The organism is Phenylobacterium sp. (assembly GCF_030679875.1).
GTDB lineage: Bacteria > Pseudomonadota > Alphaproteobacteria > Caulobacterales > Caulobacteraceae > Phenylobacterium.
The window spans coordinates 168,227-220,798 of record NZ_JAUXSP010000021.1; the positions used below are offsets into that span (position 1 = coordinate 168,227).

Below are 52,572 nucleotides of genomic sequence, written 5' to 3' on the forward strand. Positions count from 1 at the left end.
AGCCCTCCAGGGGCGAGACCTTCTTGAAGTCCGGCTTCAGCTTGCCCGGCGTGAACAGCAGGCCGTGCTGGGCCAGATTGCCGGCCATGCCGCCGATGGCCGCGGTCGCCAGTACGGCCGCCAGGGCCGGGGCGGCGGCCATGATCGCCATGCGCGCCACATTGACCCCGCCGGCGCCGTCCAGGGGGATCTGTTCGGGATGGGCGATGAAGGGCAGCAGAGCCGCAGCCATGGTCTTGGCCAGCCAGCCGCCGAAGATGGCGATGGCCCCGGCGGAAAAGGCCAGCGCCATCAGGGGGGCCAGGTCCGGGGTCTTGGCGACGTCGCCCTTTTCCCGCGACTGTTCAAGTTTTCGCGGGGTGGCTTCTTCTGTTTTTGAAGCCTGATCGGTGTCAGACATGGGTCAGGACGCCGGTCACAGGAAGTTACCCAAGAGCTCGCGATAGCGCTCCACCCAGACCATGCCGAGCACGCCGAGGCTGAGCGCGAAGATCGACAGGGACGAGAGCACCAGGAGCGGCGTGGCCACGAAGAAGATCTGGAATTGCGGCATGACCCGGCCTACCAGCCCGGCGGCGATGTTGAAGATCAGCGAAAACACCACCACCGGCGCGGCCAGCTGCAGACCAAGCCCAAAGGCCTGGGCCGTGGTCTGGACCGCCAGCTGGGCGGCGTCCCCCACCGGCGCTCCGCCGCCGAAGGGAAACAGCCGGTAGGACGAGACGATGGCCGCCAGGAACATGTGGTGCAGGTCCGTCACCATGATCAGGGTCACCCCCATCACGGTCAGGAAGGTCGAGAGCGAGGTCGACGGCTGGGCCTGGCCGGGATTGGCGGTCTGGGAAAAGGCCAGGGTCGACTGGATCGAGACGATCTCGCCGGCGATGCCCAGCGCCGCCAGCATCATCCGCAGGATCAGGCCGATCATCAGGCCGATCAGGATCTCCCGGATGATCTGGACGAACATGGCGCCATTGGTGTCGGGCACCGCCCCGACCTCCCCGCCCAGCACCGGGAACAGCAGCAGGGCGAACAGGAAGGCGAAGGCCAGGCGGATGCGGGCCGGCACCGAGCCGTCGCCCACACCGGGCATCAGCATCAGCATGGCGCCCAGCCGGGCGAAGATCAGGCCGGCGGCATAGACCTGAGGAGCCGAGGCATAGGCTTCCATGGCCCTACATGGCCGCGATGCGGGCGGCGATCTGGTTCATGAAGCTCGACATCAACGCCCCCATCAGGGGCAGGAAGAGCAGCAGCGACAGGAAGATGGCCACGATCTTGGGAGCATAGACCAGGGTCGCCTCCTGGATCTGGGTCAGGGCCTGCATCAGGCCAATGCCCACGCCCACCACCAGCCCCACGATCAGCACCGGCGCCGACAGCTGGATGGTCAGCCAGATGGCGTCACGGCCAATATCCAGAACCTCGGCGCCATTCATCGCGCGCCCTTTCGACAAGCGTGGGGAACTGCGCCGGAGGATGGGCGAACGTGGTTAACGAAGGGTGGAGGCCGGGGGTCTGGGTCGGACTCGTAGCTGTCCTTCACGGGGTCCGTTGTCGGGCAGAAGCCCCAAGCTAGCCGCCAATGACCCAGCGTGGCGCGAAACGGAAGCGGCGCGAGCCAACTCGCAAGGCAGAGCTTGTATTGTACGACATTTCGTACATATTGCAGGCTAGGAGACCCGCTCATGGACGTGATCACCTATTCCGACACCCGCGCGAACCTGAAGAAGGTGATGGACAAGGTCGTTGATGATCGTGCGCCGATCGTGGTGACGCGCGCGCGTGGCGAGGCTGTGGTGATGGTGTCTCTCGCGGATTGGAATGCCATGGAGGAGACCCTGCATCTGGTCTCCCGCCCGGCCAACGCCCAGCGCCTCACCGATGCGATCGCTCAACTCGATGCTGGCGCCGGCTCGGAGCGGAAGCTCACTGAACGGTGAAGCTGGTCTTCGCGGATCAGGCCTGGGATGACTATCTCCACTGGCAAAGGACCGACGCCAACATCTTGGTGCGACTGAACGGCCTGATCAAAGAGTGCATGCGCACGCCATTCCAGGGGACGGGTAAGCCCGAGCCCCTCCGCGGCGAGCTCAAAGGCTGGTGGTCTCGCCGCATCACCTTGGAAGATCGGCTGGTGTACCGCGTCAGCGGCGCGGGCGCCGCGCAGCAACTCGAAATCGCGCAGTGCCGCTATCACTACTGAAAAACTGATCCTCTGGCGGCGTCCGCCGCCTATCGGGCGCCGGGAAATGCCAGCAAGTGGCGCGGGGCGGTCCTCGCTCGTTAGCCCTGCGGCGGCTCAGGCCGGCTGACTCGCCCCAAGAAAAGCACCGCGCCGGTCTCTCTGTCTCGGATAAGGAACACAAAGGGATGGTCGGCGCGGAGGGTGGGCGGCGGGGTGATAGGCGCGCTGGTCACTTCGATGGCGATACCGGTGGCGGCGGCCGCCTCGGTGCCCTTCTCATCGATGCGCAGAAAGGTCTTGTGCACCACTTGGCCAATGGCGAGCGGAGCATCGGCGATGCCGCTGAAGTCGGCGGCGGGGGTGAAGGCCACACCCATGCCGAGCGTCGTCAGTTGCGGGATGAGCTCGTAGCTGAGCGCGGTCTCGATCTTGGGCAGGTATAGCCTCACGCTGCGGGGCTGCTCGGCGTCCAGCCGTGTCAGCCAACCTTGGAGGCCCGCCCCCAGTCCGGCCTCCAGAGCCGGCAGACCGACGGGCTGTCGCGGTAGCAGCACGGTCATGGACAGGCGCTCGCCCTGGTAGGGCAGATCAATGGCCTGGAACTGGTCAGTCTCGAGTAACCGAAAAGATCCGCGCTGGAACATCAACGGGATCAGCGAAGTGGAACCGTCGGCCAAGCGGAACGGCTGCTCACTGGTGGAAGAGGCGTTGAAGGGCTGGAGCCAGTCGCCCAGAAAATAGACGGCGTTGGTGACGATCAGGCGGGTGGCGTCATTGATGCTGGAGGCGCTGATCAGTTCAGGGATGCGGGTGCGGGTCTCTTCCGACACCCAGGCGTTGATCTCGTCCGCCGCCTGCTGAGGCGAGCGCTGAAAATCCAATGCTCGGGCTTGGGCGCCGTAATCGCGCTCGGCGGTCTGGACGAAGGCAGAGTTGAGGGGGAAGTCCCGCTGGACCCATACGGCGTTGGCGACGCTGAGAGTGGTGGGGCCGTCCTCCACCTCCAGCATCCGCAACAGCCCGCCCAGGTTCGCGTTCAGCGTATCCGCCTGGGGCAGGCCCAGGCTGGACAAAATCGCCGTTCGCGTTCCGCCGCGTGCGCCGGCGGCAACCACGCCGAACGCGCCCATCAGGCTGACGGGCGAGATCACGACGTTGTCGTCGGCCGCACGGAGCTGGTCGTAGAGCCGAATACCCAAGGCGTGGCCGGTCAGGTCGGCGGGCATGGCGGCCGGTTCTCCGGGAAGCAGCGCGGCTGCAGGCGGCCCGGTCGGTGAAACGACCGGCGCCGTGGCGCAAGCAGCCAGGATCAGGGCGATGAGCGGCAGGGCGGCAAGGACGATGATCGGCTTCATGAGCTGTACAATACGCCAGAGCCTTGTGGGTTCGCTTGGCGCCGAAGTTACGCCGACAGGGGTTGGCTGAGTGTCTGCTCTGAGCTCAGGCCGACGACCGTTCTTGGCTAAACTGACCTCCTCAAACCGCACCCCCCTACTCCGCCAGAAACCCCTCAACCTCGGCCATGAAGGCCTCCAGCTGGTCGTGGTGGACCCAGTGGCCGGCGCCTTCGAAATTCACCAGGTGGGCGTTCTGGAAGTGTTTGATGCGGCCGTCGGCCTGCGGGTCTGAGGCCCAGGACTCCTCGCCGCGCATGAGCAGGACCGGGCAGGTGATCTGGCTCCACAGATAGTGCTGGTCGGCGTGGGACAGGCCGCCCATGCCCCAGCGGGAATGGTTGTCGAACTTCCAGCTAAAGGTGCCGTCCTCGTTCTGGTGGGCGCCGAAGATGGTCAGGTGGCGGGCCTGCTCCGGCGAGAGGTGCGGGTTCTCCTCGGCCATGCGGGCATAGGCCTCGTCCAGGGTGGCGTAGCGGCGGGGGCTGCGGCCGGAATTCTTGCGGCGGTCCTCGATCCAGTCGCGCAGGCGCTGGTCGACGGTGCGCTTGGCCTGTTCGGCCATCACGGCCGGCGACGGGCCCAGGCCCTCGATGGCGACGATCTTCTTCACCGCGTCCGGATAGGCGCCGCAGTAGTTCAGCGCGATGCCCGCACCCATGGAGTGGGCGATGATGGTCACCGGGGCCAGGCCCTTCTGGTGCACGATCTGGGCGATGTCGTAGATATAGGCGCCCATGTCATAGCCGCCGCCGATGGCCCAGGCGCTGTCGCCGTGGCCGCGCAGGTCAGGCGCAATGATGTGGTAGCGGTCGCGCAGACGCTGGGCCACCCAGTCCCAGTTGCGGCAATGGTCGCGGCCGCCATGCACCAGCAGCAGGGGCTCGGCCCCCTCATTGCCCCAGTCCACATAGTGTAGGCGCAGGCGCTGGGAGAAGTAGAAGTGCGAGGTGGGGCCTTCCATGGCGCGTCGTCTCCCGGTGGTAGGTGAAGTCTGTGGGGGGTGAGGCTTTAGCACGGGGCCTGCGCCGGCCAAGGGCTCACGCCTAGTCGTCCGCCCCGTCGATGGCCCGCTCCACCAGGTCGCGCCAGGTGGGGTCGGTGTCGTCCACCAGGTCGACATCCTCCAACAGGGCGATGGCCGCGCCGCCGTCGGGCAGGATCAGGCCCAGGACCTCCATGATCTCGCCGTCGGCGTTGGTGTGGACCTCGGCCTGGACGGCGACGGCGGCCTGCTCGCCGTCCTCCTCCCACCAGATCACCGGCTGGGGCAGGTCCATCTCCAGGACCTTGGGATCGGTGGTGTCGCCAAGCGCGAACACCGCCCGGGCGGCCTGGACGTCGTCCAGGGTGGCGACCGCTGCGGTGAAGGGGACCAGGCGGCGCCAGTCCTCGGCGTCATAGCCGGCGCCTTGTGCGTCATCGGTGTCGTCAGGCGGGGTGGTCATGCGCAGGGGTCCTGTCTTGGACGTCAGCGGACGAAGCTGGCGCCGTTCACGTCCAGCACGGCGCCGGTCATCGAGGCGGGCGCGTCCAGGGCCAGATAGGTCGCCACGCTGGCCACCTCCTGCGGCTGGGCCACGCGGCCAAGGGGGATGTCGGCCAGCAACTTGTCCCCGCCCCGGCTGGCCAGATAGTCGTCGGCCATGCCGGTCATGACGTAGCCGGGGCAGATGGCGAAGGCGGACAGGCCTTGTCCGGCATAGCCCCGGGCGATGGACTTGGTCATGGCCACCATGCCGGCCTTGGACGCCGCATAGTGCCAGTGGGCGGGCGAATCCCCGCGATAGGCCGCCCGGCTGGCCACATTGACGATGCGGCCGCACAAGGCGCCGGCGTCGGGCTGGCGGGCGGTCGCGTGCAGCACCATGCGGCGGCAGAGATCGGCCGAGCCCTGCAGGTTGATCTGCATCGTGCGCGCCCAGCTGGCCTGCCAGTCGGCGTCCGGCGCATCGACGCCAATGGCCTCGAAGACCCCGGCATTGTTGATCAGGACATCGATGCGGCCGTCCAGGGCCGCAAGGGCTGCATCCCACAGCCGGTCGCCGGCCCCGGCCTCGCTGAGATCCGCGGCCAGGATGCCTGGGGCAGGCTTCGTGCCATGGCCGACCACCCTGGCCCCCCGCTCGACGAGGGACTGGACGATGGCTGCGCCGATGCCGCGGGTGGCGCCGGTGACGAGGATGTGGGGCGGGGACTCAGGCATGGCTGAACCTAGCTATGAGTCCCCCGGCCCGGCTAGAGCCTAGGACTCAGCGCGCGTCGCGGCGGGCCTGGGCGACGGCCCCGGCCTTGCGTTGGCGGCCACGCTCCATAGGACGCATCAGGTTTTCCCGACGCTGGCTTGAGGCCTCGCGCATGCCCTTGTGGGCGTGACGACTGTTGGGTGCAGCCGCGGCCTTGGCGTCCTGCTTCATCTTGAGGGCGCGCTGAGCGTTCTGCGTCATCTCCACCCGGCTGGCCATCTTGCGGCGCCGCTCGGCCTCGCCATTGGCCCGGCGCAGGGCCATCGCCAGCACGGCCAGCTTGGCCTTCGAGCCGTCATCCTTGGCGGACGGCGCGGCGCCGCGGGCCTCGCCCTTGCCGCGCATTTCACGACGGCGCTGATGGGCCATGTCGCGGGCCTTGTTGCGACGCTCGCGCACCAGGCCGATCAGGTCGCGAAGGTCCTCGTCGGAGGTCTCCTGGATTTCCGGGTGGTGGGTCCGGCCAACCAGCTCCTGTTCGTCGCCGCTGAGGGCGCGAGCTTCTTCCTTGCGTGTGATCGCCATTTTTCTTTCCCGTTCTGTGCGCGCCGCAGCCCGCGTATACAGTCGCCAAATCGAAGCGACCGGCCGCCACCGAGACCTATGAACGCAAAGGCCAAGCCTAGGCTCCCTGCGAAAGCGGCTTGGGCCGCCGCTTCAGGCCACGATCCGCACCGGTATGCCCTTCACCGCGGGCGTCAGGGCCTGTTTGGAATGGTGGGCCACGGGCGCCAGCACGTTGCACTCCGGATAGTAGGCGCCCAGACAGCCCGCCGGAATGTCATAGGCCGTGATCCGCAGGCCGCCCTTGCGTCGGTCGATCCCGTCGTCGCTGTCGGTGACCAGGGTCACCACCTGGCCCTCGGTGAGGGAAAGGCGCGCCATGTCGGCGGCGTTGATCAGCACCACGTCCCGTGTGCCCTGGATCCCGCGAAAGCGATCGTCATAGCCATAGACGGTGGTGTTGAACTGGTCGTTGGAGCGCAGGGTCATCAGCCGGAACAGGTCGGGCTGATCGGCGAAGCCCACCGCTGAGAGGCTGGACGGCGCAATGAACTTCGCCCGGCCGCCCTCCATGCCGCTGAAGTCCCGCTCCCGGGCCGGATTGCCCCGGTGGAAGCCGCCCGGCTGGCGGAAACGGCCGTTGAAGTTCTCGAACTTGTCCGGATAGGTTTCCTCGATGGCGTCGCGGACCTGGCCGTAGTCGGCGGTCCAGGCGTCCCAATCCACATGGGGGTTGGCCGGCAACAGGGCTTTGGCGATCCCGGCCACGATGGCCGGCTCGGACATCAGATCGGGGCTGGCCGGTGGGTGGGTTCCGTCAGAGGCGTGGATGCAGCTGGTGGAGTCCTCCATCGACACGGTCTGGGGGCCGCCAGCCTGCACGTCGGCCTCGATCCGGCTGAGGCAGGGCAGCAGATAGGCGGACCTGCCGTTCACCAGATGGCTGCGATTGAGCTTGGTGGCGATCTGGACAGTCAGATCCAGGCCCGGCCAGGCGGCCTCCACCCGGGGGCTGTCGGGCACGGCGCGCAGGAAGTTGCCGCCAAGGCCGATGAAGGCGCGCACGCTCCCGTCCAGGACGCCCTCGCAGACCTCCACCGTCGTCATGCCCTTCTCCCGCGGCGGCGCGAAGCCGTACTGCTCGGCGAGCTTGTCCAGGGGCGCCAGCTCGGGCTTCTCGGTGATCCCCACCGTCCGCTGGCCCTGGACGTTGGAGTGGCCGCGCACCGGGCAGAGGCCAGCGCCGCGCCGTCCGACATTGCCCCGCAGCAGCATCAGGTTGCACACCATGTTGACGTTCTCGACGCCGAGCCGCTGCTGGGTCAGGCCCATGCCATAGACTCCGATGGCGGCTTTGCTGTCGGCATAGGCCCGGGCCGCGCCTGCGAGCTGGGCCACCGACAGGCCCGATTCCCGCTCGATATCGGCCCAGTCGGCCTGCCGGCAGACCTCGGCGAAGGCTTCGAAGCCCTGGGTATATTGGCTGATGAAGTCGTGATCCAGCAGGGCCGGGTTGCCCGCCGCGCGGGCCATCTCGTCAGCCTCGATCAGCCATTTGCAGAGGCCGGTGATCGCTGCGAGGTCTCCGCCGGTCTTCACCTGATGATATTGCGCGCTGATCTCGGTGACGTCCGGCGTGAGCATCTGGAAGGGCGACTGCGGATTGCGGAAGGCCTCCAGGCCGCGTTCTCGCAAGGGGTTGAAGGTGACGATGGTCGCGCCGCGACGCACCGCCTTCTGCAGGTCGTGCAGCATGCGCGGACTGTTGGAACCAACGTTCTGGCCAAAGAAGAAGAAGAAGTCGCAGGCGTCGAAGTCGTCCAGCACCACCGTGCCCACCGGCGCGCCGATGCTCTGGGTCAGTCCCACTGAAGTCGACTCGTGGCACATGTTGGAGCTGTCGGGCAGGTTCTGGCTGCCGTACATCCGCGCCATCAGGGCGTACATGTAGGAGGTCTCCAGCGAGGCCCGGCCCGAGGCGTAGAAGACCGCCGAGGTGGGCTCGATCGCCTTGAGCCCGGCGCCGATGGCGTCAAACGCCGCCTGCCAGTCGCAGGGTGCGTAGCGGTCGGTGGCCGCGTCATAGCGCAGGGGTTCAGTTAGCCGGCCGACCTGCTCCAGCTCAAAATCTGTCCAGTCGCGGAGTTCGGTGACGCTGTGGCTGGCGAAGAAGTCCCGGGTCGCCCGGCGGGGCGTCAGGTCCCAGATGGTGGCCTTGGCCCCGTTCTCGCAGAACTCCGCCGGATGCGGCTTTGCGGGCTTGGCCCAGGCGCAGCTGACGCACATGAAGCCGTCCGGCTTGTTCTGCCGCAGCAGCTGGCCCACCGGCAGGTCGCCCTCGCGCCCGACGACCTTGGCCATGCCGACCATCGAGCCCCAGCCCCCAGCCGGACCCTTGTAGGGATCAATCTTCACCTTGCCGAAGGTGCGGGTCTTGGAACGGGTCATGGGGTCTCCGCGTAGAGCAAGGATCAGGGGGCTAACGGCGCAGCCGCCCTTCGGGTTCGCCCGCCTGGCGCCGGGAACCCTGGGGAGCGTTCACAATGTTGCGCAGTCCTGATCCGCCGAACCTGGACATCTCCGCCTCGGTCCGCGCCCAGCCCCTGCGATTTCGCAGCGAAGGCGCCGCGCTGACCCCGCGCGAGGTGCCCGAAGAGACCGCCGTGGCCATCGTCCACGACGCCTCCACCACCGCCGTGATGATGGCGACGCCGTCGGACCTGGCCGAGTTCGGGCTTGGCTTCAGCCTGACGGAGGGGATCATCGACAGCCCAGCCGAGGTGCGGGACATCGATGTGATCGCGGGCGAGAACGGGGTCGAGGTGCGCCTGTGGCTGAGCCCGCGTAGTTCCGCCGCCGCCGCGGCGCGCCGCCGCCGTCAGGCAGGTCCCACCGGCTGCGGGCTCTGCGGCGTCGACAGTCTGGCCCAGGCGCTCAGAGCCCCGCCGGTCGTCGCCGGCGGCCTCACCTTGTGTCCAGCGGACATCCACGCCGCGATCGAGGCCCTGCCCCAACTTCAGGCCCTGGGTGACCTGACCCGCGCCGTCCACGCCGCGGGCTGGTGGAGCCCAGATGCCGGCTATCTGGCCGTGCGGGAGGATGTCGGCCGCCATAACGCCCTGGACAAGCTGGCCGGCGCCCTGGCCATGGCGCCTGAGCCCGCCTCCGCTGGCGCGGTGGTACTGACCAGCCGCGTCTCCGTGGAAATGGTCCAGAAGGCGGCCATGATCGGGGCCCAGATGATCATCGCCGTCTCGGCTCCGACCGCGCTCGCCATCCGTACGGCCCGGTCCGCGGGGATGACTCTGGTCGGCATCGCGCGACGGGACGGGTTCGAAGTCTTCACGGGACCGGAGCGCCTGTCCGAGATGGCGCGCACTTGAGGTCCGACAAGGACGGCGCATCGTGCTAGGATTGAGGTCATCGTCCCGCGGACCCGCCGCAGGCCCAGGCCCGAAAGGCCGCCATCTCATGAAAATCTACGACTCGCGTCTGCAGGCGCCGGCGCGCCGCGACCTTATCGATCCCCGCTCCACAACCCCGGCCACCCTGAGCCAGCAGGCGCCCAAGGCGATGCTGAACGACCGCCGCAGCACGCGCTGATCGACTATGAGCGAACTGACCGAGGGCCAGCTCCACGCCCTGCAAAATCTCAGCCGTAAGAAGTCCGGCGGCGAGGTCCCGTTTGTGAACATCAGCGACGCCCAGGTGCTGGTGGAACTGGGCCTGGCCGTCCGCAGCCGCCAGGGCTGGGATATCACGCCCGAGGGCCTCCGCCTGCTCGCCCCCCCGCCGAGCTCTGACAACCAGCGCTGAGCCGCGGCTGCGTCAGTCGAGGCCCAGCGCCTCGGACAGGGCGCGTCCCGCCTCCACGGGGCGCAGCTTGTCGGTATCCCGGTCGACGCTGTAGTTGGCGTCGCGCATCGCCTCCACCGGGATGGCCCCGATCAACGGCCGCAGGGCGGCCAGCAGCCGGGCGTCATTCACCCTAGCAGGTGCGATTAGCACCACGGCGTCATAGGGCGGCAGGGCCTGGCGGGGATCGGCCAGGGTGACCAGATCATCGGCGGCGATCCGGCCGTCGCTGGAGAAGGCGGAGATCACATCCACGTCGCCCGACGTCACTGCCCGGAACATGAAGGTGGGCTGGTAGGAGCGTCGCGCGCGGAATCCGAAGCCATAGGCCTCGTTGATCGCCGTCCACTCCGGACGGGCGAAGAACTCTAGGTCGCCCCCCATGGTCAGGCTGGCTGAGCGCCGGGCCAGATCATCCAGGGTCGATATCCCCAGGGCGGCGGCGCGGTCCTGGCGCATGGCGAGCGCATAGGCGTTCTCAAACCCCAGGGAGCCCAGGACCAGGACGCCGTCCCGGCGGGCCAGCTCCTCGGTCAGTTGTTCCAGGACCTCCTGGCGGCCGGGGTTATCTTCCCGGTTCAGGACGTTGGCCCACAGGGTGCCGGAATAGTCGACATAGACGTCGATCTCGCCCGAGGCCAAGGCGCGGTAGGCGATGGCCGAGCCGAGGTCTTCCTTCATCCGCGCCTCGCCGCCCAGATCCTCGATCCGCTCGGCGATCATCTCGGCCAGGATGTATTGTTCGGAGAAGTTCTTGGCGCCGACCACGTAGCTGGCCGGCTTGCCGAAGCTGATCAGCGGGGTCAGGGCCACGACAACCCCAATAAGGATACCGGCCGCGCCCAGGGCCGCGCGCTTGACGTCCCGCTTGGCGGCGCCGGCCTCGATCAGGCCCAGCAGCTGGTCGGTGACCATGGCCAGCAGGGCCGAAGCGGCGCAGCCAAACAGCACCAGCACCCAGTTCTCGGTCTGCAGGCCAGAGAAGATGTAGTTTCCGAGACTGGTCTGGCCGACCGGCGTCGACAGGGTGGCCGCCCCGATGGTCCAGACCGCGGCGGTGCGCACCCCGGCCATGATGACCGGCGCGGCCAGGGGCAGCTCCACCTGGAACAGGCGCTGGCGGGGCGTCATGCCGACGCCCTCGGCCGCCTGGATGATGGCCGGGTCCACCGAGAGAATGCCGGTGGTCCCGTTCCGCACGATGGGCAGCATCGAATAGAGGGTCAGCGCCAGCAGGGCCGGGAGGAAGCCCAGGGCCGAGAAACCGTAGCCGATCAGGTCTTCGCTGGCCGCCGAGATCACCAGGAGCAGCGGGAAGAACAGAGCCAGCAGGGCCAGGCTGGGAATGGTCTGGATCAGGCTGGCGCCGGCCAGGACCGGCCAGCGAATGTGCCGGTTCCGGCTGGCCGCGACGGCGAGCGGCAGGCTGATCAGCAGGCCAAGCCCCAGCGCCGAGGCGCTGAGCAGGACGTGCCAGGCGAGATATTCCGGCAGGCGCGCAAAGGCCGCCTCAAACTGCGGGCTCATGCCGCGTCTCCCAGGCGGGCGCGCAGGCGCGCGGCCTGACGGCGCGGGGCGGCCAGCAGGGCGGCGACCTCGGGATCGGCGGAGGCGGCCAGGGCCTGTGGCGTCCCGTCAGCGATCAGGCGGCCCGCGGCCACCACCACGATGCGGTCGGCCAGCAGCAGCGCCTCGGTCATGTCATGGGTGACCATGACGGTGGCCAGGTTCAGCCGCTCATGCAGGGCGCGGTAGTCGTCGCCGAGCGCGTCGCGCGTCAGGGGATCGAGGGCGCCGAAGGGCTCATCCATCAGCACGATATGCGGCTCCGCGGCCAGGGCCCGGGCCACGCCGACCCGCTGTTGCTGACCGCCCGAAAGGGCCGCGGGAAACCTCGCGCCCATCTCCTGCGGCAGGGCCACGAGCTCCAGCAGCTCGGCGGCGCGGGCGGCGCGGCGGGCCTTGTCCCAGCCCAGCAGCTTCGGCGTGATGCTGATATTCTCGGCCACGGTGAGGTGCGGAAAGAGACCGACCTCCTGAAAGACATAGCCAATGCGCCGGCGCAGAAGGTGCGGCGCCAGATTGGCCACCGCCTCGCCCTCGATCCGAACCTCGCCCGCGTCCGGGGCGATCAGGCCATTGATGGTCTTGAGAAGGGTGGTCTTGCCGGAGCCCGATGCGCCCACCAGAGCGACGAATTCGCCGGCCTCGATATCCAGGGACACATCGGTCAGCGCCACGTGCGCGCCATAGGATTTGGTGACGCGCTCCAGCGCGATGCGAGGGTCTGCCATGCGCCAGACCTAACACGTCAAACCCTGGTTGGGCTCCCCCAGGGCGCACTGGCGGACAGCAGGTGCGTCAGATCGGCATCCGCATGATTTCCTGATAGGCGGAAATCACCTGGTCGCGGACCGCCATGACGGTCTCCAGGCTGGCCTCAGCCGCTGAGATGGCGGTGACGACATCGACAAGCTGGGCGTTGCCCTGGACGTGGGCGGCCATCTGGGTCTCGGCGGTGCGCGAGGTCTGCACCGCGCCTTCCATGACGTCCTTCAGCATGGCGCCAAAGTCGACGCCGCCGGCGGCCTGACCGCCCCCGATCGAGGGAACGGCCGCGCCCTGGGTGGCGGCATAGGCCTTGGCTGCGGCGAGCGGGGTCATCATGGCCTAAGGTCCCTAGCGCTTGAGCAGATCGAGGACGCGCATCTCCATGGCGCGCGCGGTCTCGATCACATTGAGGTTGGCCTCGTAGGCCCGCTGGGCCTCGCGCATGTCCATCGCCTCCACCAGGGTGTTGACGTTGGGCAGCTTCACATAGCCCGCCGCATCGGCGGACGGGTGGCCTGGCTCATATTCCGTGCGGAAGGCGCTCGGATCGGCCTGAACCCTGGCCATCCGCACGCCCTGACCGGCGTCGATGCGGCTGGGCTCGAACACCGGCACCTGCCGGCGATAGGGGTCGCCGCCGGCCTGTTGCGAGGTGGAGTTGGCGTTGGCCAGATTCTCGGCGATGACCCGCATCCGCGCCTGCTGAGCGCGAAGCGCGGTGGCCGCGATGGCCTGGGCCGCGCCCTGGGTCGATTTGATCTCAGCCATGGCTCAGTCTCCGACGATCAGCGCCCAGGCGGGCGGGCTGCGGTGCGCAGCAGGTTCAGGGACTTCTGGTAGAAGCCGACGGCGGCGTCGTAGGCCATGCGGGCCTCCGACATCTTCATCATCTCCTCCTCCAGGACCACGGAATTGCCGTCCATGGTGGTCTCGGAGTCCTTGGTGCGGACCGACTTGAAGGTCGAGGCCGCGGCCGTGCGATTGACCGTCCCGCTCAGATGGGTGGCCTGGGTGCGGGCCGGCGCCCCGGCCTGGGCCATCTGCACCCCGCGAAGCTGGGCCTGGAAGCTGTAGGCCTTCACGTCCTGCGGCGTGTAGCCCGGCGTTTCGGAGTTGGCGACGTTCTGCGCGATCAGCCGCTGGCGCTCGCCGAGATGGCCTATGCGGCCACGCAGCATCGAGAACAGGGGGATGTCGGCCAGGTTCATGCCAACATGGTGAATAAACAGGGTTAATCGCTCCTTAAGAGTGTTCGCCGCAAATCGGGCCAAAGACCGGCGCCCGCGCGTCGGACAGGTGCGCCCCATGGATCTCGCCAGTTTCGCCCGGGCGGTCTTCGCTCTCGCCATCACGATCGGCCTGATCGGCCTGGCCGGCGTCGCCATGCGCCGATTTGGACCTGAGGCCATGGCCAGGTTCGCCTCGACCCGGGCCGAGCGCCGTCTGGCCGTGGTGGAGACCCTGGTGCTCGATCCCAGCCGCCGCCTGCTCATCGTCTCCTGTGACGGGGAGGAACGCCTCCTGTTGCTGGGTGAAGGCCAGGTGCTGAACCCGCCCTCGACCATCTCGCCGCCAGCCGCCGCCAGACCGACCGCGCCCCGCAAAGCCCGCAAGCCCAAGGCCCAAGCCTGATGCGCCCCTTTTTCCGCGTCCTCACCGCCCTTCCCGCCGCCGACTGGCGCCGCGCCGCGGGCCTGGCCGCCCTGGTCAGCCTCGTCGCCATGATGGGTCCGACGGTGGCCCAGGCCCAGGCGTTGAACATCGACCTCGGGACCGGGGCTGGCCTCACCGAACGGGTCGTTCAGCTGGTGGGACTGCTCACCGTCCTGTCGCTGGCGCCCTCCATCGTCATCATGACCACCTCCTTCGTGCGGATCGTGGTCGTGCTGTCCCTGCTGCGCACGGCGCTGGGCTTGCAGCAGAGCCCGCCCAATGCGGTGATCATCAGCCTGGCTCTGTTCCTCAGCGCCATCATCATGGCCCCAACCTTCGAGCGGTCCTATGATGACGGCATCCGCCCCCTGCTCGATCAGGAGATGGAGTTGCCCCAGGCCTTTGAGGCCGCAGCCACGCCGGTCAAGACCTTCATGCTCTCCCAGGTCGACCGGGAGGACCTGGCCCTGTTTGTCCGCCTCTCCCGGGTCGAGCAGCCGCAGACCGTGGACGACCTGCCCCTGCGCATCGTCACCCCGGCCTTCATGATCTCGGAGCTCAAGACGGCGTTCGAGATCGGATTCCTGCTGTTTGTGCCCTTCCTGGTCATCGACCTCGTCGTGGCCAGCGTGCTGATGAGCATGGGGATGATGATGCTGCCCCCGGTGGTCGTCTCCCTGCCCTTCAAGCTGATCTTCTTCGTCCTGGTGGACGGCTGGCGACTGGTGGCCGGCAGCCTGGTGGAGAGCTTCCAGCGGGGAACCGGCGGGGGGTAGTAAGGCTTGCGGCTCCTACAGCCGCCGCACCCCTTCGCGCCGCAGGTCGGCCAGGGTGGGCATGCCGTTGACGGCCATGAAGAGGTCGGCCTCGGCCAGGATGCATTTCAGGACGTGGGCGGCGCCGGCGGCGCCGTCCAGGGCCAGACCATAGACGAAGGGGCGGCCCACGCCGACGGCTGCGGCGCCCATGGCCAGCGCCTTGACCACGTCGGACCCGGAGCGGATGCCGGAATCGAACCACACCGGAACCTCGCCGCTGGCCTTGACCACGTCAGGCAGCATGTCGATGGCCGCAATGCCGCCATTGGCCTGGCGGCCGCCATGGTTGGAGCAGTAGATCCCGTCGGCGCCCATATCGACGGCCTTGCGGGCGTCTTCGGGGTGGCAGACGCCCTTCAGGATGATGGGTAGCTTGGTCACCGACTTCAGCCAGGCGATATCCTCCCACAGCATGGGCCGGCCAAACAGCGAGCCCCACAGGGCTACGGCCTCGGCCGGCGTCGCCGAAGCGTCCTTGCCCAGCAATTTCTGGAAGACCGGATCGGCGGTGTAGTTCTGCAGGACATGACCGCGCAGCTGGGGGAAGTTGCCGGCGTTCAGGTCCCGGGGGCGGAAGCCGGTCACCCAGGTGTCCAGGGTGACGATGATCCCGCGATAGCCGGCGGCCTCGGCCCGGGTGATCAGGCTCTCGGCCAGCTCCTTGTTGCGCGGGGTGTAGAGCTGGAAGAAGCCGGGCGTCTGGCCCAGATGCGGCGCCACGTCCTCCAGGGTGTCATTGCCAAGCGTCGAGACCACCATCGGGACGCCGGTCAGGGCCGAGGCCTGGGCCGCGGCGATGTCCCCATGCTGGTCCTGGCTGCACATGGCTGTCACCCCGATCGGCGCCATGAACAGGGGCGAGTGATAGGTGTGGCCAAACAGATCGGCTGACAGATCCCGCACGCTGGTCTCGACCATCATCCGCGGGACCATGCCCCAGTGATGAAAGGCCAGGGCGTTCTGGTCCTGGGTGAACTCGTCGCCGCAGCCGCCCTGGACGTAGTTCAGCACATGGGACGGCATGGCCGCCGTCGCCCGGGCGACCAGGGTGGCGTAGTCCACCGGCACGGCGGGCAGCACCCCACGCAGTCCACCCTGGTAGATTTCGTTCTGATAGCTTCCGAACTGCGCCACGCCCGGCTCTCCCACTGACGGCTTCTCGTTGACAGGACGAAGCCATGGGCGCCCCGGCGAGGTCAAAAAGATTCCGCAATCGATACCGGCGACCAACCCCCGGGCTTCCGGCGCCTTCGCAGAACGGCGTCATATTGTGTTGGCCCCGCGCCTGGACCATACGAGATTGATGAACCACGGTTTGCTGACCTCAACAGAGTCGGCGGCGCTGAACATTACGCGCGCCGCGCTCCTGGAACTCTGGCAAGGGCGAGACCTGAGTCTTGATCCGATGGACGCCTTGCTTGTGGCGACCATCATCCAGGCCAATGTCGACGCCGCGACGGCAGGTTTTGACGATCAGGTAGCCTTCGGGCCCCTCGACCGACCGCCGCCGGACATCGCCCGGCGCCGGGTCAGCGTCAGCCGGGTCGCAGACAGTCTGGACCTGAGATTTGAGACCGTTCGACGCCGCATCAACCGGCTCAAGACCAAGGGCATGATCATCGCCGACCCCGCCGGGGTGATCGTGCCAGAGTCCTACTTTTACACCCCAGCCAACGCGGCGACCGTCCTGGCCATCGACGACCTGGCCGCGCGCACCTATCGCCGCCTGACTCATCTGGGCTTTTTTGACGGCCGGCCCCTACCGTCGCCGCCCGATCATCCTCAGGAACATCCCCACCGCGCCGTGGCCCGCTATTTCATGAGCTACGCCCTACGCATGGGTGGCGAGATGCGCCATCTGTGCGGCGACTACATGAACCTGCTGCTGGTGCTGAATCTGAGCCACCTGAATACGGCTGGCCTGGGGGACGCCCGGGGGACGGCCGCGGACGGTCCTGATAGCTCACCGCTCGTCATCGACGCCCGCAAGTCGCCGATCAGCATCGCCGCCTTGGCGCGTGAATCCGCCGTGCCGTTCGAAACCACCCGTCGGCGGCTGGCCAGGCTCGCCGAGCAGAACATCTGCCGGATGGTCGATGGCGGCTACATTGTCCCGGCCGATACGCTGATGACTTTCGCCCTGACGCTTGCGCCGTCGAACGAAATGAACCTGACGCGCCTCTACCGTAACTGCGCCATGGTCGGGGCTGTGGCCGGCTGGACGGCGCAGGCGCCGCTCTCCGAGGCGTCCTGAGACCCCGCGCGGATACCTGACGGGGTAACGGGAGTCAGGCGGGCTTTGCGCCTGTGGTCGTTTTGGCGGCTTGAGCCGCAGGGGCGGCGGCGGCGCGGAACTTGTCCTTCATCCGGGCGACCCAGCCGGCGAAGGCCTCGTTGTCGGCGGCCAGGCGGCCGAACTCGCCAACGCCGACGGGGCCGGATGCGACCCCGGTCAGCGCCACCCGCAGGGCCTCGGGATTTCGCGCCTCATCCAGGAAACCGCTATAGCGCTCCTCCAGCCGCGCCAGGGCGGGGTCGTCGCCGGCCAGGCTGAAGGCGACGCCCGCCCGAAGCAGCTTGCCCTCGTCCTCGGCGCTCAGCGCCCCCTGGGCGCGCCAGCGATCCCCCAAGGAAGCTTCGAACAATTTGCCGGCCTCGGGCCAGTCCTTCTTGCGCCACACGATCTCGGCCCGCAGATCGCGGGCCTCGGGCGATACCTCGCGCTCCAGCACCTCCAGGGCGTGGTCCAGGCGGCCCAGATCCGACAGGGCGCGGGCCTCGATCAGCCGGCGGTCGGCGTTGAGCTGGCGCGGCAGGATGGTGGAGCGCGTGCCGTTGATCGTCACCAGGGCCTGCTCGGGCCGGCGGTCCATCAGATAGATGAGGGCCAGATCCGTGGCCACCTGGGCCCGGGGCACGCCGTCCAGCCGGTTGTCCACCTGATAGGCCAGGAGGTCAGCAGCCTGGTTCAGCAGGTCTACATCCACCAGGCGACGGACCAGACGGCGGACCATCATGTCCCCGTCGGCGCCGAGGGGGGTCAGGTCTTTGAAGTCGAAAAAGAGGGCGAGCGCCTGGACTGGCTCCAGGCCGTCGGCCAGGCCGTCCAGAAACAGGGCCCGGAAGGCGCTGCCGAGGTCAGCCTGAAGTCCCATCGCCTCAGGCAGGTCGGGCAGTCGCTGACCCGCTGAACGCAGGGCTTCCAGGGCCTCGCGATATCGGCCCTGGCTGAGATAAAGGCGACCCAGCGCCCGGATCGTCGCCAGTTCCGTGCCGTCCCCGCGCCAGCGGAAGCGCAGGCTGTCATAGGCCGCGGTCGCCTGGAGCGGGGTGATCGCGCCTTCCTCGAACCGGATGCGCGTGGCGTTCAGCAGGGCCGGGGCCGAGAGATAGTCCACCGGGGCCGTGGCCACCGCCTGGTAGATACGCAGGGCCCGGCCGGTCTGGCCCCGCTTTTCGGCCAGCTCGGCCTGCAGCAGGCGAACAGCGAGCTCTTCGAGGGCGTCGGTGTCTTCGGCGAGCGCCATGCGGATCCGGGAATCGGCGCCGTCGAGGTCGCCCATCTCCAGCGCCGCCTTGGCGTCGGCCCGGGCGAAGCGCTGACGCCAGACGGCGGGGAACTGATTAAAGGCCGCGGCGCCAGCGGCGAATTCCTTGCGGGTCTCGGGCCATTGCGCGGTCTGGCCCGCCAGATAGGAACGCCAGAGGGCGGCGGCCGGATCGTTGGACAGGGCCGGGGCGGAAAAGTCGGCGCTGGCCTCCTTGTAGCGTCGCGCCATGACCCTGGAGATGCCCCGCAGGCCACGGAACTCGGCGTCCCCCAGCAGGGAGGGATGCAGGCGCGCCACGTCGTTCAGGACCCCGATGGCCTCGAATGAAAGCTCGGTGCCGACCAGGAAGCGGGCCAGGGCCATCCGGGCGGCGACCTTGCTCTGCTGGCCGTCCAGACCCTCTTCGGCCGCGGCCGTGACCAGGGCGTTGTAGCGCGACATGAAGCCGCCCGACCCGGTCTTGGGCCAGTTGTCATAGTCCACAAGGGCGGGACGACCCGCCGGCATGGGGGCGCCGACCGGGGCCTCGTTACGACGGGCGGCCACCGTCGGCGAGGAGAGGGCCAGGCCCGTCGGCCGGCCAATAGCCACCAGATCGCCATCCCTCGACAGGGTGATGTCCTCGGCGAAGGACTCCATGGCCAAGCCCTGGGCGGAGGGCAGCAGGGCCATCTGCACAAATTCCCGCCTGGACGGCAGGCCCTTGGCCGGGCCCAGGGCCATGGCCACGGTCAGGGTGTCGCCGACCATGGAGTCGGGAACACGCACGATGCGGGTCACCCCGGACACAGCCGCCGTCAGGCTGGCCGGGCCGCCGGTTTCGTCTCGACGCACGCTGATGACGGAGGGCTGGGGCTGGGCGCCGGCGCCCAGGGCGATGATCCAGGTGTTCCCCTCGCTGATGGCGAAAACCGGCGTGCCCTGCGGGCTGGCGATCCGGACAGCGGAATAGTCAGGGCCCCGGAAGGCTTCCATGCGGGAGAACTGCAGCAAGCCCCGCGGCGCCTTGGAGACGTCGAGGCGGGCCGGGGCGTCGAACACCACCCACACGGCGTCGCCCCGGCGGAACACCGCCGCTCCAGCCGGCGCGGCCCAGGGAAAGCGCAGGACCGCCTGGGCGCCCTCCAGCCTGGCGTCGAGGCGCACAACCCCGTCCGCGGGAACCGGATTGGGGCGATTGGGCGGCGGCTCCAGGGGGGTGGACGCCGGCGGCGCAGCCGCGACCTTGGATTCAGGGGCCTTGGCGGTCTCGACCGCCGGCTTGACCGCGATATTGACGAAGGCGGCGCCGTCGGCCTGGCCGAGTCGGGCCTCGAACCCCTCCTCCAGGGTCAGGTCGAGCTCGAGCACACCGCCCACATGGCGCACTTGGGCGGTCTTCAAGCCCCGCGGCGGTGAGACCCGAAGCCGGGAGATGTCGGGATTGGCGTCGCGGGAAAAGCGCAGGGTCAGCACCGACCCTGCCTGCCGGCTGGTCACCCGCGCAGCGCCCCGCCAGTGGAATTCGATGCGTGAAAAGCCACGCGCCTGCGCCACCCGGACCTCAAGCGCCTCGGCGGCCGCGGGCGCCGCGGCCTGGGCCAGCACGCCCGCAGGCGTCGCCGTGGCCAGGATGCAGGCCGCCGCGACGCCGGAGCGCAGGGTCCGACGCAGGGTCATGGTCTTAGCCGCCAGCCTTGGCCGCAGGCGCGGCGGGGCGTGGCGCGTTCTGGGCCGCGGCGCTTTCCGTGGCCCCCAGGGCCTTGCCCAGGGCGCGGGCGGCTTCGAAGCGGCTGGCGAGGCTCTCAGTCAGACGCTTGGCCTCGGCGGGGGGCATGGCCGCCAGCATGGCCGACAGGGCGCGCTCCTTCATCGCCGCAGCGATAGGCAAGCGCACGGAGTCGTCGAGCACCGTCATGCGGGCGGCGGAATCCTTGGGCTTCATGCCCTCAAAGACCTTCACCATGCGGGCGACCTCCGTGTTCTCGCGAACCTCGGCCTCGCCCATGAGGCTTTCAATGTCGGTCTTGAGGCCGCTCAGGGCCTTCACCTTGGCGTCCAACTTGGCTTCCGCCGCGGCCATCAAGGCCAGTTGGGTCTCCATGGACTGCTCGCGGGCGTCCAGCTGGCCCCGGCGCTCACCCAGGCTTTGCAGCACCTGCAGCTCGGCCGGCGATAGTCCGGCCTCCCGGGCCAGCTCCGCCGCCGTCGGGGCGCAGGCCGCCACGGGCTTGGGAAGGGTCGAGGCGGCCGCATTGGTCGCCTCCCCGGTTGGCGCCGCTTCAGCCGCGCCGGCGGCTTCGCCGGCCTTGCCCGCGCCATCGCTCACCGCCTCCTGGGCGAAGGCGCGCGCGCCAGACAGGAGATCAGGGAGGGCCTGGGCCCCGGCCAGGGCGTTGACCACCAGGACGCCGCCGATCGCGACGCCGACAATGGGCAGGATGCGGGGAACAGACTTCATCGACGGCCTCGGCTCAGATGGCCCGCGGCCTCAGCCGGGGGGGTGTCGAACAGGTCTTCTTCCAGGGCGCGCGCCATCTTGGACAGGGGGCGGCCGGGACGCGGAATCGGGGCGATCTCGCGCTCGGTCTCGGCGCGGGGGCGCGGGGGACGCAGTTCATGGGCACCTGACAACAGGGCGCCCAGCCGGCGCTCGGCGGCGCGCTCCGCCGCCTCGGCTTCCGCCAGCGCCGGCCCTTCGCGAACCTGCCGCTCGAGGCGGGCGCTGAGCTGGCGTGCTTCGGTGACGCGATCATCCAGGGTCTCGGCGGCCTCATCGGTGGCCGCGCGCAGATCCGCCAGGCCCTGCTCGGCCCGCCGGGCGGCGGCGTCGAGCTCCGCGACAGCCAGGGCGAACCCCTCGTGGCTGTCGCGCAGGGCCTTGAGCCGCCGGTTCAGACGCCACCCCATGATCAGGGCGGCCGCCAGCAGGACCGCCAGCATGAGATTCATCGAGATCGCCACCAGACTCATCAGATCCTCTGCACGGCTTTGCGGGCCTGCGGCGAGAGGGGAGCCTCGACGCGGACGGCGATGTTGTGGTTGCGGCGGCCCATGTGACCGCGGGTCAGGGGAATGGTTCCAGCCCGCAGCTCCACCGGGCTCTCCGGCGTGGCGTTGAGCACGATGGTCTCGCCCACCTGCAGATCCAGCAGCCGCTGGAGGGGTATCTGCAGCTCGTCCAGGACGCAGCGGACCTCCAACTGGGTGGTCCAGAGCTCGGTGGCCAGGTGGCCTTCCCAGATGTTGTCGCGGCCGAACTTCTCGCCCATGAACTGCTGCAGCAGCATCTTCCGGATGGGCTCCAGGGTCGCATAGGGCAGCAGCAACTCGATGCGGCCGCCCCGGTCCTCCATGTCGATGCGCAGCTTGACCAGGATGGCGGCGTTGGCGGGCCTGGCGATGGCGGCGAAGCGCGGATTGGTCTCCAACCGGTCCAGGACGAAGGACACCGGCGTCAGGGGCTCGAAGGCGGCCCGGGCGTCCGCCAGCACGACCTCGACCATCCGCTGGACCAGCACCCGCTCGATCGTGGTGTAGGGCCGGCCTTCGATGCGCATGGCCGCCGTGCCCCGACGACCGCCCAGCAGAACATCGACGATGGAATAGATCAGGTTCGAGTCGACCGTCAGAAGGCCGTAGTTCTCAAGCTGCTCAGCCTTGAACACCGCCAGGATGGCCGGCAGCGGGATGGAATTCAGGTAGTCCCCGAACCGGATCGAGGAAATGTTGTCGAGGCTGACCTCGACATTGTCTGAGGTGAAGTTGCGCAGGGACGTCGTCATCAACCGCACCAGGCGGTCAAAGACGATTTCCAGCATGGGCAGCCGCTCGTAGGAGACCAGCGCAGAATTGATGATCGCCCGGATGCCGGTGCGCTCAGAGGCTTCGTCATCAGTGAGGTCAAAGCCAAGAAGGCTGTCGATCTCATCCTGATTGAGGATGCGCTCGGTCCCGGCGAACGGATCAGAATCACCGCCGGCGCCCCAGGCGTCAGCTCCGGTGTCTGCGGACATGTCGTTGTCGTCTGCCATGGCGAAATCTCAACTGAAGCCGCGAGCGCGGATCAGTTGATGAGCATCTCCTCGATCAGAACGGCGTTCACCTTGGCCGGCGCAATGACCAGATTCACCCGACGCAGGATCTCCATGCGAAGCTGATAGCTTCCCTGGCTGCCCGACAGATCCTCGGGCCGTAACTCGCGCAGGAAGGTCTGGAACATGTCCTGCAGCCGGGGAAGGTTGGGATCCAGTTCAGTGGCCACGCCGTCGTCGGGGAGCTCCAGCGTCAGGCGCAGCTTCAGGAAGGTGGCCTTGCCCTCTGGGGTCTGCATGTTCACGACGATGTCGGGCATGGTGTAGAAGACCACCCCATCGGGACCAGGACGGATCACCGCCGGGCTTGCCGGCGCGTCGCCGTCCTTGCCTTTGCCCTTCTCGGCTTTCTCAGTCTTCGCCTTTTCGGCCTTCTCCGCCTCGGCGCCCTCGGCGGCTGGCTTGGGCCCCAGCAGCATGAACGCCCCCGCGCCGCCGCCGCCCAGGACCACAAGCGCGCCAACCCCGGCGATGATCAGCAGCTTGAGCGGCGGCTTCTTCTTGGCCGGCGCGCCTTCGCCATCGAGGGCGGCTTCGTCGCCATCGACAGGGGCTTGCTTGTCCTTGGACTTGGCCACGCGCGCGGCTCCTTAGAATCTTACCCCTCACCCATGCCGCAGCGGTGGTTAAGGATAGGTTTTTACACCTGTTAACGGCGGCCGATCCTGCCCGGCAGTTTCCGCCAGGGGGGCGAAATTAACCTTCTTAAATCTTGTTTTTGTTCGCCTTTCTGGCTGGCCCGAAGCTTGCAGGCGACAGGTGTGAAATCCTGTCGCACCCAGGGAGGCGAGTAGATGGACAATGCGATCTATGTCGGCCTGTCGCGCCAGATGGTGCTGCGGCGCGAGCTGGACCTCATCGCCAACAATGTCGCCAACGCCGACACGGTGGGCTTCAAGGTTGAGTCCCTGATGGCCCGCGCAGAGCCCGGCGCCCCGGCCTACACCGAAGGCGCCCCCCGCCCGGTCAAGTTCGTGATCGACGGCGGCGTCGCCCGCGATTTCGGCCAGGGCGGGCTGTTCAGTACGGGTTCGGATCTCGACCTGGGCATCGAAGGCCAAGGCTTCTTCGAGGTCACCACCGACGATGGCCCCCGCTACACCCGGGACGGCCGTTTCCGCCTGGACGAGCTGGGCCGCATCACCAACCAGGCCGGCCAGCCCCTGGCCGGGGAAGGCGGCGGCGAGATCGTCATCAATCCTGAGGACGGTAAGGTCACCATCGGCCCCGATGGCACGATCAGCCAGGGCGAAAACCAGCTGGGCCGCGTCGGCGTCGTGCGGTTCGACGATCTCTCGGTCCTGGAAAAGACTGGCGACAACCTGCTGCGCAACACATCCAACCTCCCGGCCGAGGCGGCGCCCGACGTGCGGGTCCGCCAGGGCATGCTGGAGAGCTCCAACGTCAAGCCCATCCTGGAGATCACCCGGCTGATCGAAGTCACCCGGGCCTACGAGAGCATCACCAAGATGATGGAATCCTCCGCCGACCTGTCCCGACGCGCTGTCGAGCGCATGGGTCGGGCGAACTAGAGCTCTTAGAGAAGGTCTTCACCATGCAGGCACTTCGCACCGCCGCGACGGGCATGTCCGCCCAGCAGCTGAACGTCGAGGTCATCTCGAACAACATCGCCAACATGAACACGGTGGGCTTCAAGAAGCAGCGCGCCGAGTTCCAGGATCTGCTCTATCACACGATCGAGCGCGCCGGCGCCATGGCCGCCGAAGGCGCCATCGTGCCCACCGGCGTGCAGATCGGCGGCGGGGTGAAGGCCGGATCGGTCTATCGCATCACCGAGCAGGGCGCCGTCACCCAGACGGGCAATCCCTACGACATGGCCATCAGTGGCCGGGGGTTCTTCCAGGTGCTGATGCCGTCCGGCGAGACCGCCTACACCCGGGCCGGCAACCTGTCGCTGAACGCCGATGGTCAGCTGGTGACCGAGGACGGATACGCGCTCCAGCCGGCGATCGCCGTGCCCGGCGACGCCACATCCATCTCCATCTCCAAGAGCGGTGAGGTCCAGGCCATCCGGGAAGGTCAGGCCGACGCCGAGGTTGTGGGCCAGATCGAGCTGGCCAATTTCGTCAATGAAGCCGGCCTCAGCGCCATCGGCGACAACCTCCTGGTGGAGACCGCCGCCAGCGGGCCGGCCAATGTCGGCGCGCCGGGAGCGATTGGATTCGGCAACCTGCTCCAGGGCTATACCGAGGCCTCCAATGTGGACGCCGTCACTGAAATCACCGCGTTGATCATCGCCCAGCGGGCCTATGAGATGAACTCCAAGGTCATCTCCGCCGCCGATGAGATGCTGCAAGCCGCCAATGCGGTGAAGTGATGATGATCCTCCGTCACCTCACGATCGCCGCCGCCCTTTGGTTGGCCGCCGCGCCCATCGCCCAGGCCGCCCAGCCGGTGAGCCTGAAGGCCGAGACCGTGGATTCGGACGGGGTCGTCACCCTCGGCGACCTGTTCGACGGCGCCGGATCGGCCGCCGCGGTCAGGGTCGCAGCCAAGCCCGGGCTCAGCGTCGTGCTCGACGCCGGCGCAGTGCAGCAACTGGCGCGCCGCGCAGGCCTGCACTGGGCCAACGCCGAGGGCGTCCGCCGCATTGTGGTCCGCACCGGCGCCGACAGCGGAACCGCCACGTCCGTCTCGGCCCGCGCCGGCAATGTGGAAGTGCTGACCTATGCCCGCAGCCTGTCGACCGGCGACATTGTCCAGCCCGAGGATCTGATCTGGGGCAAGGCGGCGATGGCCCCAACCGACGCGCCGCACGACGCCGAAGCGATCATCGGGCTCGCCGCCCGCCGCCCCCTCCGCGCCGGGTCGGTCGTCGCCGCCCGGGACGTCACCGCCCCACAGGTGATCGCCGCGGGCGACATCGTCACCCTGACCTATGAGGCGGCCGGAATGGTGCTGAGCGTCAAGGCCAAGGCCATGGGCCGCGCCGCCCAGGGCGAAGGCTTCGCCGCCCAGAACCTGACCACCAAGCGCACGGTCCAGGCCGTGGCCACCGGCCCCGGCCAGGCCGCCGTCGGCCCTGGCGCCGATCAGATGCTGGCCAGCCCGGCCGCCCGCTACGCCCTGCGTTGATCCCGTTGAGAAGAGACCTCGCCATGCGCCTCGCCACCCTCGCCATCCTCGCCCTGCTGCCGCTTGGCGCCTGCTCGACCGTCCAGGAGGCCGTCGCGGGGCCGGACCTCACCCCCGTGCGCTATCCCGCCGCCCTGGTTCCGCAACAGCAGGTGATCCTGGCCTCCGCCAATCAGCCCATGCCGAGCCAGGCTTCGGCCAACTCCCTGTGGCGCACAGGCGCCCGGGCCTTCTTCCTTGACCAGCGGGCCAACCGGGTCGGTGACATCGTCACCGTCCAGATCGAGATTGACGACCGGGCCCAGACCTCGAACTCCACCAGCACCAATCGCAGCGGCGGCATGCAGGCCGGCGTGCCGACCTTCTTTGGTCTGGAATCCAGCCTGGGCCGCATTTTGCCCGGCGCCTTCGACCCGGCCAACGCGATCTCCAGCAGTTCGAGCTCCAACAACTCCGGCTCCGGCTCGGTGTCTCGCGCCGAGAAGATCAACCTGGTCATCGCCGCCGTCGTCACCGCCGTGCTGCCCAATGGCAATATGATGATCCAGGGCACCCAGGAGGTGCGCACCAATGGCGAGGTTCGGCAGCTGTCGGTGGCCGGAATCATCCGCCCGGAGGACATCACCTCGTCCAACACCATCCGCCATTCGCAGATCGCAGAGGCGCGCATCAGCTACGGCGGTCGGGGCGACATCAGCCGGGTCCAGCGAACCCCGGCCGGTCAGGCCATCGTGGAGAGCTTCTCCCCCTTCTGACGAGGCGCCATGAACCGAACGGCGTGCGGCGAGTTTGCTTCTCTGAAGGAGACGCCCACCATGCGCACCCGTTCCGCCCTGGGCCTGTCGGCCGCCATGATTATCGTCGCCGCCTGCGCTCACCCCGTGGCCGAGGCGCCGGCCCCCATGGCCTGGTCGTTCAACCACACCCACAGCGAAGGCCTCAAGCTGGTCTACGGCCAGCCCCAGTCTGACAATGTGCTGGTCATGCTGAGCTGCCACCCGCAGTCGGGTGAGGTCGAGGTGGCGGTGATCACGTCCGATGGGGTGTCCGGCTCGGGGGACTCAGGCGCAGTGGGCCTGTCATCGCGACAGGAGCGGCTCGACCTGACCAGCGCGGTCGCCCCAACGCCAATCGCCGGCCTGGGCGTCGTCATTGAGAGCGCAGCCGCCAACACGCCGGCCCTGGACCGCTTCGCCCGCACCGGCGAGCTATCGGTGCAGACCGCCGGCAAGACTGTGGCCGCTCCGGCGCGGGGCGCCGATCAGGCCCTGGTGTCGGACTTCTTCGGGCAGTGTGGCCAACCGGTTTAAGGCCTTGAGGCTGGAGCCTTGGCTGTGCCGGGGCTAAGCTCCGCCCATGACACGCGCCCCTGCCCTCGCCCTGTTGCTCCTTTTCACCAGCTCGGCCGCCGCGGCCCAGGAAAGTGGCTGGACGTACCGCTCCACGCCGGAGCCCGTCGAACTGGCGCATACCTCGCCCGGCAGCCCTATCCCTGACCTCGCCCTCACCTGTGTGAAGGACAGTCGTCAGATTGTGGCGCGGTTTCCCGTGGCCCAGCGGCTGGCGGCGGACAATTCCAGCGGACGCTGGCTGGACGATGTGGGGCGCCCGGCCCCCTGGCCCGTCAGCGTGACCATCGCCTCGGGCGAAACCCAGACCACCATACCTGGCGAGGCCAATCTCGATCCCATCGGCGATGGCTCGATCATCACCGTGGAATTCGCAGACCGCGCCCCCGTGGCCGAAGCCTTCAGCCGCACAGGGATGCTGGCCGTCTCGGCCTTGGGCGGCGGCGTACAGCCAGCAGCCGCGGCGCGGCGCTCAGTCCAGGGCTTCCTGCGCTACTGCCGCTGATCAGGCCCGGCGGCCGGCAGCCGCCACCACATCGGCGCCCAGAGCCGCCAGGGCGGTCCGCACGACACCCTCAGCATCGAGGCCCGCTTGGGCGTACATCAGTTCCGGCTTGTCGTGGTCCTGGAAGATGTCCGGCAGGGTCAGGGTACGCACCTTAAGTCCGCGATCCAGAGCGCCGTGTCGCGCCAGGGCCTCCAGGACGAAGGCCCCGAAGCCGCCCATGGCGCCTTCCTCGATGGTGATCAGGGCCTCGTGGTCCCGGGCCAAGCGCAGGACTAGGTCGATATCCAGGGGCTTGGCGAAGCGGGCGTCGGCCACTGTCGCCGAAAGGCCCCGCGCGCCGAGCATGTCGGCGGCGCGCAGGCACTCGGGCAGGCGCGTTCCGAAGGACAGGAGCGCCACAGCGGTCCCCTCGCGTACGATGCGGCCCCGGCCGATCTCCAGCGGCGTGGCGACCTCAGGGATGGCCACGCCTGTCCCCTCGCCGCGCGGGTAGCGGAAGGCGCTGGGGCGGTCGTCGATCGCCGCGGCGGTCGCGACCATATGGGCGAGTTCGGCCTCGTCGGCGGCGGCCATCAGCACCATGCCTGGAAGCGCGCCCATGAAGCCGACATCAAATGAACCGGCATGGGTCGGCCCATCGGCGCCCACCAGCCCCGCCCGGTCGATGGCGAAGCGCACCGGCAGGCCCTGAATGGCCACATCGTGGACCACCTGGTCATAGCCGCGCTGCAGGAAGGTGGAATAGATGGCCGCGAACGGCTTCATGCCGTCGGCGGCGAGTCCGGCGGCGAAGGTCACCGCATGCTGCTCGGCGATCCCGACATCATAGGTGCGATCAGGGAAGGCCTGGCCAAACAGATCAAGCCCCGTGCCGGAGGGCATAGCCGCGGTGATCGCGCAGATGGTGGGATCCAGGCGCGCCTGCTTGATGAGCTCGGTGGCGAACACCTTGGTATAGCTGGGCGCCTTGGCCTGGGCCTTGGCCTGCTGGCCCGTGACCACGTCAAACTTGACCACCGCATGGTGCTTGTCGGCCGCGCTTTCAGCGGGGGCGTAACCCTTGCCCTTCTGGGTGACCACATGAACCAGCACCGGCCGGTCGACGATCTCCCGGGCGTTCCGGAGCACCGCCACCAGGGCTTCCATGTCGTGGCCATCGATGGGGCCGACATAATAGAAGCCCAGCTCCTCGAAGAGGGTGCCGCCGGTGACCATGCCCCGGGCGTATTCCTCGGCCTTGCGGGCGGCCTCCTGGATCGGCCGCGGGAAGGCCTTGGCCACTGACTTGCCGAGATTGCGCAGGGACTGGTAGCCGCCGCCGGACACCAGTCTCGCCATATAGGCGCTCATGCCCCCCACCGGCGGGGCGATGGACATGTCGTTGTCGTTGAGGACGACGGTCAGCTGCTTGGTCGTCTCGGCCGCGTTGTTCATGGCCTCATAGGCCATGCCGGCGCTCATGGAGCCGTCGCCGATGACAGCCACGACGCGGTTGTTCCGTCCTGCCTGGTCGCGGGCCGCGCAAAAGCCGAGCGCCGCCGAGATGGAGGTCGAGGCGTGGGCGGCGCCAAACGGGTCATATTCACTCTCGGCCCGCTTGGTGAACCCCGACAGACCCCCGCCCTGACGCAGGGTGCGGATGCGGTCGCGCCGTCCGGTCAGGATCTTGTGCGGATAGGCCTGGTGGCCCACGTCCCAGATCAGGATGTCCTTGGGCGTCTCATAGACGTGATGCAGGGCGACGGTGAGCTCGACCACGCCCAGGCCAGCGCCCAGGTGCCCGCCGGTCTGCGAGACAGCGTCAATGGTCTCGCTGCGAAGCTCGTCAGCCAGGGTCTGGAGTTGTGGGACGGTGAAACCGCGGGTGTCGGCGGGCGCGGAAACCTGATCCAGGAGAGGCGTATTTGGCGGCATGAAGTGGGCAAACAACTGATGCTGCGGCTAGTTGCGGCGCTGTAACACGAAATCGACGCTGGCCCGCAGGAAATCAGCCGGGGGACCGAAGCCGTCGAGGTGCGACTTGGTCTGCTCAATCAGCAGGTTCAGACGATCCCGCGCAGCGCCCGCCCCCAGCAGGGTCACGTAGTTGGCCTTGCCCCGCGCCGCGTCTTTTCCCGCTCGCTTCCCCATGAGATCGGGGTCGCCCTCGGCGTCCAGTAGATCGTCGACGATCTGGTAGGCCAGGCCAAGATCCTGGGCGAAGGCCATGAGCGCCGGCCGCCTGGCCTCGCCGGAATGGGCCATGACCAGGGGAAGCTCAAAGGCGCAGGCGATCAGGGCGCCGGTCTTCATCCGCTGCATACGGGCCACCGCGCCGAGGTCGTCTCGGACCCCGAGAAGGTCAATCATCTGCCCGCCGCACATCCCCCGGGCGCCCGCCGCGGCCGCCAGCCTCAGGACCATCTCGGCGCGCACCGCCGGGTCAGGATGGGTGTCGGGATGGGCCAGGATCTCAAAGGCCGAGGCCTGGAGGGCGTCGCCCGCCAGGATGGCGGTGGCCTCATCATAGGCCTTGTGCACCGTGGGCCGCCCATGCCGCAGGTCGTCGTCGTCCATGCTGGGCAGGTCGTCGTGGATCAGGCTGTAGGCGTGGATGCACTCCAGGGCGCAGGCCGCCCGCAGCAGCGGGCGCTCCTCCACCTCGAACATCCGACCGGTCTCGATGACGAAATAGGGGCGCATCCGCTTGCCGGGGCCGAGGGCGGCATAGCGCATGGCCTCGGTCAGACGAGCTTCTGGACCATCGGCGCGGGGCAGCAGTTCGTCGAGGGCGACCGTGACCAGGTCTGCGGCCTCGGCCACGCGACGCTCGACCTCAGAGGTCATCAGCTGAACTCGGCCGGTTCGGCCGTGGGAGTCCCCTGGGCGCCGCCGACGATCTTCTCAACCCGCAGGCGCGCCGCCTCAAGCCGGGATTCGCAGTGAGCCTTCAGCTGGGCGCCGCGCTCATAGAGGCGGATGGAGTCGTCCAGGGCCGCCTGGCCGGATTCCAGCTTGGCCACGATGGCCTCCAGCTCGGCGAGCGCCTGTTCGAAGGTCAGGGCTTTGATGTCGTCGGTGTCAGCCATTTCGCTCCTCGGGGGAGCCGCCAACCTAGAGACCAGGAACGGCCGCCGCAACGGGCCAACCGGCGAACGGGAGCCTACGGGCGCTCGAAGCGCCGCATCGACCAGTATTTGTACCCTTGGCTGTCAGCGACCCGCCAACCGCGGCGCCGCAAGGCTCGCCCAACCATGAAGTTGAAAAAGCCGTGGGCCAGCACCACCACGTCGTGTCCCTGGCTCGCCTCCTCGATCAGGCGCGCAGCGGCCGCAGAGGCGCGTTCCTCGGCCTGCCGGCGCGTCTCCTCGCCCTCATGATGGTCGAAGAACCACCAGCAGACCCGCGCCAGGAAGCCCCAGTAGGACGGCCGCATCCGGATAAAATCGGGCAGATTCGGCGGCGGCAGGGGCGCCTCGACGAACAGGGGCATGCTGGCGAAGTCGCGGCCGCGGGTCACGGCGATCGCCGTCTCAATTGACCTCTGTCGCGTGGAGGAGAAGACCACCCCGGCGCGGGCGGCGAAGTCGCTCAGGGTGTCGGGCGGGGTCTGGCCAGGCAGCAGCCCCAGGACCTCATATTGAGCCCAGAAATCCCGGTAGCCCTTGGCGTTGAGCCAGACCCGACGACTCAGCGCCGGCTCTCCATGACGGGCGAGAATTATGGCGCCCAGGCGCTCAGCCCCAGGGGCTGGAGGCGTGGCAGAATCGACGGTCAGAGAATCGGCCATGTCATCCTAGGGTTCGCGCCAGCCAGACCTCGCGCACCCCTCACCCCTGTTGCAGGGCCAGGACGTGCGCCACCGCCGACCGGCCCAGAGCCTCAAGGTCGTATCCGCCCTCGAGCGCTGACACAACCCGGCCGCGCGCGCTCGACCTCGCCACAGCCACGATCTGCTCGGTGGCCCAGCCATAGTCAGCCGCGCCCAACTGCTGCCCGCCGGGACCGCCCCCGAGCGGATCCAACCGATGGGCGTCAAAGCCCGCCGAGATGAGGATCAGATCGGGACGGAAATCGGCCACATGGGTCATCAGGCTGGAGAAGGCCTGGCGCCAGCCCTCAACGCCGCCGCCCGCAGGAGATATGGCGTTGACCACATTGTCGGCCACCGCATCGTCCGGATGGCCCGTGCCGGGCCACTGCGGCCACTGCTGCACAGAGGCGAACATCAGGTTCGGCTGACCAGCCAGAGCCGCCTGGGTGCCGTTGCCATGATGGACGTCGAAGTCCACCACCGCCACCCGCTCCAGCCCCGCGGCCTGGGCGACGCGGGCGCCGATGGCCACGTTCGAAAAGATACAGAAACCCATGGCCGCGCCAGGTTCGGCATGATGGCCCGGCGGCCGCACCGCGCAGAAGGCCCGCTGGAACTGGCCCGCGGCCACGTCGCGCACAGCGGCGGCCACGGCGCCGGCGGCCCGCCGGGCGGCGAGCAAGGTGCCGGGGGACATCACGGTGTCCTCGTCCAGGCGGGTCACCCCGGCCCTGGGGGCGGCGGCGAAGATGCGCGCGACATAGTCTGCGTCATGAACAAGCCGCAGGTCGGCGATCTCAGCCAGGGGGGCGTCGCGGGGCTCAAAGTCCAGGGCGTCCTCGGCCTCCAGGGCGTCAATGACAGCGGCCAGACGCTCGGGCCGCTCCGGATGGGTGGCCCCCGGGCGGTGGTCGAGCATATCCTCATGGGTGTAGAGGCCGATCATCAGCCCATTCTAGCGGACGACTGAGCCTTGGGAATGCAGGACGTCATCATCCGCCGCGCGATCGCCGGCGACCTTGAAACCCTGGCGGCGCTGGGACGCGCCACCTTCACCGAGACCTTCGGCCACCTCTACCCGCCGCAGGACCTCGCGACCTTTTTGAGCAGCGCCTACGGGCTGGACTATCTGCGTCACGCCCTGGACGACCCTGACCGGGCCTTCTGGCTTGTGGAAAAGGACGGCGTCGCCTTGGGCCACGCCCTGGCCGGGCCCTGTGACCTGCCCCACCCGGAGGTCGGCCCGACGTCGTTGGAGGTGAAGCGTCTCTATCTCAGCCAGGCCGCTCAGGGGCTGGGTCTGGGGGCGCTTCTCTTCGAGACGGTCCTGGCCTGGCTGGAGCGTGATGGACCGAAGGATTTGTGGCTCGGGGTCTGGTCCGACAACCATGGGGCGCAGCGGTTCTACCGGCGGTACGGGTTCGCCCCGGTGGGGGAGTATGGCTTCGCTGTAGGCGCCAGCGTCGATCGGGAGTTCATTTTTCGGCGCCCGGGATAGATTTTCTACGCTTCCTGTCACAAATGCTCGCCATATGCCCTCTTCGTGGCGTCAATCGCGCCGCATTGGTGGATTATTGCTGAGATTTAACGCCAGCCGCTTTGACGCGGGCCCTGGGTTCTGGGCATTTAGGCCCGGTCATTTCTGCGCGGAAGGGCGTCGGTTGGATGCTGAGAATTGGCTATGTTCGCCTGCGTGACGCCCGGTCGTCCGAGGATACCGCAGTCCTGAAACAGCTGGGCTGCCACGTGGTTCGCGCCGAGGAGCCCGCCGCCCCTGGCGGGGATGAGACCGCGGTCCTCTATTCCATTCTCGACTTCATCGGCGAGGGGGACCAACTGGTGGTCACCCGGCTGGATCAGCTCGGCCACTCCACCCGCAATGTGCTGCGGGTGATCGACCGGCTGGAGGCGCGCAACGCCAGCCTGTTCGTGGTCGAACCCGACCTGACCACCGATGGCGAAGGCGGCCGGGCCCTGCGGGCGGCCCTGAAAGCCGTGGCCGCGGTGGAACCGGCCTGGGCCGGGCGCAAGCGCCGCAGCGCCCCGGCCACCGAGGACATCCGCGCCCTGCAGCAGGCCGGCGTTGGACCGGTGGAGATCGCGCGCCGCCTGGGCGTCTCCCGCATGACGGTCTGGCGCAAGCTTCGGGCGATGGAGGCCTAGGGTCAGGCAAGCAGGGCGCATGGCGCGCCTGCGGCTTTCCGCCGTCCTGACGCTGGACATCGGGGCCTCGCCGCCCCATCCTCTGCAGTCAAACGTCTGTTCGTCCCGCGGTTTGGGAAGGCCTGCCCATGTTCATGCAATTTTTCACCGAGCTTCGCCAAGCCAAGGTCCCGGTGTCCTTGAAAGAGTACCTCATGCTGATGGAGGGGCTCGACAAGATGGTCATCGACCGCACGGTCGAGGATTTCTACTACCTGTCGCGGGCCGCCCTCGTGAAGGACGAGAAGAACATCGACCGGTTCGACCAGGTGTTCGGTCACGTCTTCAAGGGGCTGGAAAAGGTGGACGGTGTCGGCACGGCCGACATCCCCGCCGAGTGGCTGGAGAAGATCAGCGAGAAATTCCTCACCGAAGAGGAGAAGGCGCAGATCGAGGCCATGGGCGGCTTCGACAAGCTCATGGAAGCGCTCGCCGAGCGCATGAAGGAGCAGAAGGAGCGCCACGAGGGCGGCAACAAGATGATCGGGACCGGGGGCACCTCGCCCTTCGGCGCCAACGGCTATCATCCCGAAGGCATCCGCATCGGCCAGGACAAGGGCCGCCACGGCAAGGCGATCAAGGTCTGGGACAAGCGCGAGTACAAGAACCTCGACGACTCCGTCGAACTCGGCACCCGCAACATCAAGGTCGCCCTGCGTCGCCTGCGCAAATGGGTGCGCGAGGGCGCGACCGAAGAGCTGGACATGTCCGGCACCATCCGCGGCACCGCGGAAAAGGGCTATCTCGACATCCATATGCGGCCCGAGCGCCGCAACAAGGTGAGCGTGCTCATCTTCTTTGATGTCGGCGGCTCGATGGATAGCCACATCAAGATCTGTGAGGAGCTGTTCTCTGCAGCGCGCTCAGAGTTCAAGAACATGGAGTTCTACTATTTCCACAACTGTCTCTATGAGACCGTATGGAAGGACAACCGGCGTCGGCACGCCGAGAAGCTCAACACCTGGGATGTGATCCACAAGTACTCTGGCGACTACAAGGTGATCTTCGTCGGCGACGCCACCATGAGCCCCTATGAGATCACCTATCCGGGCGGCTCGGTGGAGCACTGGAACGAAGAAGCCGGCGCCGTCTGGGTCGATCGGGTGGCGCAGATCTATGAGCACATGATCTGGCTGAATCCCACCGCTGAACGCCATTGGGCCCACACGCCCTCGGTTGAGGTGATGAAGCAGCTGGTGAACGACCGGATGTATCCGCTGACCCTGGAAGGCCTGGACAAGGCCATGCGCGAGCTGGCGCGCTAAAGGGTTCATTCCCTGCGGCGCCGTCCGTCTACGGCTGATAGGCTTCAAGGACGGACGTTTGAGAATCGCATGACAGAGCCCGTAACGCCGCCGCCCCCGCCCCAGGGGGATATGCAGGAAGCCGCCACCAAGGCGGCGGTCTTCTGCGCGGCCGAGCGCCTGTTCGCCCTGCACGGTTTCCAGAACGTCTCGGTGCGCGACATCACCGCCGAAGCAGGTGTGAACCTGGCGTCTGTGAACTATCACTTCGGCTCCAAGGACGGCCTGCTGTTCGAGATATTCCGCCGGCGCACCGCCGAGCTGAATCGCGAGCGCGCCCGCATGCTGCACGAGGCCAATGACCGCCACGGGGGCAAGCCGCCCGTGCGCGACATTCTTGAGGCCCTGTTCGCCCCGCCGCTGAAATGGGCCGACCCGGCCGGCGACCGGCGGATCTCCGTCCAGTTCATCATCCGCGCCCGCAGCGAGGGCACCGCCCAGATGCGTGACGTCCTGCAAAACGACGTCTCCCACCTGCGCCGGTTCGCTGACGCCCTGATCGCCGCCCGCCCGGAGCTGGCCCTCGAAGACGCCTACTGGCGGCTGCATTTCTGCCTGGGCATGGTGCACAACAACCGCTTCGCCGAATTTGATCGCCTGCATCACCTGTCCGATGGCTTGACCCGGGAACAGGATGCCGACGGCCTGCTGGCCCGTATGCTGGACTTCGCCGAAGCCGGGTTCCTGGCGTGACGGCGGCCCTGCCGCGCGTCACCCATGTGGCGAGCCGGCCGGGACACAGCTTTTCCAAGACCTTGCAGCCCGCCATCCTGCTGATCGCCGGCCTCGGCGTGGAAGGTGATGGCCATGCCGGAACCACCGTGCAGCATCGCTCCCGCGTCGCCCGCGATCCGACACAAGCCAACCTGCGTCAGATCCACCTGATGGCTGGCGAACTGCACGACGAGTTGAACAGCGCCGGCTTTGATCTCGGCCCCGGCGACCTGGGCGAGAACCTGACCACCCGGGGGATCGATCTGATCGGCCTGTCTGCGGGGACGCGGCTCCATCTTGGTCAGGCGGCCGTGGTCGAGATCACCGGCCTGCGCAACCCCTGCATCCAGCTCGACGCGTTCCGCCCAGGTCTGATGGCCGCCTGCCTCGGCCGCGACGATGCCGGCCGGCTGGTGCGCAAGGCCGGCGTCATGGGGATTGTGCTGACCGGCGGTGAAGTCAGGCCCGAAGACGCCATCGTGATCGAGTCGCCCGCGGTCTTCCGCGCCCTGGAAAAGGTCTAGCTCGCCTACCCCGCCAGGGACCAGGCGAGCTTCAGATCCTCGATGAACTGTGCTTCGGCCCGCGCCTTGGCCGCCGCATCCGGAACCCTGAGCAGATAGGCGGGATGCCAGGTGACCACGGCCTGGGCCTGATCCTCAAGTTGCAGAGCCTGGCCCCGGAGCTTGCCGATGGGCGCAGACTTACCGAGGACGCTGCGCGCCGCCGTGGCGCCCAGGGCGACGATCACCCGGGGGCGAACCAGCCGCCGTTCGGCGTCCAGCCACCAGCGGCAGGCCTCGATCTCCGGCGCGTCAGGGGTCTTGTGGATTCGCCGCTTGCCGCGCGGCTCATGCTTGAAGTGCTTCACTGCATTGGTGACATAGACCTCTCGCCGGGGCGCCCCAGCCGCCGCCAGGGCCTGGTCAAGCACCTGTCCCGCCGGGCCGACAAAGGGACGGCCGGCCAGGTCCTCCTGGTCGCCGGGCTGTTCGCCGACGATCATCAGCCGCGCGCCGAGCGGCCCCTCCCCCGCCACCCCTTGAGTCGCGTCACGCCAGAGCGGGCAGCGGCGGCAGGCGTCGACGCCGGCGGCCACCGCGTCCAGACTTGTGGGCGCGGCGCCATCGAAGGGCGCGTCACGGGAGGCGCGCTGGGCCGCCCGGACGATGCGGCGGGCGGGCTCGGATGGGGCCTTCTCGACCATCTGCGTGGTCCGGTCTCCAGCGGCTCGGGTCATCTCTGGAATGAGCGCGGCCTCCGGCAGGTTGCGCCAGTAGCGCTTGGGCATCTCGCGCACCATGGTCGCGGTCCGCAGTCGCGCCGGATTGAAGGTCGAGGCGTAGTAGGTCCGCCAATAGGCTTCCAGATCATCGCCGGCCGGGGCGTCGGCTGGATCGGCGCCAGGGGTGAAGCTCAGCGCCCGGGTATCCCAATGGGCGCAGACGTCCGGGGTCAGGATCGAGAACGCCATGTTGGAAAACCTGCGGGTGAAGAAGGGGGCGGTGGCCTCCGTCACCCGGTGGGCTGGCTCGAACCAGGCCACGAAAGCCTCGCCAGCGCCGGCCGTCTCCACCTCTCGGAACCGGACAAAGGCCTTCATCTTGTGGGCCGCCCGGTTCACCTGGCTCTGCATGTCGAGCGCCAGAGACACGTCGGGATCGCTGGCGATCTCGAGCAGGCGCGGCGTCGCCTCCAGCCGCCAGAGCAGCCGGTAGAGCAGGTCAAACCGTTCCGGCGAGCGATGCAGCGCCACGCGACTGGCCAGGTCCACAAAGGTGCGGCTGACCTTGAAGCCCTCCGCCCCCACCACCCTGGTCTTGGCAGCCTCTGTGGGAAACAGGCTCGCCTGACCGCCATCGACGGTCCACAGGACCTGCGCCGGCTGGGCTCCTTCGGCGCGGAGCAACCGGGCGGCGCTCCGCCAACCGTCGAAGTCGGTCTCCGAGGCCAGTCGCACGACGCGCATCAGAACAGGCTCAGCTGCTGGGGCGGCGGGGTGAAGCGGTCGCGCAGATCGGCCCGGTCGGCGAGGGCGCCGGGACTCCAGTCGCTGGCGATCACGAAGGGCTTGAGCTTCTCGAGGTTGCGGGCCAGCCGCTTCACATCGGCCAGGGTCAGCCGGGTCAGCTTCCGGGCGGCGATCATCCGGTCCACACTGCGAGTTCCCAGGCCCGGGACGCGCAGCAAGGTCTCGCGAGGCGCCGTGTTCACGTCCACCGGAAAATCGGCCCGGTTGCGCAGGGCCCAGGCGAGCTTCGGGTCGATGGCCAGGTCGAGGTCTTCGCCGGGCCCGATGATCTCGTGGGTCTCGAAGCCGTAGAACCGCATCAGCCAGTCAGCCTGATAGAGGCGGTGTTCGCGCATCAGGGGCGGACGCTGCGCCGGCAGAGACTTGGCCACGTCCGGGATCGGGCTGAAGGCCGAATAATAGACCCTGCGCAGGCCGTAGTTCCCATAGAGGGTGTTCGAGCGCGCCAGGATCTCCCCGTCGCTGGCGCCGTCGGCGCCGATGATCATCTGGGTCGACTGGCCGGCGGGCGCGTACTTTGGCGGCCGGGTCTTGCGGGCCGGCGCCTTGCCCGCCTCGATGCCCAGGCGCACCGCGCCCATGGCCTTCCGGATCACGCTGGCGCTCTTCTCCGGCGCGAAGGCGGCCAGACTCTCCTCCCGCGGCAGCTCCACATTGATCGAAACGCGATCCGCATAGAGGGCCGCCTGATGGGTCAGCTCCACAGAGGCCTCGGGGATCAGCTTCAGATGGATGTAGCCGCGGAAGTCGTGGACGGTGCGCAAGGCTTTGGCGACCGCGACCATGGCCTCCATCGTATAGTCGCTGTTGCGGATGATGCCCGAGGAGAGGAACAGCCCCTCGATATAGTTGCGCTTGTAGAAGCCGAGCGTCAGGTCGACCACTTCCTGGACGGCGAACCGCGCCCGGGGCGTGTTGGACGACACCCGGTTCACGCAATAGGCGCAGTCATAGATGCAGTAGTTGGTCAGCAGGATTTTCAGCAGGCTGACGCACCGACCGTCCGGCGTATAGGCGTGGCAGATGCCCATGCCCTCTGTGGAGCCCACGCCCTTACCGTCCCGGGAGTCCCGTTTTCCTGCCCCGGACGAGGCGCAGGAGGCGTCATACTTGGCCGCATCGGCGAGGATGGAGAGCTTCTGCTTCAGATCGAGAACGGCCATGGCGCTATTCTAAAGTTCCTTCTTTGTTCTGCAAGCGCAGCCGCAGGTCAGGAGATAAAACTCTTGCGAGCCCTGGCGGGGATCGGGCCATATTGGCGTTCCGCCAGCTGACCGGCCTTTAGATGAACAGTGATCTCGTCGACAGAATCTATGAGTGTTCCGTCGTGCCGGAGCTCTGGCCCGCCGTGCTCGACGATCTCGCGGAGATGACCGAGTCCCGGGGCGGGTTGCTGTTTTCGGCGCGCAAGGCGCTGTGCTGGACAGCATCTGGTTCGATCCGCGACGTGTTCGAGGACTACGTCAATGATGGCTGGTTCCTGCGCTGTCCGCGCCGCCCTTGCCTGATGAGCCAGGCTCAGCCTTCCTTTTTCGTCGAGCAGGACTTCTGGAGCGAGGACCAGATCGAGCACGACCCGATCTACCGGGACTTCTTCCGCCCCCGGGGCCTCGGCTGGTCAGCCGGCACCGGCCTGCAGGTGCCCACCGGCGATTCCATCATCTTCAGCGTCGAGCGAACCCTTGAGCGCGGGCCGTTCGAGGCTGACGAGGTGGCGACGCTGAACCAACTGCGCCCCCACCTGGCCCGCAGCGCCCTGGTCAGCGCCCGGCTTGGCCTGCAACGCGCCCAGGGGGCGACCGACGCCCTCAGCGCGCTTCGGCTGCCCGCCCTGTTGCTCAGTGAGACCGGGGTGGTGATCGAGGCCAATTCCTGGGCCGAGACCCTGGCCGACCAGGTCCGGTTCGGGGCGGGGAGCCGCGTCAGCCTCTCCGACAAGACCGCCCAGGAGATGCTCAACGCGGGGCTCAAGTCGCTCCACGCCGCCCCCGGCGCCGGCAGCAGCACCTTCCCCCTGCGCGATGAACTGGGCAAGGCGACGATGGTGCTCCACCTGATCCCAATCAAACGATCAGCCCACGACATTTTTGGCCAGAGCTTCGCCCTCCTGCTGATGACTCCGGTGAGCAGCGAGCGCACGCCGTCGCTGGACCTCATGCGCTCACTCTTCGACCTCACCCCCGCCGAGGCCCGGGTGGCCCAGGGCATCGCGGCTGGCAAGACTTTGGAAGATCTGGCGCAGACGGGCGAGGTCTCGATCAACACCGTCCGCAACCAGCTCCGCCGGGTGCTGGAAAAGACCGGCTGCACCCGCCAGGCCGAACTCGCCGCCCTGTTGGCCAGCGTGGCGGTGGGGGCTGCAGCATAGGGCGATGACGCCCTTGCCTTGGCTCACCATGCCTGGCCGTGGCCATCCGAGTTTCGCCACATTCGCGCTCTAGCCACCCTTGGTGGAGCTTCGGGGGTGGACGATGAGATCTTTCGGCTTGGCCTTTATCCTGGCGACGGCGCTCCTCGTCACGGCCTGCGATCAGAGGACCAACACCCAGGCGCCGCCAGCCACTGACGCAAGCGCCGGGGCTGGATTCCCCGAAGGCGCCCCCTACGTCCTGAAGGGCACCCAGGTCTGGACCGTGCCCGACCCGGTGTCTGGCCGAGACTATGAGGTCTTTGTCAGCCTGCCGGCCAGCTACGAGGCCGAGCCGCAGCGACGCTACCCCGTCCTCTATGTCACCGACGCCGACTACGCCTTTCCCATCCTCCGCCAGATCGCCCGACGGGTGAATCTGGATGGCCCGGTGCTCGAGGACTTCATCCTGGTGGGCCTGTCCTACGCAAAGGGCGAAGGTGGAGCGGCCTCCCGCAGCCGCGACTACACCCCCATTCCCTGTCGTCCTGAGAGCCGCTGCGCCCTGGCCCATGGCGGCGGGGCGGCCTATCAGGCCTATCTGAAGGATGAGGTTCTGCCCTTCATCGAAGACCGGTTCCGGGCCGATCCGGACGCCCGGGTGCTGATGGGCCACTCCTATGGGGGCCTGCTGGGCGCCCAGATCCTGTTCACCGACCCGACGTTGTTCCGGTCTTACGTGCTGGGCAGTCCGTCCTTCTGGTTTGGCCAGCGCCATATCACGGCGATGGAGGCCGACTATGCTCGGACCCATACCGATCTGCCGGCCGAGGTCTTCATGTATATCGGCGCCTTCGAGACGTCGGGCTCCACCCCGCGGCACGCCTCCCGATACGACATGGTCGGCGACATGCGGGCGATGGAGCAGGTCCTGAAGTCCCGCGAGTATCCGAGCCTGAGCGTGCGATCGACCGTCCTGTCCGACGAGGACCACCTGACCGTCGCCCCGGCCGGCTTCACCCGCGCCTTGTTGGCGATTCTGCCGGCGGCGCCTTAGAGGGCCCGGGGGAGATCGGGCCGCCGCCTGGAGCCGCGTGAGCGGAACCTTAGCCGCCAGGACGGGTTAGCAGCGCCACATGTCCCGCCTGATCATCCGCCACGAAACCCGCTACGCCTATGAACGCCCTGTGGCCTTTGGCCCGCACGAACTGTTGGTGCGGCCCCGGGGGGGCCATGCCCTGCGGGTGGTGAAGGGCGCCCTGACCTTCTCCCCTCGGGGCGAGACCCGCTGGCGCTATGACGCCTATGGCAACTGTGTGTGCCAGCTGACCCTGAGCGAAGAGGCCGATGAGTTCTTCGTCCTCAGCGAGCTGGAGATCGAGCGCTTCCCCGCCCCGCTTGAGCCCCAGGAAGTGGACGACCCGCACACCGCAACGCCCATCGTCTACCCGCCTTCCGACCGGGCGGTGCTTGGCCCCTATATCGAGCCCGCCACCCTGGATCCGGAGGGGCATCTGCTGCGCTGGCTTCACGGCCTTGCGCCGGCCGTCGGCGAGCCGGCCATCGACTATGTGCTGCGGCTCAACAGCGCCATCCACAAGCAGTTCGACTATGAGGCCCGGCAGGAAGAGGGCACACAGGTTCCGCACGAGACCGTGACCCTGGGCCGGGGCACCTGTCGCGACTTCGCCTGGCTGATGGTTGAGACGCTCCGTCGCGTGGGTTTCGCCGCCCGGTTCGTCAGTGGCTATCTCTATTCGCCGGGGCTGGAGAGCGTGCGCGGCGCCGGCGCCACCCATGCCTGGTGCGAAGTCTTCCTGCCGGCTTTTGGCTGGATGGATTTCGACCCCACCAACGGCCTGGCCGAGGCCGCCGATCTGATCCCGGTGGCGGTCAGCCGCACCCCGGCCGAGGCCGCGCCGATCAGCGGATCAATCCTGGGAGATCCGGGGCTGAGCCGCATGGTGGTCAAGGTGGACGTCACCCTGGCCAGCGCCGCCTGAGGCCCAGCTTGCGACCTTGGCGCCCAGTTTTGGCGCGGGCGAGAAATCGGCTTTTCAGGGCGGCGGACTCTGATAGGACGGAGTCATTGTTTTAGCAGATCATAATTTTGGGGAGCCGCCGCGCGACCCTTTGCGACCCCCGCGCGGCTGGGACGCTATTGGAAAAGACAACTGAGGAACCGTCGGCCGCCGAAGAGGTGGTCGTGATCCATCCTGACGAAGACGGCAGAAGCCTCGCCGAGCGCGAAATCGAGTACGAAAAGTTCGTCTGGGCCAATCTGAAGCGCAACTATATCGCCCACTATCTGCACGGCATGCTGGGCATGACCGGCTTCCGGTTGGTCAACGCGCCCACCTTCCTGCCCGCCTACCTCTACCTGATTTCCGGCTCCAGCTTCATCGTCGGCCTGGGTCTGGCCCTCCAGCAGGTGGGGGGCATGCTGTCTCCGATCTTTGGCGCCACCCAGATCGAACACCGCAAACGGGTCATGCCCGCGGCGGTCTGGATGGGGGGGCTCGCACGGGTTCAGATCCTCGGCATGGCGCTCGCCGGCTGGTTCCTGTCGGGTCAGCCCCTGGTGGTGGCGATCCTGTCCTTCATGTTCATGTTCGGCCTGTTCATGGGCACCCAGGGGGTCGTCTTCTCCCTGCTCATGGCCAAGGTGATCCCCATCAGTCGACGGGGCCGGCTACAGGCCTGGCGCAACGCCACCGGCGGGGTGATCGCCGCCGCCCTCGCCTGGGTGGCCGGCAAGTACTTCATCGAAGGCAACATGTTGGGGAACGGCTACGCCACCACCTTCCTGTTCGCCACCATCCTGACCACGGCGGGCCTCTGGGCCCTTCAGGCCCTGATGATCGAGCCCGAACCCCCCACCACCCGGGCCCAGACGCCGTTCTTCGAGCGGCTCAAGGACTTCCCGCGCCTGGTCTCCCAGGACCGTGGTTACATGTTCTTCCTGATCGTGCAGATGCTGGCGATCACCGGTCGCATGGCGACGCCGTTCTACATCCTCTATGTCTCCACCACGATCGAGCTGACCGGGGCCAATATAGGCCTGCTCACCCTGGCCTTCCTGGGGGCCGACACCGTGGCCAACCTCGTCTGGGGATATCTGGGGGACAGAACCGGGTTCCGCGTGGTCCTGATCAGCTCCCTGGTGATCTGGATCGCTTCGACAGTGCTCCTGATGAATGTCCACGAGGTGTGGGCCATCTTCCTGGCCTTCTGTGGCCTTGGAGCCTCGCAGTCTGGCTACATGATGAGCGCACAGACCATGATCCTGGAGTTCGGGAACCGGGACGACATGCCCATGCGGATCGCCCTGTCGTCCACCGCCTCAGGCGTCATGGCCTCGGCGGGTCCGCTGGCGGGCGGTCTGATGGCCGCCACCCTCGGCTATGAGAGTGTGTTCGGCACCTCGATCGCCTTCCTGGTGGCGGGTCTTCTGCTGCTGCTGTTCATGGTGCGCGAGCCACGAAAGGACAGGTTGGCCTCTCTCTGAGGCCCAGCCTGTCCCACAGCCGTCAGGCTCGGGCGCCAGCGCCCTGGGCGATCCGCTCGCGGGCCATCTCGCCTGCGACCTCGTGGGTCGGGCGGCGCTCGGCGATGGAGCGGTCGAGCACCTCCTCCAGGGTGAGCATCAGGCGCGACAGCTTGGCCTCGACCCAGTTGGGATCGAAGGCCTGGCCTGCGTCCAGGGCGCGGATTTCGCCGGCCACATTGATGATGCCGCCGCCGTTGATCACATAGTCCGGGGCATAGAGCAGGCCGAGGTCAAACAAGGTCTGGCCAATGGCCGGATCGGCCAGCTGATTGTTGGCGCCGCCGGCGATGATCCGGGCGCGCAGGCGCGGCAGGGTCTCGGCGCTGATCGCGCCGCCCAGGGCGCAGGGAGCGAAGACGTCGGCCTCGACATCGAAGATCTCGTCGGGCGCCACGATCATTGCGCCGGTCTGGGCGGCCACCTGGGCCAGGGCCTCGCGATTGACGTCGGTGATCACCAGCCGCGCCCCGGCCGCGCTCAGCTTCGCCGCCAGATAGGCGCCCACATGACCAACCCCCTGGATGGCGACGGTGACCCCGGACAGATCGCGGTCCAGCACCCGGCGCACGCACAGGCTGATCCCCCTAAAGACACCCTCGGCGGTGACCGGGCTCGGATCGCCCGAGGCGGCCGCGTGGCCTTCGAGGCCCGCCACGAAGCGGGTATGCCGGCGGGCGTGCATCAGGTCGGTCGGCGAGACCCCGACATCCTCGGCGGTCCAATAGGCGCCGCCCACGGCCTCGACCGCCCGTCCAAAGGCCTCGAACAGGGCCGGCGACTTCTGGGTGCGGGAGTCGCCGATGATCACCGCCTTGCCGCCTCCCAGGTCCAGGTCGGCCATGGCGTTCTTGTAGGACATGGCCCGCGACAGGCGGAGCGCGTCCTGCAGGGCGTCGGCCGAGCTCGGGAACGGCCACATGCGGCAACCGCCGGCCGCCGGGCCTCTGGCCGTGGAGTGGACGGCGATGATGCAGCGCAGCCCCGTGGCTTCGTCCGAAAAGGCGTGAACGGCCTCGTGGCCATCGAAGTCGGGGGAGTCGAACAGGGTCATGCGCTCACGGGATCGTTGCGTTTGATACCAATTTCGCCGGCTCTAGCCCGGAGGCTGCGCCGTCACAAGCCCGCCGTCGCATGCTCGGGCGCCGGCGTCCAGTCGTCGCCGCCCGGCGCCGTGGGGATCGGCGGCGCGCCGGAGGGCAGAGCGCCCTCCGGGTCCTCGATATAGGCCAGGATATCGCCCATCACCGCCTGCCCCTGCAGGTCGCGGGTCAGCAGGTGCCACCCATCGGCATAATAGGCGGAACGATCGGTCGGCTTGAGCCTCGCGGCCGCCTGCAGCGCCGGGCGCTCAGGAATGATCTCGTCGTTCCGGCCGTAGAGATAGAGCACCGGAACCTGCAGCCGGGCGATATCGCGCCAGGCGTTCTCCATCAGGTCCACCAGCCCATAGAGGGTGTCGGACCGCGCGCCCCAGATCATCATGGGATCAGCTCCCATGGCCCGGAGCTCGGCCATGTTGTCCGTGGGCTGGACGCGATCTGTGACCCAGCTGGGCGGGGTATAGACCTTGGGGCCAGTGACGTGGGCGGCGAACCAGAGCGCGGTCTTGTAGGGCAGAGGCTGGGTCGACCAGCCCCACACCGCCGGCGCCATCAGCACCAGCCGGTGAGCCGCCGGCGGCCGTTCCGAGGCGAAGGCGCGGATGGCCACGGCGCCGCCCATGCTCTCGCCGGCCACCACCACCAAGGCGTGGGGATGGCGGGCGCGAACCAGGGCGACCAGGGTCCGCAGATCTTCCTGCAACACCTCATCGTCGGGCCAGACTCCACGATTGGGAGACCGGCCAAAGCCGCGCTGGTCATAGGCATAGGTGCTCACCCCACGCTCGGCCCAATAGGGTGCGGCGAGGTGAAAGGCGTTGGCGTAGTCGTTCATGCCGTGAACACCCACCACCACGGCTTTGGGCGCGCCGTCCTGCGCCTCCCAGCTCGTCAGCCCCAGCCGCGCCCCATCGAAGCTGACGAAGCGGTCCCCAGCCAGGCGCGGGCCTTCGAAGCCGAGCGGCGGCTGACCAGCGGTCTGGGTCATGAGCGGCGTGCAGGCTCCGAGCATCAGGGCGAACAGGAGGGCGGTCAGACGAGTCATGCGCGCAAGATGTCCCCCACCCTCTGGCGAAGATAGGGCGTGACCTCGGCTTCGAACCAGGGATTGCGCTTCAGCCAGGCGGTATTGCGCCAGGAGGGATGCGGCAGGGGCAGGATGCCCGGCCCATAGTCAGTCCAGGCGGCGACGGTCTGCGACATCGTGGCCTTGCGCGCCGTCCCCAGGGCCCAGGCCTGGGCGTATGATCCCACCAGTAGGGTCAGCTCCACCTTTGGCAACTGCGCCAGCAACTGTGGCCGCCAGAGCTGGGCGCACCGGGCCGGCGGCGGAAAGTCCCCGCCCTTGGGATTGGTCCCGGGGAAGCAGAAGGCCATGGCCGCGACGCCGATCGCCGGGTGATCGTAGAAGGTGTCCCGGTCTACCCCCATCCAGCTGCGCAGGCGAACGCCAGAGGGATCGTTGAACGGCAGACCGCTCTCATGCACCAGCCGGCCCGGCGCCTGGCCGCAGATCAGCAGCCGGGTCCCCGGGCGCACGCGCACCACCGGCCGCGGCTCGGGCACGAGGTCCCCGGCGCAGGCTCGGCAGGCGGCGATATCCTTGAGAAGCGTCTGGAGGCCCAGGGTCGGCGGCATGGCGGCCATGTAGGGACGCCAGGCCCTCGGCGCCACGTGGCGCGACCTGAGGGTGCGACAACCTGACCACAGCTGGCGGGCTCTATTCAACTCCCGTTAACCGCGTGTCCAGGCTCCTGGGCCAGGATTGCGCCTACCGCCCGGCGCGAGTTCGACGCCTGCGCCACGATCTGAGTGAGTGACGACGCGATGCTGAAGACGATCAAGGGCCGCATGCGCCTTTCCTGGGGCGTAGGTATGGCCGCGATGCTGGCCCTGGCGGGATTGAACATCACCCTTCTGCGCATGGTGGCCCAAGCCGGCGGCGGGGCTGAAGCCGAGCAGATCCTCGGCATGGCGACCACCATCAGTGTTGGGATCGGGCTCGCCACCGTGGTCGGTGTGGTGTTGGGGGCCTTGTATTTCGAAGGCCTGGTGATCACCGCCCTGTCCCGCATGAGCGCGGTCATGCGCCGTCTCGCCGACGGGGACATGGTCGAGGCGATCCCCGGCGCTGAGCGTGGGGACGAAATCGGTCAGATGGCCGCCAGCGTCGTGGTCTTTCGCGAGAACGCCGAGGCTCGGGCCCGTCTGGAAGTCGAGGCCCAGGCCGCCCGCGGCGAGCTGGACCGCCGCCTGGCGGCCGCGGAAACCGCCTTCGCCCGCGCCACCGAGGATCAGAAGGCCCTGGTCGAGGCCATGGCGCGGGCCCTGTCGCGTCTGGCCCGCGGCGATCTGGGAGCCCGGATCGACGCCGTCGTCGCCCCCGACTATGAGGCCCTGAAGGCGGACTTCAACGCCGCCGTCGGCCAACTGGAAGGCGCGTTCGGCGCCATCGCCACGGCCACCGGCGAGATTCGCGCCGGATCCCGGGAAATTTCCACGGCGGTGGATGACCTGTCCCACCGGACCGAGCGTCAGGCCGCCAGCCTGCAGCAGACCGCCGCGGCCCTGGATGAAATCACGGTCACCGTCGGCCGCACCGCCTCAGGCGCACGCCAAGCCAATGGCGCCATGGCCTCGGCCCGCACCGAGGCCGAGCGTAGTGGTCAGGTGGTCGGCCAGGCGGTCGACGCCATGGGACAGATCGCCGCCTCGGCCCAGGAAATCAGCAAGATCATCGTGGTGATCGACGAGATCGCCTTTCAGACCAGCCTGCTGGCCCTCAATGCCGGCGTAGAGGCCGCACGGGCTGGAGAATCGGGCCGCGGGTTCGCCGTGGTCGCTTCAGAAGTCCGGGCGCTGGCCCAGCGCTCGGCGGACGCCGCCAAGCAGATCAAGGGGCTGATTGAGGCGTCCGGCCAGCAGGTCCAGAGCGGCGTCCACCTGGTGGGTCAGACCGGCGAGGCGCTGAACGGCATCGTCAGCAAGGTCGCGGAGATTTCCGACGTGATCTCGGCCATTGCGGCCTCGGCCCAGGAGCAGTCAGTGGGCCTCGCCCAGGTGAACACCGCCATCACCGACATGGACAAGGTCACCCAGCAGAATGCGGCCATGGTCGAGGAAGCCAATGCGGCCACCCGCACCCTGGACCAGCACGCCGCATCCCTCGCGGAGTCCGTCGCTCGCTTTCAGCTGTCGGGCGCGCCGACCAACCCTGTCCACGCCCAGCAGGCGCGGCTGGCGGCCTTGGCCACAGCCCGTTGAGGCCTAGTCGGTCGTTGACTCAGGCGCCGCCAGGACGCCCGGCAGGATCTCGCCCTCCAGGGGCAGCCGCAGGCGATAGACGCCCTTGAACTGGTTGGGGTCGGCCGGCTTGCCGTGCCGGGTGATCACCAGCCGGCCTTCGCGGGCCAGCCCCACCGAGACCGTGCGCACCCGCGACAGCCACCGATGCCAGCCCTCGGGATCAGCGGCGCGGGCCGCCTCTTCCGCAGAGATGGACTTGCCCGGCGCCAGGGGCGTCAGAAGTTCAAAGATCGCCGTTTCAATAGGATCGGACATCAACCGCCACGCTTCAGGGTTTCGCGGGCGATGACCACCTGCTGGATCTGACTCGTGCCCTCATAGATGCGGAAGATGCGCACGTCGCGGTAGAACCGCTCGATCCCGTAATCGGCGACGTATCCGGCGCCACCGAAGATCTGCACCGCCTTGTCGGCCACGCGGCCGACCATCTCGGAAGCGAAGTACTTGGCGGCCGCGGCCTCCATGGTCACCCCCTGGCCCGCATCGCGCTTGCGGGCGGTCTCCATGGTCAGGGCCTTGGCCGCCAGGGTCTCGGTCTTGCAGTCGGCGATCATGCCCTGGACCAGCTGGAACTGGCTGATGGCCTGGCCGAACTGCTTGCGCTCGCTGGCATAGGCGACGCAGTCGGTGATCAGCCGCTCGGCGACGCCGACGCAGACCGCCGAGATGTGCAGCCGACCCCGGTCCAGGACCTGCATGGCCACCTTGAAGCCCTCGCCCTCGGCGCCCAGGCGGTTCTCGGCCGGCACACGGACATTGTCGAAGGTGACGTCACAGATATGAGCACCCTGCTGGCCCATCTTCTTCTCGGGCTTGCCCACCGACAGGCCCGGCAGGTCGCGAGGGACCAGGAAGGCCGAGACCCCGCCGCCGCCCGGCTTGGAGGGGTCGGTGCGGGCCATGACCGTAAACAGGTGGGCCTTGTTGGCGTTGGTGATGTAGCGCTTCGACCCGTTCAGGACATAGGCGTCGCCGTCCTTGGTCGCCCTTGTCTGGACCGAGGCCGAGTCCGAGCCCGCCTCCGGCTCGGTAAGAGCGAACGAGGTGATGATGTCCCCTGAGGCGATGCCAGGCAGGTAGCGCGTCTTCTGCTCGTCGGTGCCGAACATCACCAGGCCCTGGCTGCCGATACCGACATTGGTGCCAAAGGCCGAGCGGAAGGCCGGACTGGTGCGCCCCAATTCCACGGCCACCAGGCACTCCTCCTCCATGGATAGGTCAAGACCGCCGTATTCGGCCGGGATGGAGAGGCCAAACAGGCCCAGCTCCTTCATTTCGGCCACCACGTCGTCAGGCATGGTGTCGGTTTCGGAGACCTGGGCTTCCAGGGGGCGCAGCCGCTCAGTCACGAAGCGGCGGACGGTGTCGATCAGCTGGTCGCGGGTTTCGGCGTCGAGGGCCATGATTGCTCTATCCTTCCTGGAGGGGTTCAGGCCTTGGCCAGCGCAAGCGCCGAGCCCTGGCCAACGCCGACGCACATGGTGGCGAGCGCACGGGACCCGCCCCGCTCGTTCATCGCCCGCGCCGCCGTGAGCGCGATCCGGGCCCCCGAAGCGCCGAGGGGATGGCCGATAGCGATGGCGCCGCCGTGGGGGTTCACATGCTCGGCGTCGTCGGCCAGGCCCCAGGCCCTCGTGCAGGCCAGGGCCTGGGCGGCGAAGGCCTCGTTCAGCTCGACCACGTCAAAGTCCCTGGGCGTGAGCCCCAGGCGACCGCAGAGCTTCTCCACCGCCGGCACAGGACCATAGCCCATGACCCGCGGCGGCACGCCGCCGGACGCGCCGCCCTCGATCCGGGCCAGCGGCTCGAGGCCGAGCTTCTGGACCATCTCGGCGGAGGCCAGCAGCAGGGCCGCAGCGCCGTCATTGACCCCGGACGCATTGCCGGCGGTGACCGTGCCATCGGGCCGGACGATGGGCTTCAGGCCCTGGAGCGCGGCCAGCGTGGTGTCGGGGCGGGGATGCTCGTCCTTGGCGACCACGGTCTCACCCTTGCGATCCTTCAGGGTGATCGGGGCGATCTCGCCTTCGAAATAGCCGCGGGCCTCACCGGCCCCGTAGCGCTGCTGGCTGCGGGCGGCGAAGGCGTCCTGGTCGGCGCGGGAAATCTGATAGTCGGCGGCGACATTCTCGGCCGTCTCCGGCATGGAATCGACGCCGTAGTCCTTCTGCATCTGCGGATTTACGAACCGCCAGCCGATGGTGGTGTCGAAGATCTCCGCCGAGCGGGAAAAGGCCGAGTCTGCCTTGCCCATCACGAAGGGGGAGCGTGTCATGCTCTCGACCCCACCGGCCACGACCAGTTCGGCCTCACCCACGGCGATCATGCGGGCGGCGGCGATGACCGCGTCCAGACCCGAGGCGCAGAGGCGGTTGACGGTCAGGCCCGGCACCGAGCTGGGCATGCCGGCCAGCAGCAGGGCCATGCGGGCGACATTGCGGTTGTCCTCGCCGGCCTGGTTGACGCAGCCATAGATGACCTCGTCCACCTCTTCCCAGTCGACGCTGGGCAGGCTCGCCATCAGGGCGCGGATGGGGTGGGCGGCTAGGTCATCGGCGCGCACCTTGGCCAGCGCCCCACCATAGCGGCCGATCGGGCTTCGCAGGCCTGCACAGAGATATACGGTCCGGCCTTCCATGATCTCGCCTCGCATCGTTCGGTTCAGAGGTCACGGAACCTAGTGACTGAGGACCGGGCGAGCAAACGCTTCGGCGCCCTCCAGGGGCGAGCGGCCGGCGGACGCAGGCCGGACCTGCGGGGAAATGAGGGCTTTCGCGCGGCGGTGCGTGGCGGCTAAGGAGCGCAAGGTTGGTTTTCAGGAGCAGGTTGAGCGCATGGACGGCGGCGGCGAGGCGAACAACGGAGTGGTCACCCAGGGCGAATGGGCGGGCTGGCGCACCTGGGAAGGCTCCGACCCCTTCGAAGATCACGCCGGGCCCTTCTATTTCCGCCATGATCCGGACGGCACGCCCCGGTGCGCCTTCCGCGCCGAGCAGAAGCACATGAATGGCGGCGGCTTCATGCACGGCGGCTGCATCATGACCTTCGCCGACTACTGCCTGTTCGTGATCGCCCGCGAGGCCCTGGAGGGCCAGCACAGCGTCACCGCCACCCTGAACGGCGAGTTCGTCGGCGCCGTGCCCCTGGGCGCCCTCGTTGAATGCACCGGCGAAGTGGTCCGGGCCGCCCGCTCCATGGTCTTCGTTCGCGGCCTCATCACCACGGGCGGCGAGAACGTCATGAGCTTCTCCGGCGTCATCAAGAAGCGCGGCCCCCGCAAGTAAGCCTTGCGCCCATGTCGCGGAGCGCCATGTTCAGGGCCCGCGCCCTCAGTCAGGAATTCCCATGAACCCACCCGCCAAACGCAATCTGGGCCAGATCGCCATGGGGGTGACGCTAGCCCTGATGGCCGGCCCGGTGGCCCTGTTCAAGGTGGTCGAACTGGGCTTCTTCCTGACGGGCGTCGCCCCGGGCGAGTGGATGACCGCCGCCGAGCCGACGGCCATGCCGGTCTCCATCGTCGTGCTGATCTTCGCCGGCATGGTCGCCGCCTATGGGGTCCGGATGGTGATTCGCGAGCTACGGTCGCCGTCGGCGTGACGCGACTTTCGGTGCTCGACCTCTCGCCCGTCGGCGGGACCAACACCCAGGCCCAGGCGGTCCGTGAAACCATAGAGGTGGCTAAGGCGGCTGAACGCCTGGGCTACGACCGGTTCTGGCTGGCGGAGCACCACAATATCGAGGGCCTCGCCTCCCCGGCCCCGGAAATCCTCATCGCGGCCCTGACCCAGGCGACCTCGACCATCCGGCTGGGCTCTGGCGGGGTGATGCTGGTCAACTACTCGCCGCTGAAGGTGGCCGAGGTGTTCATGGAGCTTGAGGCCCTGGCGCCGGGGCGGATCGATCTCGGCGTCGGCCGGGCGCTCGGCGCCGATGGCCGCACGGGCGCGGCCCTGCGCTCGGCCTCTTCAGAAGCCTTCCCGCACTATTTCGCGCTGCTGAACGCCTGGCTGCTGGATGCGAGCGGCAGGGAGCCCCTGGGCGCCGATCATCCGGCCAAGGGCATTCGCGCCCACCCGACGGGTCCCAGCCATCCGGACCTGTTCATGCTCTGCTCCTCGACTGAGAGCGCCGCCTTTGCGGGCCAGGCCGGGGTTGGAATGGTGTTCGCCGAGTTCATCGCCCGCAGCGAAGGCGGTCCGGCGGTGGCCGCCTATCGGCAGGCTTTCACGCCCTCAGCCTTCCGGGATACGCCGCTGGCGGCCATCGCCACCATCGCCCTGGCCGCCGACACTCAAGCCGAGGCTATACGGCTGGACGCGCCGCGCAGGGCCTCGACCCTGGCGACCATGACCGGCCAGCGTCGCCGCTTCCCGGTCATTCCCGAGGCGCAGGCCTATCTGGCCGAGTTTCAGGGCCATCCGGAACTCGCCGCCATTGAGGCCCGCAGCATCGTCGGCGACGCCGAAGACGTCCGCCGCAGGCTGGAAGCCAAGGCTCAGGCGAGCGGGGCGGACGAGATCTTCGTCATGGCCTCAGGGCCAAGCCTGGAGGCCCGCGTCCGCTCGCTGGAGCTGATCAAGCCGGCCTAGAAGAGGCCGGCGCGCTGGGCGATCACCACCAGGGCGATGACCACCAGAACCGCCTGAATGATCCCA

Annotated in this window: 61 protein-coding genes (2 of these 61 only partly in view); 27 read left to right on the forward strand and 34 right to left on the reverse strand. The window is 68.1% G+C overall.

Annotation, left to right across the window (positions count from 1 at the left end):
• The 3 genes in view from flhB to fliQ are tightly spaced (at most 15 nt apart) and all read right to left on the reverse strand, a layout consistent with a single transcriptional unit that may run on beyond the window.
• Positions 1-400 carry the 5' end (the start) of a flagellar biosynthesis protein FlhB gene (gene flhB, locus Q8K84_RS14210; RefSeq protein WP_305283359.1) on the reverse strand. 689 nt of this gene lie to the left of the window's left edge, so the window shows 400 of its 1,089 coding nt (coding positions 1-400); its start codon is at positions 398-400; its stop codon lies beyond the left edge, outside the window.
• 15 nt (positions 401-415) lie between these two features.
• On the reverse strand, positions 416-1,171 hold the full coding sequence (gene fliR, locus Q8K84_RS14215) for a flagellar biosynthetic protein FliR (protein ID WP_305283360.1): 756 nt from the start codon (positions 1,169-1,171) through the stop codon (positions 416-418).
• Positions 1,172-1,175: 4 nt separating this feature from the next.
• Positions 1,176-1,439, reverse strand: a complete 264-nt coding sequence (gene fliQ / locus Q8K84_RS14220) for a flagellar biosynthesis protein FliQ (protein ID WP_305283361.1) — start codon at positions 1,437-1,439, stop codon at positions 1,176-1,178.
• Positions 1,440-1,688: 249 nt separating this feature from the next.
• On the opposite strand from fliQ, the gene Q8K84_RS14225 reads away from it, so the two are divergent.
• Together Q8K84_RS14225 and Q8K84_RS14230 are read left to right on the forward strand one after the other, a co-directional pair.
• The gene (locus Q8K84_RS14225) at positions 1,689-1,943 is read left to right on the forward strand and encodes a type II toxin-antitoxin system Phd/YefM family antitoxin (protein ID WP_305283362.1); all 255 of its coding nucleotides are present in this window, start codon (positions 1,689-1,691) and stop codon (positions 1,941-1,943) included.
• Positions 1,940-2,206 (forward strand): Txe/YoeB family addiction module toxin, encoded by a 267-nt coding sequence (locus Q8K84_RS14230; protein ID WP_305283363.1) that lies wholly within the window; start codon positions 1,940-1,942, stop codon positions 2,204-2,206. Before Q8K84_RS14225 ends, Q8K84_RS14230 begins: the two co-directional genes overlap by 4 nt.
• A gap of 80 nt (positions 2,207-2,286) precedes the next feature.
• On the opposite strand, the gene Q8K84_RS14235 is transcribed toward Q8K84_RS14230, so the two are convergent.
• From Q8K84_RS14235 to Q8K84_RS14260, 6 genes are all read right to left on the reverse strand, one after another.
• Complete coding sequence (locus tag Q8K84_RS14235; RefSeq protein WP_305283364.1) at positions 2,287-3,543, reverse strand: serpin family protein; 1,257 nt, start codon at positions 3,541-3,543, stop codon at positions 2,287-2,289.
• 136 nt (positions 3,544-3,679) lie between these two features.
• The gene (locus Q8K84_RS14240; RefSeq protein ID WP_305283365.1) at positions 3,680-4,546 is read right to left on the reverse strand and encodes an alpha/beta fold hydrolase; all 867 of its coding nucleotides are present in this window, start codon (positions 4,544-4,546) and stop codon (positions 3,680-3,682) included.
• 82 nt (positions 4,547-4,628) lie between these two features.
• Positions 4,629-5,030 carry a hypothetical protein gene (locus Q8K84_RS14245; protein WP_305283366.1) on the reverse strand — a complete coding sequence of 134 codons (402 nt, stop codon included), beginning with the start codon at positions 5,028-5,030 and terminating at the stop codon, positions 4,629-4,631.
• A 23-nt stretch (positions 5,031-5,053) separates the two neighbouring features.
• Positions 5,054-5,788 (reverse strand): SDR family NAD(P)-dependent oxidoreductase, encoded by a 735-nt coding sequence (locus Q8K84_RS14250; protein ID WP_305283367.1) that lies wholly within the window; start codon positions 5,786-5,788, stop codon positions 5,054-5,056.
• A 46-nt stretch (positions 5,789-5,834) separates the two neighbouring features.
• A complete protein-coding gene (locus Q8K84_RS14255) occupies positions 5,835-6,353 on the reverse strand; it encodes a hypothetical protein (protein ID WP_305283368.1) in 519 nt (172 codons plus the stop codon).
• Between the two features lie 132 nt (positions 6,354-6,485).
• Positions 6,486-8,780, reverse strand: coding sequence for an FdhF/YdeP family oxidoreductase (locus Q8K84_RS14260; protein WP_305283369.1), 2,295 nt, complete (start codon positions 8,778-8,780; stop codon positions 6,486-6,488).
• Between the two features lie 95 nt (positions 8,781-8,875).
• Between Q8K84_RS14260 and fdhD the strand changes: the two genes are divergently transcribed.
• From fdhD to Q8K84_RS14275, 3 genes are all read left to right on the forward strand, one after another.
• On the forward strand, positions 8,876-9,715 hold the full coding sequence (fdhD, locus tag Q8K84_RS14265; RefSeq protein WP_305283370.1) for a formate dehydrogenase accessory sulfurtransferase FdhD: 840 nt from the start codon (positions 8,876-8,878) through the stop codon (positions 9,713-9,715).
• A gap of 88 nt (positions 9,716-9,803) precedes the next feature.
• Positions 9,804-9,935: a hypothetical protein gene (locus Q8K84_RS14270; RefSeq protein ID WP_305283371.1), complete on the forward strand. Its 132-nt coding sequence runs from the start codon at positions 9,804-9,806 to the stop codon at positions 9,933-9,935.
• Positions 9,936-9,941: 6 nt separating this feature from the next.
• On the forward strand, positions 9,942-10,148 hold the full coding sequence (locus Q8K84_RS14275) for a hypothetical protein (protein WP_305283372.1): 207 nt from the start codon (positions 9,942-9,944) through the stop codon (positions 10,146-10,148).
• 12 nt (positions 10,149-10,160) lie between these two features.
• On the opposite strand, the gene Q8K84_RS14280 is transcribed toward Q8K84_RS14275, so the two are convergent.
• From Q8K84_RS14280 to flgB, 5 genes are all read right to left on the reverse strand, one after another.
• Entirely contained in the window at positions 10,161-11,714 is a 1,554-nt protein-coding gene (locus tag Q8K84_RS14280) for an ABC transporter permease/substrate-binding protein (protein WP_305283373.1), read from the reverse strand.
• Positions 11,711-12,481 carry an ATP-binding cassette domain-containing protein gene (locus Q8K84_RS14285; protein WP_305283374.1) on the reverse strand — a complete coding sequence of 257 codons (771 nt, stop codon included), beginning with the start codon at positions 12,479-12,481 and terminating at the stop codon, positions 11,711-11,713. The genes Q8K84_RS14280 and Q8K84_RS14285 overlap by 4 nt, the downstream gene beginning before the upstream one ends.
• Positions 12,482-12,548: 67 nt before the next feature.
• Positions 12,549-12,854, reverse strand: a complete 306-nt coding sequence (locus Q8K84_RS14290) for a flagellar hook-basal body complex protein FliE (RefSeq protein WP_305283375.1) — start codon at positions 12,852-12,854, stop codon at positions 12,549-12,551.
• A 12-nt stretch (positions 12,855-12,866) separates the two neighbouring features.
• Positions 12,867-13,286, reverse strand: a complete 420-nt coding sequence (flgC, locus tag Q8K84_RS14295) for a flagellar basal body rod protein FlgC (protein WP_305283376.1) — start codon at positions 13,284-13,286, stop codon at positions 12,867-12,869.
• A 17-nt stretch (positions 13,287-13,303) separates the two neighbouring features.
• Positions 13,304-13,726, reverse strand: coding sequence for a flagellar basal body rod protein FlgB (flgB, locus tag Q8K84_RS14300; RefSeq protein ID WP_305283377.1), 423 nt, complete (start codon positions 13,724-13,726; stop codon positions 13,304-13,306).
• A gap of 97 nt (positions 13,727-13,823) precedes the next feature.
• Between flgB and Q8K84_RS14305 the strand changes: the two genes are divergently transcribed.
• Positions 13,824-14,150, forward strand: a complete 327-nt coding sequence (locus Q8K84_RS14305) for a flagellar biosynthetic protein FliO (RefSeq protein WP_305283378.1) — start codon at positions 13,824-13,826, stop codon at positions 14,148-14,150.
• Positions 14,150-14,947: a flagellar type III secretion system pore protein FliP gene (fliP, locus tag Q8K84_RS14310; RefSeq protein WP_305283379.1), complete on the forward strand. Its 798-nt coding sequence runs from the start codon at positions 14,150-14,152 to the stop codon at positions 14,945-14,947. The genes Q8K84_RS14305 and fliP overlap by 1 nt, the downstream gene beginning before the upstream one ends.
• 15 nt (positions 14,948-14,962) lie before the next feature.
• On the opposite strand, the gene Q8K84_RS14315 is transcribed toward fliP, so the two are convergent.
• Positions 14,963-16,123 carry an alpha-hydroxy-acid oxidizing protein gene (locus Q8K84_RS14315; RefSeq protein ID WP_305283380.1) on the reverse strand — a complete coding sequence of 387 codons (1,161 nt, stop codon included), beginning with the start codon at positions 16,121-16,123 and terminating at the stop codon, positions 14,963-14,965.
• Between the two features lie 271 nt (positions 16,124-16,394).
• On the opposite strand from Q8K84_RS14315, the gene Q8K84_RS14320 reads away from it, so the two are divergent.
• Positions 16,395-17,243 carry a hypothetical protein gene (locus Q8K84_RS14320; protein WP_305283381.1) on the forward strand — a complete coding sequence of 283 codons (849 nt, stop codon included), beginning with the start codon at positions 16,395-16,397 and terminating at the stop codon, positions 17,241-17,243.
• A gap of 34 nt (positions 17,244-17,277) precedes the next feature.
• On the opposite strand, the gene Q8K84_RS14325 is transcribed toward Q8K84_RS14320, so the two are convergent.
• The 5 genes from Q8K84_RS14325 to Q8K84_RS14345 are packed head-to-tail and all read right to left on the reverse strand — an operon-like array spanning position 17,278 to position 23,191.
• Complete coding sequence (locus Q8K84_RS14325; protein WP_305283382.1) at positions 17,278-20,199, reverse strand: endoglucanase; 2,922 nt, start codon at positions 20,197-20,199, stop codon at positions 17,278-17,280.
• Positions 20,200-20,203: 4 nt separating this feature from the next.
• Positions 20,204-20,980 carry a MotE family protein gene (locus Q8K84_RS14330; RefSeq protein WP_305283383.1) on the reverse strand — a complete coding sequence of 259 codons (777 nt, stop codon included), beginning with the start codon at positions 20,978-20,980 and terminating at the stop codon, positions 20,204-20,206.
• A complete protein-coding gene (locus Q8K84_RS14335; protein ID WP_305283384.1) occupies positions 20,977-21,492 on the reverse strand; it encodes a DUF6468 domain-containing protein in 516 nt (171 codons plus the stop codon). Before Q8K84_RS14335 ends, Q8K84_RS14330 begins: the two co-directional genes overlap by 4 nt.
• The gene (gene fliM, locus Q8K84_RS14340; RefSeq protein WP_370867876.1) at positions 21,492-22,535 is read right to left on the reverse strand and encodes a flagellar motor switch protein FliM; all 1,044 of its coding nucleotides are present in this window, start codon (positions 22,533-22,535) and stop codon (positions 21,492-21,494) included. Before fliM ends, Q8K84_RS14335 begins: the two co-directional genes overlap by 1 nt.
• 50 nt (positions 22,536-22,585) lie before the next feature.
• The gene (locus Q8K84_RS14345) at positions 22,586-23,191 is read right to left on the reverse strand and encodes a flagellar basal body-associated FliL family protein (protein ID WP_305283386.1); all 606 of its coding nucleotides are present in this window, start codon (positions 23,189-23,191) and stop codon (positions 22,586-22,588) included.
• 216 nt (positions 23,192-23,407) lie between these two features.
• On the opposite strand from Q8K84_RS14345, the gene flgF reads away from it, so the two are divergent.
• Genes flgF through Q8K84_RS14375 form a run of 6 tightly spaced genes read left to right on the forward strand, consistent with a single transcriptional unit; the run spans position 23,408 to position 27,563 of the window.
• Positions 23,408-24,145, forward strand: a complete 738-nt coding sequence (flgF, locus tag Q8K84_RS14350) for a flagellar basal-body rod protein FlgF (RefSeq protein ID WP_305283387.1) — start codon at positions 23,408-23,410, stop codon at positions 24,143-24,145.
• Between the two features lie 23 nt (positions 24,146-24,168).
• Positions 24,169-24,951, forward strand: a complete 783-nt coding sequence (gene flgG, locus Q8K84_RS14355; protein WP_305283388.1) for a flagellar basal-body rod protein FlgG — start codon at positions 24,169-24,171, stop codon at positions 24,949-24,951.
• A gap of 23 nt (positions 24,952-24,974) precedes the next feature.
• Positions 24,975-25,709, forward strand: a complete 735-nt coding sequence (flgA, locus tag Q8K84_RS14360) for a flagellar basal body P-ring formation chaperone FlgA (RefSeq protein ID WP_370867877.1) — start codon at positions 24,975-24,977, stop codon at positions 25,707-25,709.
• A 23-nt stretch (positions 25,710-25,732) separates the two neighbouring features.
• Positions 25,733-26,464 (forward strand): flagellar basal body L-ring protein FlgH, encoded by a 732-nt coding sequence (gene flgH, locus Q8K84_RS14365; RefSeq protein ID WP_305283391.1) that lies wholly within the window; start codon positions 25,733-25,735, stop codon positions 26,462-26,464.
• A gap of 60 nt (positions 26,465-26,524) precedes the next feature.
• Positions 26,525-27,019: a hypothetical protein gene (locus tag Q8K84_RS14370; RefSeq protein WP_305283392.1), complete on the forward strand. Its 495-nt coding sequence runs from the start codon at positions 26,525-26,527 to the stop codon at positions 27,017-27,019.
• Between the two features lie 46 nt (positions 27,020-27,065).
• A complete protein-coding gene (locus Q8K84_RS14375) occupies positions 27,066-27,563 on the forward strand; it encodes a hypothetical protein (RefSeq protein ID WP_305283393.1) in 498 nt (165 codons plus the stop codon).
• On the opposite strand, the gene dxs is transcribed toward Q8K84_RS14375, so the two are convergent.
• From dxs to Q8K84_RS14400, 5 genes are all read right to left on the reverse strand, one after another.
• A complete protein-coding gene (dxs, locus tag Q8K84_RS14380) occupies positions 27,564-29,480 on the reverse strand; it encodes a 1-deoxy-D-xylulose-5-phosphate synthase (protein ID WP_305283562.1) in 1,917 nt (638 codons plus the stop codon).
• A gap of 27 nt (positions 29,481-29,507) precedes the next feature.
• Positions 29,508-30,392 carry a polyprenyl synthetase family protein gene (locus tag Q8K84_RS14385; protein WP_305283394.1) on the reverse strand — a complete coding sequence of 295 codons (885 nt, stop codon included), beginning with the start codon at positions 30,390-30,392 and terminating at the stop codon, positions 29,508-29,510.
• Positions 30,392-30,634: an exodeoxyribonuclease VII small subunit gene (locus tag Q8K84_RS14390; RefSeq protein ID WP_305283395.1), complete on the reverse strand. Its 243-nt coding sequence runs from the start codon at positions 30,632-30,634 to the stop codon at positions 30,392-30,394. Before Q8K84_RS14390 ends, Q8K84_RS14385 begins: the two co-directional genes overlap by 1 nt.
• A gap of 74 nt (positions 30,635-30,708) precedes the next feature.
• On the reverse strand, positions 30,709-31,335 hold the full coding sequence (locus Q8K84_RS14395; protein ID WP_305283396.1) for a histidine phosphatase family protein: 627 nt from the start codon (positions 31,333-31,335) through the stop codon (positions 30,709-30,711).
• A gap of 40 nt (positions 31,336-31,375) precedes the next feature.
• Positions 31,376-32,305, reverse strand: coding sequence for a histone deacetylase family protein (locus Q8K84_RS14400; RefSeq protein ID WP_370867872.1), 930 nt, complete (start codon positions 32,303-32,305; stop codon positions 31,376-31,378).
• A 33-nt stretch (positions 32,306-32,338) separates the two neighbouring features.
• On the opposite strand from Q8K84_RS14400, the gene Q8K84_RS14405 reads away from it, so the two are divergent.
• The 5 genes from Q8K84_RS14405 (at position 32,339) to Q8K84_RS14425 (ending at position 36,103) form a co-directional block, all read left to right on the forward strand.
• A complete protein-coding gene (locus Q8K84_RS14405) occupies positions 32,339-32,857 on the forward strand; it encodes a GNAT family N-acetyltransferase (protein ID WP_305283397.1) in 519 nt (172 codons plus the stop codon).
• 167 nt (positions 32,858-33,024) lie between these two features.
• Positions 33,025-33,522, forward strand: coding sequence for a recombinase family protein (locus Q8K84_RS14410; protein WP_305283398.1), 498 nt, complete (start codon positions 33,025-33,027; stop codon positions 33,520-33,522).
• Between the two features lie 128 nt (positions 33,523-33,650).
• On the forward strand, positions 33,651-34,826 hold the full coding sequence (locus Q8K84_RS14415; protein ID WP_305283399.1) for a VWA domain-containing protein: 1,176 nt from the start codon (positions 33,651-33,653) through the stop codon (positions 34,824-34,826).
• Between the two features lie 69 nt (positions 34,827-34,895).
• Entirely contained in the window at positions 34,896-35,558 is a 663-nt protein-coding gene (locus tag Q8K84_RS14420) for a TetR/AcrR family transcriptional regulator (RefSeq protein WP_305283400.1), read from the forward strand.
• On the forward strand, positions 35,555-36,103 hold the full coding sequence (locus Q8K84_RS14425; protein ID WP_305283401.1) for an MOSC domain-containing protein: 549 nt from the start codon (positions 35,555-35,557) through the stop codon (positions 36,101-36,103). Before Q8K84_RS14420 ends, Q8K84_RS14425 begins: the two co-directional genes overlap by 4 nt.
• Positions 36,104-36,108: 5 nt before the next feature.
• On the opposite strand, the gene Q8K84_RS14430 is transcribed toward Q8K84_RS14425, so the two are convergent.
• Together Q8K84_RS14430 and Q8K84_RS14435 are read right to left on the reverse strand one after the other, a co-directional pair.
• Positions 36,109-37,548, reverse strand: coding sequence for a UdgX family uracil-DNA binding protein (locus tag Q8K84_RS14430; protein WP_305283402.1), 1,440 nt, complete (start codon positions 37,546-37,548; stop codon positions 36,109-36,111).
• Complete coding sequence (locus Q8K84_RS14435; RefSeq protein WP_305283403.1) at positions 37,548-38,774, reverse strand: putative DNA modification/repair radical SAM protein; 1,227 nt, start codon at positions 38,772-38,774, stop codon at positions 37,548-37,550. The genes Q8K84_RS14430 and Q8K84_RS14435 overlap by 1 nt, the downstream gene beginning before the upstream one ends.
• A 122-nt stretch (positions 38,775-38,896) precedes the next feature.
• On the opposite strand from Q8K84_RS14435, the gene Q8K84_RS14440 reads away from it, so the two are divergent.
• The 4 genes from Q8K84_RS14440 to Q8K84_RS14455 all read left to right on the forward strand — a co-directional run bounded on the left by Q8K84_RS14440 (position 38,897) and on the right by Q8K84_RS14455 (position 43,466).
• Positions 38,897-39,979, forward strand: a complete 1,083-nt coding sequence (locus Q8K84_RS14440; protein WP_305283404.1) for a helix-turn-helix transcriptional regulator — start codon at positions 38,897-38,899, stop codon at positions 39,977-39,979.
• Between the two features lie 118 nt (positions 39,980-40,097).
• Positions 40,098-41,015, forward strand: a complete 918-nt coding sequence (locus tag Q8K84_RS14445) for an alpha/beta hydrolase (protein WP_305283405.1) — start codon at positions 40,098-40,100, stop codon at positions 41,013-41,015.
• 79 nt (positions 41,016-41,094) lie between these two features.
• Positions 41,095-41,961 (forward strand): transglutaminase family protein, encoded by an 867-nt coding sequence (locus Q8K84_RS14450; protein WP_305283406.1) that lies wholly within the window; start codon positions 41,095-41,097, stop codon positions 41,959-41,961.
• Positions 41,962-42,164: 203 nt separating this feature from the next.
• Positions 42,165-43,466 (forward strand): MFS transporter, encoded by a 1,302-nt coding sequence (locus tag Q8K84_RS14455; RefSeq protein ID WP_305283407.1) that lies wholly within the window; start codon positions 42,165-42,167, stop codon positions 43,464-43,466.
• Between the two features lie 22 nt (positions 43,467-43,488).
• Here Q8K84_RS14455 and Q8K84_RS14460 read toward each other — a convergent pair whose 3' ends face one another.
• From Q8K84_RS14460 to Q8K84_RS14470, 3 genes are all read right to left on the reverse strand, one after another.
• The gene (locus Q8K84_RS14460) at positions 43,489-44,559 is read right to left on the reverse strand and encodes a Glu/Leu/Phe/Val dehydrogenase (protein WP_305283408.1); all 1,071 of its coding nucleotides are present in this window, start codon (positions 44,557-44,559) and stop codon (positions 43,489-43,491) included.
• 62 nt (positions 44,560-44,621) lie between these two features.
• Entirely contained in the window at positions 44,622-45,653 is a 1,032-nt protein-coding gene (locus Q8K84_RS14465; protein ID WP_305283409.1) for an alpha/beta hydrolase, read from the reverse strand.
• A complete protein-coding gene (locus tag Q8K84_RS14470) occupies positions 45,650-46,255 on the reverse strand; it encodes a uracil-DNA glycosylase family protein (protein WP_370867873.1) in 606 nt (201 codons plus the stop codon). The genes Q8K84_RS14465 and Q8K84_RS14470 overlap by 4 nt, the downstream gene beginning before the upstream one ends.
• Positions 46,256-46,420: 165 nt before the next feature.
• Here Q8K84_RS14470 and Q8K84_RS14475 point away from each other — a divergent pair, with 165 nt between their 5' ends.
• Positions 46,421-47,872: a methyl-accepting chemotaxis protein gene (locus Q8K84_RS14475; protein ID WP_305283410.1), complete on the forward strand. Its 1,452-nt coding sequence runs from the start codon at positions 46,421-46,423 to the stop codon at positions 47,870-47,872.
• Positions 47,873-47,875: 3 nt separating this feature from the next.
• Here the strand turns inward: Q8K84_RS14475 and Q8K84_RS14480 are convergent, their stop codons facing one another.
• Genes Q8K84_RS14480 through pcaF form a run of 3 tightly spaced genes read right to left on the reverse strand, consistent with a single transcriptional unit; the run spans position 47,876 to position 50,552 of the window.
• Positions 47,876-48,169: a DUF3253 domain-containing protein gene (locus Q8K84_RS14480; RefSeq protein ID WP_305283411.1), complete on the reverse strand. Its 294-nt coding sequence runs from the start codon at positions 48,167-48,169 to the stop codon at positions 47,876-47,878.
• A complete protein-coding gene (locus Q8K84_RS14485; RefSeq protein WP_305283412.1) occupies positions 48,169-49,317 on the reverse strand; it encodes an acyl-CoA dehydrogenase family protein in 1,149 nt (382 codons plus the stop codon). The genes Q8K84_RS14480 and Q8K84_RS14485 overlap by 1 nt, the downstream gene beginning before the upstream one ends.
• A gap of 26 nt (positions 49,318-49,343) precedes the next feature.
• Positions 49,344-50,552: a 3-oxoadipyl-CoA thiolase gene (gene pcaF / locus Q8K84_RS14490; protein WP_305283413.1), complete on the reverse strand. Its 1,209-nt coding sequence runs from the start codon at positions 50,550-50,552 to the stop codon at positions 49,344-49,346.
• Between the two features lie 196 nt (positions 50,553-50,748).
• Here pcaF and Q8K84_RS14495 point away from each other — a divergent pair, with 196 nt between their 5' ends.
• From Q8K84_RS14495 to Q8K84_RS14505, 3 genes are all read left to right on the forward strand, one after another.
• A complete protein-coding gene (locus Q8K84_RS14495) occupies positions 50,749-51,198 on the forward strand; it encodes a PaaI family thioesterase (protein WP_305283414.1) in 450 nt (149 codons plus the stop codon).
• Positions 51,199-51,259: 61 nt separating this feature from the next.
• Positions 51,260-51,514 (forward strand): hypothetical protein, encoded by a 255-nt coding sequence (locus Q8K84_RS14500; protein WP_305283416.1) that lies wholly within the window; start codon positions 51,260-51,262, stop codon positions 51,512-51,514.
• Positions 51,511-52,506 carry an MsnO8 family LLM class oxidoreductase gene (locus Q8K84_RS14505; RefSeq protein WP_305283417.1) on the forward strand — a complete coding sequence of 332 codons (996 nt, stop codon included), beginning with the start codon at positions 51,511-51,513 and terminating at the stop codon, positions 52,504-52,506. Before Q8K84_RS14500 ends, Q8K84_RS14505 begins: the two co-directional genes overlap by 4 nt.
• On the opposite strand, the gene Q8K84_RS14510 is transcribed toward Q8K84_RS14505, so the two are convergent.
• Positions 52,503-52,572, reverse strand: partial view of a hypothetical protein gene (locus Q8K84_RS14510; protein ID WP_304753808.1) — the end only. Its footprint extends 92 nt past the window's final position; only the last 70 of its 162 coding nucleotides appear in the window; its start codon lies beyond the right edge, outside the window — the gene reads right to left on this strand; its stop codon occupies positions 52,503-52,505. The genes Q8K84_RS14505 and Q8K84_RS14510 overlap by 4 nt on opposite strands.

Bases quoted from the DNA above. Each gene is read 5' to 3' on its own strand.
- fliR (WP_305283360.1), bottom strand. From the start codon at position 1,171: ATGGAAGCCTATGCCTCGGCTCCTCAGGTCTATGCCGCCGGCCTGATC.
- Q8K84_RS14440 (WP_305283404.1), top strand. From the start codon at position 38,897: ATGAACAGTGATCTCGTCGACAGAATCTATGAGTGTTCCGTCGTGCCG.
- Q8K84_RS14390 (WP_305283395.1), bottom strand. From the start codon at position 30,634: ATGGCTGACACCGACGACATCAAAGCCCTGACCTTCGAACAGGCGCTC.
- Q8K84_RS14255 (WP_305283368.1), bottom strand. From the start codon at position 6,353: ATGGCGATCACACGCAAGGAAGAAGCTCGCGCCCTCAGCGGCGACGAA.
- Q8K84_RS14245 (WP_305283366.1), bottom strand. From the start codon at position 5,030: ATGACCACCCCGCCTGACGACACCGATGACGCACAAGGCGCCGGCTAT.
- flgH (WP_305283391.1), top strand. From the start codon at position 25,733: ATGCGCCTCGCCACCCTCGCCATCCTCGCCCTGCTGCCGCTTGGCGCC.
- Q8K84_RS14375 (WP_305283393.1), top strand. From the start codon at position 27,066: ATGACACGCGCCCCTGCCCTCGCCCTGTTGCTCCTTTTCACCAGCTCG.
- Q8K84_RS14500 (WP_305283416.1), top strand. From the start codon at position 51,260: ATGAACCCACCCGCCAAACGCAATCTGGGCCAGATCGCCATGGGGGTG.
- Q8K84_RS14385 (WP_305283394.1), bottom strand. From the start codon at position 30,392: ATGACCTCTGAGGTCGAGCGTCGCGTGGCCGAGGCCGCAGACCTGGTC.
- Q8K84_RS14330 (WP_305283383.1), bottom strand. From the start codon at position 20,980: ATGAAGTCTGTTCCCCGCATCCTGCCCATTGTCGGCGTCGCGATCGGC.
- Q8K84_RS14305 (WP_305283378.1), top strand. From the start codon at position 13,824: ATGGATCTCGCCAGTTTCGCCCGGGCGGTCTTCGCTCTCGCCATCACG.
- Q8K84_RS14480 (WP_305283411.1), bottom strand. From the start codon at position 48,169: ATGTCCGATCCTATTGAAACGGCGATCTTTGAACTTCTGACGCCCCTG.
- Q8K84_RS14260 (WP_305283369.1), bottom strand. From the start codon at position 8,780: ATGACCCGTTCCAAGACCCGCACCTTCGGCAAGGTGAAGATTGATCCC.
- Q8K84_RS14435 (WP_305283403.1), bottom strand. From the start codon at position 38,774: ATGGCCGTTCTCGATCTGAAGCAGAAGCTCTCCATCCTCGCCGATGCG.
- Q8K84_RS14320 (WP_305283381.1), top strand. From the start codon at position 16,395: ATGGACGCCTTGCTTGTGGCGACCATCATCCAGGCCAATGTCGACGCC.
- Q8K84_RS14430 (WP_305283402.1), bottom strand. From the start codon at position 37,548: ATGCGCGTCGTGCGACTGGCCTCGGAGACCGACTTCGACGGTTGGCGG.
- Q8K84_RS14250 (WP_305283367.1), bottom strand. From the start codon at position 5,788: ATGCCTGAGTCCCCGCCCCACATCCTCGTCACCGGCGCCACCCGCGGC.
- fdhD (WP_305283370.1), top strand. From the start codon at position 8,876: ATGTTGCGCAGTCCTGATCCGCCGAACCTGGACATCTCCGCCTCGGTC.
- Q8K84_RS14225 (WP_305283362.1), top strand. From the start codon at position 1,689: ATGGACGTGATCACCTATTCCGACACCCGCGCGAACCTGAAGAAGGTG.
- Q8K84_RS14270 (WP_305283371.1), top strand. From the start codon at position 9,804: ATGAAAATCTACGACTCGCGTCTGCAGGCGCCGGCGCGCCGCGACCTT.
- Q8K84_RS14450 (WP_305283406.1), top strand. From the start codon at position 41,095: ATGTCCCGCCTGATCATCCGCCACGAAACCCGCTACGCCTATGAACGC.
- Q8K84_RS14395 (WP_305283396.1), bottom strand. From the start codon at position 31,335: ATGGCCGATTCTCTGACCGTCGATTCTGCCACGCCTCCAGCCCCTGGG.
- Q8K84_RS14400 (WP_370867872.1), bottom strand. From the start codon at position 32,305: ATGATCGGCCTCTACACCCATGAGGATATGCTCGACCACCGCCCGGGG.
- Q8K84_RS14285 (WP_305283374.1), bottom strand. From the start codon at position 12,481: ATGGCAGACCCTCGCATCGCGCTGGAGCGCGTCACCAAATCCTATGGC.
- Q8K84_RS14335 (WP_305283384.1), bottom strand. From the start codon at position 21,492: ATGAGTCTGGTGGCGATCTCGATGAATCTCATGCTGGCGGTCCTGCTG.
- Q8K84_RS14325 (WP_305283382.1), bottom strand. From the start codon at position 20,199: ATGACCCTGCGTCGGACCCTGCGCTCCGGCGTCGCGGCGGCCTGCATC.
- fliM (WP_370867876.1), bottom strand. From the start codon at position 22,535: ATGTCCGCAGACACCGGAGCTGACGCCTGGGGCGCCGGCGGTGATTCT.
- fliQ (WP_305283361.1), bottom strand. From the start codon at position 1,439: ATGAATGGCGCCGAGGTTCTGGATATTGGCCGTGACGCCATCTGGCTG.
- Q8K84_RS14235 (WP_305283364.1), bottom strand. From the start codon at position 3,543: ATGAAGCCGATCATCGTCCTTGCCGCCCTGCCGCTCATCGCCCTGATC.
- Q8K84_RS14405 (WP_305283397.1), top strand. From the start codon at position 32,339: ATGCAGGACGTCATCATCCGCCGCGCGATCGCCGGCGACCTTGAAACC.
- Q8K84_RS14495 (WP_305283414.1), top strand. From the start codon at position 50,749: ATGGACGGCGGCGGCGAGGCGAACAACGGAGTGGTCACCCAGGGCGAA.
- Q8K84_RS14370 (WP_305283392.1), top strand. From the start codon at position 26,525: ATGCGCACCCGTTCCGCCCTGGGCCTGTCGGCCGCCATGATTATCGTC.
- fliP (WP_305283379.1), top strand. From the start codon at position 14,150: ATGCGCCCCTTTTTCCGCGTCCTCACCGCCCTTCCCGCCGCCGACTGG.
- Q8K84_RS14485 (WP_305283412.1), bottom strand. From the start codon at position 49,317: ATGGCCCTCGACGCCGAAACCCGCGACCAGCTGATCGACACCGTCCGC.
- Q8K84_RS14410 (WP_305283398.1), top strand. From the start codon at position 33,025: ATGCTGAGAATTGGCTATGTTCGCCTGCGTGACGCCCGGTCGTCCGAG.
- Q8K84_RS14460 (WP_305283408.1), bottom strand. From the start codon at position 44,559: ATGACCCTGTTCGACTCCCCCGACTTCGATGGCCACGAGGCCGTTCAC.
- Q8K84_RS14415 (WP_305283399.1), top strand. From the start codon at position 33,651: ATGTTCATGCAATTTTTCACCGAGCTTCGCCAAGCCAAGGTCCCGGTG.
- Q8K84_RS14275 (WP_305283372.1), top strand. From the start codon at position 9,942: ATGAGCGAACTGACCGAGGGCCAGCTCCACGCCCTGCAAAATCTCAGC.
- dxs (WP_305283562.1), bottom strand. From the start codon at position 29,480: ATGCCGCCAAATACGCCTCTCCTGGATCAGGTTTCCGCGCCCGCCGAC.
- flgF (WP_305283387.1), top strand. From the start codon at position 23,408: ATGGACAATGCGATCTATGTCGGCCTGTCGCGCCAGATGGTGCTGCGG.
- Q8K84_RS14465 (WP_305283409.1), bottom strand. From the start codon at position 45,653: ATGACTCGTCTGACCGCCCTCCTGTTCGCCCTGATGCTCGGAGCCTGC.
- Q8K84_RS14280 (WP_305283373.1), bottom strand. From the start codon at position 11,714: ATGAGCCCGCAGTTTGAGGCGGCCTTTGCGCGCCTGCCGGAATATCTC.
- Q8K84_RS14240 (WP_305283365.1), bottom strand. From the start codon at position 4,546: ATGGAAGGCCCCACCTCGCACTTCTACTTCTCCCAGCGCCTGCGCCTA.
- pcaF (WP_305283413.1), bottom strand. From the start codon at position 50,552: ATGGAAGGCCGGACCGTATATCTCTGTGCAGGCCTGCGAAGCCCGATC.
- Q8K84_RS14470 (WP_370867873.1), bottom strand. From the start codon at position 46,255: ATGGCCGCCATGCCGCCGACCCTGGGCCTCCAGACGCTTCTCAAGGAT.
- flgB (WP_305283377.1), bottom strand. From the start codon at position 13,726: ATGAACCTGGCCGACATCCCCCTGTTCTCGATGCTGCGTGGCCGCATA.
- flgG (WP_305283388.1), top strand. From the start codon at position 24,169: ATGCAGGCACTTCGCACCGCCGCGACGGGCATGTCCGCCCAGCAGCTG.
- flgC (WP_305283376.1), bottom strand. From the start codon at position 13,286: ATGGCTGAGATCAAATCGACCCAGGGCGCGGCCCAGGCCATCGCGGCC.
- Q8K84_RS14420 (WP_305283400.1), top strand. From the start codon at position 34,896: ATGACAGAGCCCGTAACGCCGCCGCCCCCGCCCCAGGGGGATATGCAG.
- Q8K84_RS14290 (WP_305283375.1), bottom strand. From the start codon at position 12,854: ATGATGACCCCGCTCGCCGCAGCCAAGGCCTATGCCGCCACCCAGGGC.